The sequence below is a fragment of the Flavobacterium sp. 38 genome, from assembly GCF_057799715.1.
Genome location: NZ_JBYNWZ010000013.1, coordinates 57,672 through 101,969 on the forward strand (window position 1 = coordinate 57,672; position 44,298 = coordinate 101,969).

Genomic DNA, 44,298 nt, shown 5'->3' on the forward strand with positions numbered 1-44,298 from the left:
GTTTCAATTTTCTTTTTAGTGGCACTTTTTACCGTTACTTCTTCTAATTTTTTTATGCTATCGTGATGTGCATGCTGATTTTGAGCTGTAACTGAAATTCCCAAGAAAAGCAGCATTATAATATATTTCATGTTATTAGAATAAAGTATCAATATAAAGTTCACTTTTCACGCCTTCTACACCAGGTGTATGATCCGTCGGAACTATCGTTCCTTTTACGATCAAACCGTTTTGGTTCATCATAATGAAGTTCAATGTCCAGTTTCCTGTCATCGTATAATTCACAACACCATGATACAAGCCGTCAGTTTCCTGAGTCAAATCTTTATTGTTTGGTGAAGAGTGATTTCCCATTGAAGGCTCAGGCATCCTCGGATCTAATTTTAAAGTATAACCAGCAACTTCAGAATAAGAAAACTGCGACGGATCTGGAAAAGTTCCAGCCGAAGTTGTTGGTTTATTATACTTATAAATACCAGCAACCAGCGCATTTTCTGAAACGGTAGGTTTTTGAGGCGAAACCAATGCAATTACATATTGTTCTCCATCGTTTCCTGCAAAAGCAGTCATATTGAGGTTTTTATTGCTTTGTTTTTCAACAGTAACATCTTTATTGATCTCATATTTTTGATTATCTGCCGTAAAACTGATGTACAATTTCCAACTTGCTGTCGTAGTGCTTTCTCCTGTAAAAACAGAATAACCGCTGTAGTATTTATTTGTAGCATCATAAGCAACATTGTACTCATGCGGACATGAACTTTTGCTTCCGTCTGCATTACTCAATATTGGCAGAAAAGTCACTGCAGCAGTTGTTAGCTCTTGGTTGTTTTGAGTATTGGTAATTTTCAGATGCAACTCATTGTAGCCTTTATAAAATGCTCCGTTTAAAGCTTCTATACTAATTTTATAGTTACCACTTGTAAGCGAAGTAGCTTCTTTAAATTCGTAAGTTTCAGGAACTTCAGAACCTGTTTCTGCTTCGTAATCTGTTTTATCAATTGTACAGGAAGTAACCGCGAATAACAGTGCGATTATCCAAAAATTAAAAGATTTCATTTGATGAATGTTATAAAAAAACGTTTACAATATAACATTAAGCCATAATTTTTTGAATAGCAAAAAGGCCAAATGCTGTTAAAATAAGCCAAGAAATGGCAACGCAAATGAAGATTGCATAAAGCTATTTTCTTCACTTACAAAAAGAAGATCAAAATCAGTTCCAAAAAATAATTTACTTCATATCGATACTAAGCCAAGATTTTAAATCTGAGCAAGCAAACAAATAAACAATTCGAAATTCCGATTTCAAAAGTTAGGAATTTGGATTTTAAAAAATTGGAATTTAAAAAGTTTGGAATTTGGAATTTAAATATTGGAATTTAAAAAAAATTGATCCTAAACCGTATAGAGAGGAGGATGAAAAGTAAGAGAAGAAGCCCCGATTGGTTTCTTTTCGAACAAAATAGAAGCGTTATCTTTCGATTCGATAACTGGAATTACGTTAAGATTAATTTCTGCAGTGTTTTGCACATAAACAAGCTCTAATTTATCTTTTAAGCTGTCCTGCATTTTTCTTTCGTTATCAGAATATTTTTTAATGCTTTTTTGAAGTTCGCATCGCCCGTTACAGCTATTAAAAGCCTGTTTACGCTGAACGCAAATGGTTTGAGCAATTTCTTTCTGATTGATTTTAAAAGAAGCATAAACGAACAAGCTGCCAAAAGATGGCGACAGTATTAAAATAGAAAGTGCTATAATGATTAACCTTTTCAATGCTTGTTCAAATAGTTTGGTGGCAAAAGTACATACTATTTTGTATTTATTTTAACTAATCTTCATTTTTATTTTATAAAAGGCAAATCCAATTTTATGAGGAAAAAAGCGAATTACTCATAAATTAACGAAATATCGTAAATAAAAAAATACCCATTTTTAATCAAAGCCTTTAAAATAAAGACACTGCAAATAAGGCATGTTAATTGGCAATAGTTATCGCATTCAAATAAACCACTTTAAGAATGCTAAAAAATATGAAAACAACTAGACTGCCATTTTCAGGTCGGGATCCTGCAATTTCGTTCGAGGAAAATCAAACTTCCACAGAAAAGACTTCGATAAACAAAAAAAATTTAAGTCGATTTTTCACTTCTTAACCTAGATTAATCGATAGGCGCTTATTTCCGTGATAAGTTTGCATCAGAAACCTAACAACAATAAACAAACTATAATCTATTTGTTAAAAGTTCAAACATAATTACAAATTATTCAAATATTTAAAAATAAAATTAATCCTAAAATCAAAAAATCATGAGCACATTTACAGTAAAAGACGGAACACAAATTTATTACAAAGACTGGGGAACTGGACAGCCAATTGTTTTTCACCACGGATGGCCTTTATCTAGTGACGATTGGGATGCACAAATGATGTTCTTCCTTCAAAAAGGGTACAGAGTTATTGCACACGACCGTCGCGGACATGGACGTTCTAGCCAAGCTTCTGAAGGAAACAACATGGAAACTTACGCATCTGACATTGCTGAATTAGCAGAAGCTTTAGATTTAAAAAATGCTATTCACGTAGGGCACTCAACTGGTGGCGGTGAAGTAATTCGTTACGCTGCAAAATACGGAAAAGGACGCGTGGCAAAAGCCGTTATCATTAGCGCTGTACCGCCAATAATGGTTCAAAACGAATCTAATCCTGAAGGGGTGCCGTTGTCAGTTTTTGACGAAATCAGAAAAGGAACTGCCGCTAACAGAGCGCAATTTTTTTACGACTTCCCTATTGCATTCTACGGATGGAACCGCGAAGGACAAGAAGTTCAAGAAGGGATCAAACAAAATTGGTGGCGTCAAGGAATGATGGGTTCTGTATTATCGCATTATGAAGGAATTAAAGCATTTTCTGAAACCGATTTTAGAGAAGATTTAAAGAGTTTAGACATCCCTGTTTTAGTTTTACACGGAGAAGATGACCAAATTGTTCCTTACAATCAAGCGCCAAAGTCAGCTGCATTACTTAAAAACGGAAAATTGATTTCGTACCCAGGATTCTCTCACGGTATGCCGACAATTAATGCTGAAACTATCAATAACGATATTTTAGAATTCATCAAATAAATCATTAATCGCTGCCTGTAAAGGTTGTTTACAGGCAGTTTTAATCCTCTTCAATTATGAGTTATTTTCAGCAACCCTCTTTTGATACCGTTGTCGAAGCTTTGCAATGGCTGAGCACACAAGGTTTTACAGAAAATTTTAATCTGGACAGCAATTGCATTCGTTACAACAACAACACGCAGAGCATGTCACCAGAAGAATTCAAGATTGAATATTTATTCCGATTTGAAGGCGATACTAATCCTGGAGATGAAGATATTGTTTATGGAATTAAATCTGAAATCTACAATCTAAAAGGTGTTTTAACCAGCGCTTTTGGAATTTATGCCGATACTGTTTCTGCCGAAATGATTAAGAAACTTTCTACGCATTAATATCAAAACTCCTTAATAAAATTACGATATATCGTTACTAATTTTTCACTGCTCGAAACTTAAAACAGTGTTCTGCAGCAAATTAAAAATATGGCATTTTATTAGCCAAAAACCAATTAATAAATTTTAAAACAAATAATATGAAACCATCAGTTAACTTATTATCACCAGACAATCACGCATTAGTATTAATCGATTTTGAAGGACAAATGGCCTTTGCAACACACAATATTCCGTTAAGCGAATTACGTACCAATGTGGCAATTGTAGCTGGAGCATCAAAAATCTTTGATGTAGCAACTGTTGTAACCACTGTAGCTGAAGAAAGCTTCTCTGGACCAGTTTTTCCTGAAGTTGAAGAATTTTACCCAATCGCTACTTCTGGATATATTGACAGAACTTCAATGAATACTTGGGAAGATGAAAATGCTTATAAAGCAATTGTAGCTAAAAACAAGAAAAAACTTGTTCTTGCTGGACTTTGGACAGGTGTATGTATTGTTGGCCCAGCATTATCGGCAATCGAAGAAGGTTACGAAGTTTACATTATTACAGATGCATGCGGCGACGTAAGCGTTGAAGCTCACGAACGTTCTGTACAAAGAATGATTCAGGCTGGAGCAATTCCAATTACTTCTATCCAATATTTATTAGAATTGCAAAGAGACTGGGCACGCGAAGCTACTTATGGTCCTGTAACTTCTTTAATGAAGAAATATGGTGGTTCTTATGGTTTAGGAATTCACTATGCTCACAACATGTTGAAACACTAAATCAAAATTCAATCTCAAAATTCAATTTCAATGTCAAACTTGAAACTTGAAACTTGAAACCCATAAAAACAAACTCTCTAAGCCTTCATTATTTTGGAATCAGCAAAATCCATATCAAACGCCAAATTACTTTTTCTTTTTCTCTTTTTTGGAGCTTTTGCGTCGGCTCAAAATTTTAAGCTGATGCGTTATGATGAAAATTATGAATTCTTAAAAGACTCCAACAGAAATTTTTACGAACGATTAAAATTCATTCCGTTAAATCAAGAAAAAGACTTTTATATGTCAATTGGTGGCGAAGCCCGATATGAATATGTTTATTTCAATAATGAAGACTGGGGGAGATTTGATACTGGCAGCAACAATTTTATACTCCAGCGCTATGATCTTCATGCTGATATTCACCTAGGAAAAAACTTCAGAGTCTTTGCACAGCTTAGAAGCGCTTTACAAGATGGAATATTCAACGGTACGATAGGTACAGACCAAGATCAGCTGAATGTGCAGAATCTTTTTTTGGATGTGAATGTCTATCAAAAAGAAGATAAAAAAATAATCATTAGAGCCGGAAGACAAGAACTTGACTACGGTTCTGGACGATTAATTTCTGTACAGGAAGGGCGAAATGACCGATTGTATTTTACTGGAGGAAAAATAATGTATGCGTCTGAAAGGCTTTACATCGATGCTTTTGCCATGATGCAGGATGCTGTGAATTCGGGTGTTTTCGATAATAAAATGTCTAAACAGTTAAATCTTTGGGGAGCTTATTCTAAAATAATCATTCCACAAGCAGGAAATCTCGATTTGTATTATCTCGGAATACGAAGAGATCGATCTGTTTTTGAAGAAGGAATTGCTCCAGAAAGAAGGCATACTATAGGCACAAGATTCTGGAAATACGGAGGCGGTTTTATTTACAATCTAGAAGCAGCCTACCAATTTGGCACTTTTGGTTCGGGAAATATAAATGCTTGGACAGGCTCAATAGACGTTGGATACATGTTTGAAAATACCAAATTTAAACCTACGATAAATCTTAGAAACGATTATATCTCGGGAGATAAAATTCAAGGCGACGGCAATTTGCAGACCTTTAATCCGCTTTTTCCAAAAGGAGGTTATTTCGGATTTAATCCGCAAATTGGACCAGTCAACTTGATTGACATTCATCCTTATGCTACGATGGATTTGCTTTCGAACTTACAGTTTCAGCTTGATGTAGTTTTTAACTGGCGATATTCACTCGAAGACGGTGTTTACAGACCAGGCGGAAGCCTAAATCGTTTAGGAAGCATGTCAGACAAACGGTATATTGGAACAGCTTATTTGGCTAGTTTGTCCTATAATTTCAATAAATATATATCCATTTCAAATGGGTTTCAGTATTTTAAGACTGGTGCCTTTATCAACGATATTGTTCCGAATGCTAAAGATGGTATTTTCTTTAATGTGCAACTCGGATTCAAATTTTAAAACAACAAAATTAAATTTTTAACACATAGAAACATAGCTTTTAGGAGTGAATAAAAGGCGTTTCTCTTGTAATAATACACATAGTATCAACAATAATCAACTTTGTCAAAGTTTTAAACTTTGACAAAGTTCTCCCAAAACTTTTCAGATAGGACTATGTGTTAGAAACTAGTTTCTTTCTTTATCCTTTTTTCAAAACAAGAAAAATCTATGTCTCTATGTGTTTAAAAGCAAATCAAAATAATAAAACTAAACCCTTAGCATGAAAACAAACACAGCAAAATACAGCCTGAGATATTCGTATCTGATGCTCTTACTTATAACATTTGCAGGCTCGCTTAGTAACAATGCTTTTGCACAAACAGCTTCAATTGGTTCGACTACAACTTGGGGGAAAGTAGACGGCGTTGCAGTAAACGGATTGGTTCAGGGACCATCTGCAGCAGAAGCTGACTTACAAGTTGCCTGCGTTTTTGAATATACAGAAGGTGATATAACCAACCCTCCTGCCCTGCCTGCAAACCTTAATGGAATGGTGCATTTAGACGACGCGCTAAAAGGCATTATTACTGAACTGCGCAAAAGCGGCAAATTTACAGGCCATTCGCTTGAAACTTTATTGATTACGCCTCCTAAAGGCACTTTAGCCTCCAAAAAATTATTATTAATCGGTTTAGGAGATCGCAACAAATTTTCGCCTGATTTAATGATTAGCGTAGGAAGCACTGCCATGCGTGAAGCTTTACGTTTAGGCGTTTCTAATTATTCTTTTGCGAGTGATATTAAAGATGCAGGAATTGATTCTCCAACAGCTTTGGTTGCCGAAAATGTGGTTTTAGGTGCTTTTGAAGCGTATAGAACAGAAACCTATTTACAGGATAAAAAATTAGCCACACACAAACCTTTAAAGAAAATAATCTTATTGGCTGGCCCTGCCTATTACACAGTTGCAGGAGAAGGAATTAAGCAAGCAATTGCAAAGTTGAACACTAAATAAAAGTTATGAAAGCAGATTTAATTTTATTTAATGGAAAAATCCATAGTTTCAATACAGAAACGCCAAATGTGACAGCAGTTGCAATTAAAGACGGAAAATTTATTGCAGTTGGAAACGACAGCGACATTATGACTTTTGCTGCTGAAGAAACCAAAATCATTGATCTTCAAAACAAAAGAGTCGTTCCTGGAATCAACGATTCGCACATTCACCTGATTCGAGGCGGATTAAACTATAACTTAGAATTGCGTTGGGATGGTGTTCCTTCTTTGGCAGATGCACTTCGAATGCTGAAAGAACAAGTAGATCGCACTCCAGATCCGCAGTGGGTTCGTGTGGTTGGCGGCTGGACAGAATTTCAGTTTGCTGAACGCAGAATGCCAACTCTAGAAGAAATCAATGCTATTGCGCCTGACACTCCTGTTTTTATTCTGCATTTGTACGACAGAGCAATTATGAACAGAGCGGCGTTAAGAGCCGTGGGTTACAACAAGAATACACCTGCTCCTCCGGGCGGACATATCGAACGCGATTCAAATGGAGAACCAACGGGATTAATTATAGCGACTCCAAACGCCATGATTTTGTATTCCACTTTAGCGAAAGGCCCTACTCTTTCTTATGAACATCAAATCAATTCGACTCGTCATTTTATGAAAGAATTGAACCGTTTTGGAATCACAAGTGTTATTGATGCGGGAGGCGGATTTCAGAATTTTCCAGACGATTATAAAGTCGTGAATGAATTGAATGAAAAGAACCAATTAACGGTAAGAATCGCGTACAATCTTTTCACTCAGAAGCCAAAACACGAGTTTGAAGATTTCTCTGATTGGATTGATACTGTAAAATTATATCAAGGAAATGATATGTATCGTCATAACGGAGCGGGTGAAATGCTCGTTTTTTCTGCTGCCGATTTTGAAGATTTCCTTCAGCCAAGACCAGATCTTCCTGAAAACATGGAAGCTGAACTAGAAAAAGTAGTCCGTCTTTTAGTAGAAAACCGTTGGCCTTTCAGACTTCACGCCACTTATAACGAAAGTATTACCCGATTTTTGAATGTTTTCGAAAAAATCAATCAAGACGTTCCTTTCAACGGCCTTCCGTGGATTTTTGATCATGCGGAAACGATTGACGAAAGAAACATCGAACGCGTAAAAGCTTTAGGCGGCGGAATCGCTGTACAAAGCAGAATGGCATATCAAGGTGAATATTTCACAGATCGTTACGGAGCAAAAGCAGCTGAAAATACACCGCCAATCAAAAAAATGCTTGAGATGGAAGTTCCAGTTGGTGCGGGTTCAGATGCCACACGTGTAAGCAGTTACAATCCGTGGGTTTCTATGTATTGGATGACAGCTGGAAAAACAGTTGGAGGATTGCAATTGTATAATGAAACAAGACTGAACAGACAAACTGCTTTAGAATTGTACACTAGAGGAAGCGCTTGGTTTTCGCAAGAGCAGAGTAAAAAAGGAGATATAAAAGTGGGAATGTTTGCTGATTTAGTGGTTTTAGACCGCGATTATTTTTCAATCGATGACGAAGACATCAAAAAAATCGAAGCCGATTTAACGATTGTAGACGGAAAAATTGTGTATGCTAACGGTGATTTTTCTTCGTTCTCACCGCCTCATATTCCGATTTTGCCAGATTGGTCTCCAACGAATATTTACAACGGATATCCAGTAAGAAGCGGTTTGCAGAGTGCGATTGAAAAAAATGCAAAAGCAGATGCAAAACCAAAACTGACTTCGCAGATTCACAGTTGCAGCGGAAGCTGTGATGTTCACTTACACAACCACGACGCGGCACGAATGAGCAATGTTCCCGTAAATAATTATAATGCATTCTGGGGCGCTTTGGGCTGTTCTTGTTTTGCTTTCTAAATTTCAAAAAAATGATCGAAATTATAAAACAAATCCTCCATTCTGATTTAGGAACAGCATTCAACAATGCAGCGCTTTTAGTTTTTAGAGTGCTACTGGCTGTAGAACTTTTCAGAGTCCACGGAATGAAAAAATTCAGAGTCGAAAACGGACAGAAAGAACACGTTCCGAATCCGTTGCATCTGCCTGAAAAACTAAACGGTCTGGTGGCAACATTTTCAGATACTGTAATTCCGTTTTTCATTATTCTCGGACTCGGAACAAGACTTGCAGTTCTCCCGACAATCGGTGTAACGGCAGTTGGGTATTTTGTGGTTCACAGAAACGATTCGCTCGAAGTGCGCGACGTTCCGTACATGTACACTTTATCGCTGTTATTGCTTCTTGCGCTTGGCGCGGGAACATATTCTCTAGATTATTATTTACTAGACTTATTAAACAATTAATTTTTTAAAACACATAGAAACATAGCTTTTGGAATGTAAAAAAGGGGTTTCACTTGCATAAATACACATAGAGCTGTTCTGCCAACTTTGTCAAAGTTTAAAACTTTGACAAAGTTCTCGCAAAGAGTTACACATAGAGCTATGTGTTAGAAACTAGTTTCTTTTTCAGAATCAAAAGAAAATCTATGTTTCTATGTGTTTCATTTATTCACAATTAGCATAATTAAACCTAAATCAAAAATGAAAACAAACATCGGAATCAAACAAGAAAACATCTCAAAAATCGCAGCTATTTTGGCTAAAGTTCTTGCAGACGAATTTGTACTTTATACCAAAACAAAAAGAGCGCACTGGAACGTTGAAGGTCCAGATTTTTATAACAAACACCTTTTCTTTGAACAGCAATACGATGCAATTGACGAGATTGTAGATACTGTTGCAGAAAGAATCAGATCTTTAGGTCATTATACGCCAGCAACGCTAAAAGATTTTCTAGCCTTGACACATCTTACAGAAGAATTGCAAGAGAAAAACGATAGCAATGGTTTTATCAAAGAATTGCTTGTAGATCACGAAAGCATTATTATTTATTTGAGAGAAAACATTAATCTTATTGCCAATGACTTGCAAGATGCAGGAACAAGCGATTTTATTACAGGATTAGTAGAAAATCATGAAAAAATGGCGTGGATGCTTCGCGCACATTTAAACTAAAAACAAATTATGGAAATTCAACAAAAAAATATTTGGTACGTAACCCTGCTTTTAACTATGATAGCAGGGTATTGCGATACCGTCACTTTTGTCGCTGCCGATTCGATATTTTCGGCACACGTAACGGGTAACTTTATCGTCTTTGCTTATCAAATTGTCAAAGGTTCAGATATACATGCGTGGGTAAAACTGCTTACTTTTCCCATTTTTATCATCGCGGTAATTACAGGAGGAAGAATTGCGCAAAAAGCAACTAATCGTTACACTATTTTGTTTTGGGAAGGTGTTTTATTGGTTTTAAGCGGTATTGCATCGTATGTTTTTGGCTATTTGCAAAACTTCGAAGAATGGACAATGTATACAGTAGCGATGACAACGGTTTTTGCCATGGGACTTCAGAATGCTTTTGGAAAGCTTTACGCTAAAGAAACCCACGGCCCAACAACAATGATGACAGGAAATGTAACTCAGGCTTCTCTAGATCTGGGCAATCTGCTAAAAAACGGACTTAAAGATGCTGAAGTATTTTTAAGTTTTAAGAAACAGCTGGTTACCTTAATCGGATTTTTGGCAGGATGTTTTCTTGGAGCTGTTGCCGGAAAGTTCTTCGGATTAGGAACTTTAATCGTGCCTGGAGTTGCAATGATCATTTGCTACCTATACCATCGAGACAGCTAGAAAAATACTCATTTTGGATTGCAGATTTATGATACTATAATAGCTAAAAAAAATGATTTTCACCCCTATTCTATCCATTAAAAAACACTTTCTTGCCTTATGCATAATGGGTTTGCTTTTGCTTGGAAATACGGGTATGGGTCAAGAAAATCATAATCTGCTTTCTCCAAAAATAACGACTTCAGAAATTGATGCTCAACAAACAGCGCTGTACCAAAATATTTTAGTTGGATTTCTCTTTCTATTGCTTTTGTACAGCGCTTTTAGATTAAAAAAGAAAAAAAACGAAGAAATAGACATTCAGCGCCAGCAGATTTTGGAGTCAAACGAACTCAACAAAAAACTGCTGACCGAAAAAGAATGGCTTTTAAGAGAAATTCATCATCGGGTAAAGAATAACCTTCAGATTGTCATTAGTTTATTAAACGCACAATCGGCTTATTTGCATAACGAAGATGCATTAATGGCTATCAAAAACAGCCAACATAGAATGCACGCCATGTCGCTCATTCATCAGAAATTATATCAGTCTGATAATCTGGCGAATATTAATATGGATTGGTATATTCACGAATTAATCAATTGTATGAAAGATTGTTTTCATACCGCTCAAAAAATTAATTTTATTTTAGAAGTAGAAAAAACCTATCTCGATGTTGCCCAAGCTGTTCCAATCGGCTTAATTATAAATGAAGCCGTTAGCAATGCCATAAAATATGCTTTTCCTGAAAATCGAAAAGGAAAAATAGGCATTATCTTCCAAAACATTGGCGAAAAAAATTACAGGCTTCAGATTTCTGATAACGGAATTGGGCTTTCTCAAAAGCTTGAAAATATCGAACGAAATTCACTCGGCATGAATTTAATAATAGGATTAACTGACCAGATTGATGGCACTTTTAATATGAAAAATGATAATGGATTAAAAATCACAATTACCTTTACAGGAAAAACCGAGTTTGACGAAACGGCCGAGAACTCTTAAATGACATCATTATAGATGAAGGATAAAATATTAATTGTCGAAGATGAATTTATAGTTGCAAATGATTTAAAAATCATGCTGCACAAAGCAGGTTATCAAGTGGTTGGAATTGCTGCTTCTGTGGCTCAAGCTAGAAAATTAATCGAAGATAAAAGTCCGGACTGGATTTTACTGGATATCATATTAAAAGGCGAATTGACTGGAATTGATCTCGCAAACGAACTTCGCGAAAAAAATCTGCCTTTTCTATATATTTCTGCCAATACCAATCAAAGCACGTTAGAAGCGGTAAAAGCAACACATCCGTACGGTTTTATGGTAAAGCCTTTTCGAGAAAAAGATCTTATTGTAATGCTTGACATTGCAAAATACCGATTCGATCAAGAAAAGGAAGATTTGGCTGTAAACCAATTCCATACTGAAGCTCAAGAAATCAAAGGAATTATCGGTCAGAGTACGCTTTTGAATGATGTTATAGAAAAAATAAAAATTGTGGCTCCAGCCGAAACTTCTGTGCTTATTTTAGGCGAAAGCGGTACAGGAAAAGAAAGAGTCGCACATGCTATACATGAACTTTCAGCGCATAAATCGAACCCGATTATAGTGGTAAACTGCGCTGCTTTACCGCAATCTTTAATAGAATCGGAACTTTTCGGACATGAAAAAGGTGCTTTTACAGGTGCCAATGCGTTACGAATCGGAAAGTTTGAACAAGCCAATAATGGAACAATTTTTCTGGATGAAATTGGCGAACTGCCACTCGATTCTCAAGTGAAATTATTGCGCGTGCTGCAGGAAAAAGAAATTCAGCGTTTGGGAGGAAATAAAACGATAAAAATCAATGTTCGTATTGTAGCCGCCACCAACAGATCACTGGAAAAAGAAGTTGCCGAAGGTCGTTTCAGATTGGATTTGTATTACCGTTTAAATGTATTTCCGATACAGTTGCCTCCTTTAAGGGAACGAAAAGAAGATATTGAAATATTAGCTCATTATTTTCTAAAAAAATATGCAGCAAATTCTAGAAAAAATGTCAATAGCATAAGTGCAAAAGCTTTAGAACAATTAAAAAAGTACAATTGGCCAGGAAACGTGCGCGAATTAGAACATTTAATGGAACGAAATGTGCTTCTCGCCAAAACAAACGAAATTGAAAAATTTGACTTGCCGTCGAGCGTTGCCATTCTCTCTTTAGAAACTGGCACAGACAAAATAAAGTCAATGGAAGAAATGGAAAAAGAACATATTATGAATGCGCTCCAAATCTGCAACGGCAAAGTTTCGGGTAATGGCGGTGCCGCAGAACTTTTAAAAATGCAACCGCAGACTTTGTATTCAAAAATGAAAAAATTAGGAATTAAGCAGGGATATAATTAAATTGCTTTATTGATTTAACCGCAAGGAACGCAAAGGTTTACGCAAAGTGCGCAAAGGATTTTCGCAAAGAACGCAAAGTTTTTTTAAGGATTTAATTAAGATTAAAAGTTCGCAAAGCTTTACCTAATATAAAGCTTTGCGAACTTAATATCTAGATTCCGCTTGAGCTTTTAATAAAAAATCTTAGCGAGCTTTGCGTAAATTCTGCACAAGCTAAATCAACCAAAAGAAAATATTTTAATTAATCTACATTAAGAGGACTTAACCGACTACTTAACGAACTTTGTCCTTATAAAACAACTAAAACCAAAAAAATGGAAACAATAAAACTAGAATTAGACGAGAAAAAACATGGAGCTTTTAATCTTTATGTTGACGATAAAAAACTGGGAGAAATGACGGTAAGCATCAAACCTGATCTATTGACGGTTTATCACACTGGCGTTGAACCAGAAGCAGAAGGAAAAGGTTATGCTAAAAAACTTTTAGAAGAAATGGTTTCTTATGTACGCGCCAATAATTTGAAGGTTTTACCGCTTTGTCCTTATGTTCATGCGCAATTTAAAAGACATCCAGACGAATACGAGGATATTTGGAAAAAATAATTAGTTTTTAATAAGGAACTTCATAGTTTGTCATCCTGACGAAGGAAGGATCACACTAGTAAATCGACAAAGATTGGCAGTTTATTTCACGCAGATTTTAGCAGATAATTTGGATTTCCTTTATCGATAAAAGATTTTAGCAGATTTCCTAAAATAAAATCTATTTTAATCTGCTAGAATCTTTTAAAATCTGCGTGAAACAAATCTATACGCAAAGTTTATTTCACGCTCCCGATAGATATCGGGATTAGCAGATAATTTAGATTTCCTTTATCGAAAAAGATTTGCGCAGATTTCTTAAAATAAAATCTATTTTAATCTGCTAGAATCTTTTAAAATCTGCGTGAAAGAAATCTATACGCAAAGTTTTTTTTTCACGCTCCCGATAGATATCGGGATTAGCAGATAATTTAGATTTGCTTTATCGAAAAAAGATTTAGCAGATTTCTTAAAATAAAATCTATTTTAATCTGCCAAAATCTATCAAAATCTGCGTGAAACAAAATCTATACGCAAAGAATAAAATTTGCGTAAAACCAAATTCACTAAAAACTAAAAAAAATATACTATGAATACAGAAATTTTAACAGACGGTATTCCTTTAAATGAAGCAAAAAAAGCGTTGGTTATGATACACGGACGCGGTGCTAGCGCTCATGATATACTTTCGCTTGCGAAACATCTTAAGGTTGATGATTTTGCATTGGTGGCGCCACAGGCAGAAAACAGAACTTGGTATCCGTATTCGTTTTTAGCTCCGCTGGACGAAAATGAACCTTCGTTTTCTAAATCTTTAGAAGCGATTCATCAAGTTGTGGTCGCTATTCAGCAAAACGGAATTGAAAAAGAAAACATCTATTTCTTAGGGTTTTCTCAAGGGGCTTGTCTTGCTTTGGAATTCACTACCAGAAATGCTGCAAAATATGGCGGAATCGTAGCTTTCACAGGCGGATTAATTGGTGATCAAGTATATGAAAATCATTATACCGGAAATTTCCAAAACACGCCTGTTTTTATAGGAACAAGTGATCCAGATTTCCACGTTCCTGTAGAAAGAGTCAATGATACTGAAACACTTATGGAAAAAATGGGTGCAGATGTTACAAAAAAAATCTACCCGAACATGGGACATACCATCAGTCAAGATGAAATTAATTGTGCTAATGCCTTAATTTTCAATAAAAAATAATGATTACGATTACACGTGTTTACAGCGATGCCAACGGAGAAAGTTATTTTGAAGACTTTGAAGTTCCGTTGAAAAACAATGGCGACATCGGTTTTTTATCTGACGACGAACCGGTGAAATCTATTGTTTTTAGAGAAGTAAGTCCGTCTTATGATTACGATTTTCACAATGCGCCAGACCGCCAATATATTGTTTTACTGGAAGGAGGCGTAGAAATCGAAACTTCGTTAGGAGAAAAAAGAACCTTTCCGACTGGTTCAATTTTATTGGTGGAAGATACTACTGGAAAAGGTCATAAAACTAAAAATCTTGAACCTAAACTGAGAAAATCGATATTTATAAAGTTAGTTTAAAAATAGTTTATGCTCGAACTTTGTCAAAGTTGAAAAATGTTTTAAACACATAGAAACATAGATTTTCTTTGCTTTTGAAAAAGAATAAAGAAAGAAACTAGTTTCTAACACATAGCAGTTTGCGTATTTCTTTGCGAGAACTTTGTCAAAGTTTAAAACTTTGACAAAGTTGGCAAGCAGTGCTATGTGCATTTATGCAAGTGAAACGCCTTTTAAAACTCTCAAAACTATGTTTCTATGTGTTAAAAAATCTTCTCCTCGCAAAAAAATCAATCCGAAAAGTGTTCTTTTTTAATTCCCAGCTTTCGCATTCTAGAAGTCAATGTTGTAGAGGGCAAACCAAGCAAAACCGCCGCGCCCTGCGGACCAGAAATTCGTCCGTTGCATTTTTTTAGGACTTTTAGAATGTGTTCTTTTTCGACTTCTTTAAGCGTTTTGGTATAAAATTCATTTACTAAATTATCTGGACTAGCAATTGTAATTTCAGGAAAAATCATTTCTTTGATTTTTTCTTCTTTAGCAAACAAAATGCTTCTTTCTATCATATTTTCCAGTTCGCGCACATTACCAGGCCAAACATTAGCCATCATGCTATTGAGTACTTTTTTAGAAAATCGTTTTACATTTCTGCCCATTTTTGAAGCATGTTTTTCTAAGAAAAAATAGCCCAAAACAGGAATATCGTCTTTACGTTCGCGTAAAGCAGGAAGTTTTATAGGGTAAACATTCAATCTAAAATACAAATCGCTTCTAAAACGGTCGGCGTAAACTTCTTTCTCTAAAATTTTATTGGTTGCGGCGATCACTCTAGCGTTTACTTTTATGCTTTTATTTCCGCCAACTCTTTCAATTTCTTTTTCCTGCAAAACCCGAAGCAGTTTTCCCTGCAATTCTAAAGGCAACTCCCCTATTTCATCCAAAAAAATCGTGCTATTTTCTGCTTGTTCAAACTTCCCGATTCGCTGTTCTGTTGCGCCTGTAAAAGCACCTTTTTCATGTCCGAATAATTCACTTTCGATTAGACTTTCAGGGATAGAAGCACAATTTACTTTAATCATTTTTTGGTTTGAAACCTCAGACAAACTGTGAATAGCATTCGCTACGAGTTCTTTTCCAGTTCCTGTTTCGCCTAAAATTAGAACAGTAGAATTGGAAGAAGCCACTTGCGAAATCAATTCGTAAACTTCTTTCATAGCATTGCTGCTTCCAACGATTCCATGAAAATCTTGATTTTGCTGTGTATTTTTTCTTTCTCTTTTTTCTAAAATATTATTTTTCAAGATTTCCAGTTCAGCTAGAGCAGTTTCATTTTGATGCGTCAATGCAATATTTCTAAGTGTTATAGAAAGTTGCATCGCAATTCCTCTCAAAATGCGATGAGATTCTCTGCTAAAAGTTTTGACATTTTTAAAGAAAAGAAAAAGCACATTTCGATTTCCTTTTATATATGGAAGCTCAATTCCGATCGCGTTTTTAAATCCTTTTTTATAAATGTTCTGAATGTAATCTGGATTTTTCTGATTTGATTTTAAATCAAAAAAAACAATATCAGCAGATTCTGTACAGCGGTCAAAAAAACCATCCTTTTGAGGATAGCTTTTTAGTTCTGCATTTTTATCTGTTGAATAAAAAATGAAATATTCGGCATTGTTGTCATAAGAAGAAGCTATAGCAAAATCATCAAACTCAAGGTTTTCTTTTAGCATTCCGTTTACAAGAGATGCAAATTCGTTTTTGTTTAAAGCCTGAGAAAGCGCTGTACAAATATCCATAATCAGCATTTGTTCTCTTTCTCTTTCCTGCAGTCGGTTTAGTGTGATCGCAGTTGTATCTGTAGGCTTTTCCATAAACGGTATTTATTGTGGCATTTTGGCGGTGAGAGCGTAAATTTAAGAAATAGGCTTTAGTAAATAGCTAATCGGTTGCGTGAAGTTTTTAACACATAGAAACATAGATTTTTTTGCCTATCTGAGAATTCAAAAGAGAAATTCATTTCTCACACATAGTTTGCTATGTGCATTTAAATAAGTGAAACGCCTTTTTACATTTTACAATAGCTATGTTTCTATGTGTTAAAATCATCGCTACAACTAACATTTTCTAAATATGCCATTCTCAAATCATAAAATTACGATATATCGTATATTCTAAAATTTGAAATTTCTCCAAAAGCCTTGTTTTTCAAAGCCTTTTAAAAATCGGAATGTTATTTGGTTGGTTATTGCCATTTCAAAAAAGAATGCCTTTTCATTTCTTAATCTAGGTTAATCGATCCAGATGCATAACCGCCGTAAATTTGTAAAAGAAAATCAATAACAATTTAATATAACAAATACCATGGAAAATAAAATTTTAGGCTTACACCATATTACTGCAATCGCAGGTGACGCTAAACGCAATTTTGACTTTTATTCAAAAGTTTTAGGATTAAGATTTATCAAAAAAACAGTAAACTTTGACGATCCGGGAACCTACCATTTTTACTTTGGTGACGAAGTAGGAAGCGCAGGAACAATTCTAACTTTTTTCCCTTGGGGAGCAGGAATCCAGCAAGGAAGAAAAGGTTCTGGAATGGCAACTGAAATTGGATATTCTGTTCCAAAAGGAAGCTTAGATTTCTGGCAAAAACGTTTTGAACAGTATAATGTAATTTACAATAAACCAGCTGAAAAGTTTGGAGAAAAATATTTGACTTTCTTAGATCCAGACGGATTAAAATTGGAGTTAATCGAATCTAAAACAGACGATAACAGAAAAGGTTGGGAAACTGATGAAGTAAAAGCAGATGTGGCTACAAAAGGTTTTCACAACATTACTTTGACTTTAAACGACGTTAAACCAACTGCTGCAATCTTAACTGAAATATTTGGTTATAAACTGATCGATCAGGATGTAAACCGTTACCGCTATGCAACAGATGCTGTAGAAAATGCTGCAATTGTTGACTTGGTAGAATTACCTGAAGAAAAACGCGGTTTAAATGCTAACGGAACTGTTCACCACGTTGCTTTCCGCGTACCGAATGACGAAGTTTTAATGAAATTTAGAGAAAAAATCGAAGAATACGGATTACAGATTACTCCGCAAATTGACAGACAGTATTTCCATTCTCTATATTTCAGAGAACCAGGAGGCGTTTTATTCGAAATCGCAACAGATAATCCTGGATTTACTGTAGACGAAAGCTTAGAAGAATTAGGTCAAAACCTAAAACTTCCAGCACAATACGAATCTCAAAGAGAAGCTATTGAAAAACATTTGGTTAAAATTAATTAATTTCTAAACTGGGGTTATCCCGAACAACACAACTATTTTGAAAAAGCTGTCCTGATTGGGATGGCTTTTTTTGTTTGGGGAATTGAACTTGACTTTTGATATATGATAAAAGCAACTTATATTTACTCACAAATCACTAAATTTTGGTTTTATACTCTAACTATTAAAAACTCATATATGAATAACGGCTTAGATCCAGAAAACTTTCGAATGTATTATCAATTACAATATGATAGAATCGATCATTTAGAAACAAAACGTGAGAATTTCAGTAATTATGTTTTAACAATCAGTTCTGGTGTTTTTATTTTAGCTGTTACAAATGCTAAAGATTTTGATGCATGGTTAGCAATTGGAACTTTTCTTTTTATGGCTATAATCAATCTTATTGCAATTCAATTTGCAAAAAGTACAATGCCGTTTATTGAAATGCATCAAAATAGGGCAAAAGCCGCAAGAGAAAAGTTTGAAGATTTAAAACAATTAAATTCAGCTGTTGTAAAGCCTGAACCAAAAATTGAAATCCTTGAATGGGAATTCTCATTAAAAAGACAGTATCTTTATAAGTGGCTTCATTGGATAATAATTGGTTTTTTTGGTTTACTTGCTGTTTACCTCATTTCATGCAATCATCCTTTAGACCAATTTGAAATTAAAATTATAAAATAAATGTTAACTTCTATACAGCGGATTTAAAAATTGGCTTATTATAGAAAGATCGTTTTCTATTTGAATGATTTTACAAATTCGAAGAATGGCTTGGTCAATCTGTAAAAATTAAACGGACTAACAAAAATGAGTATACTCAAAAAAAATGGAGAGAGAACAACTCCCGATTTTATCGAGGAAGATTTTATTTCTGCAATTGAAACCTCTTTAAATAGGTCAATCTACTTTCGTGACAAAAATATTGAAATAAGAAGAATTTCACAAGCAGACGAAAACGAATTGGGCTATGATGGGATATTGAACACGATTGTTCCTTTTTATATTCAGTTTAAGCGCTCTGACTTTTATTCACCCCATTTCAGTGGAAAATTAACAACTGATCGTAAAAGTGTTTCATTACCAGTTGACAAAGGTTTCTTTGCATTTGAGCTATTACGCAAGAACGATAAGTTCGGACAACATAATGCAATGTTTGAATTATCTCAACAGAGCAAAGCTGTTTATGTTGCTCCAATGTTTTATAAAAGTGGTGAACTTTCAAGACTCAAATCGCAAGCCAAAGAATTTCTACCTATTCATTATGACGACATTTCTTTCTATCATCCCATGCATGGTAGTATCGTTGTTAGGAACTTTCTTCTGTTCAAAAAATCAATTACAATTCCCCCGCATGCTTTAGTTAATGATACAAATCCAAACCATCATTATTCATATAGCAGAGACAACAAAATTGGATTTCATAGTGTCCCAATTAATCTTGAAAATTCTAAAGCAAAAACATTCTATTACTTCATTCAAGAAGTTTTCAATCAAAATGGAAGAGAATCAAAAAGCATAGTTGATTTCAATTATAACTTATTACCAAAACTATTCGGATTAGAAAATAACTCTCCCGAATTTTTAGAAATTTTGGAAGCATCAATTAGGCGAGTGTCTATTGTTGATCCTGAAACGAACATCACTTCAATCATTGAGCAGTTTGACATCATTGACAAATTAATCATTTTGGAAGACATGTTATATCAATACTTCAACATTAGACAATTTATTAAGTATGAAAATGCTTGAGGAGCAACGTAATAGTAAAATACCCGATAGCGCGGATTTGTAATCCGTGCCCATTTTGTATTGTGTCTTATTGTTGCGGGCACGGATTGCAAATCCGCGCTATCGATTGTCGGCACATTCACATAAACAATTAATTATCAAAGCATTTTAGCATTTATAATCAAAATAATATGTAACTTTTAAGCATATAAAAAAACAAAGAAGCCATGCAAAAATTACAATTTAAAAAAGAAATAAATGCATCTGCTCAAAAGGTATATGAAACGATGCTCGGCTTAAAGGACAAAGCCACTTACGAATATTGGGTTAAAACTTTTAATCCTACTTCTACTTATGAAGGCAGTTGGGACAAAGGAAGTAAAATCCGTTTTGTTGGAACAGATGAAAACGGTAAAAAAGCCGGAATGGTTTCGGAAATTGAGGAAAATAAACCTGCTAACTTCGTTTCCATTCGTCATTACGGTTTTTTGGATGGAGATACCGAAGTAACCACTGGCGAACAAGTTGAAAAATGGGCCGGCGGACATGAAAATTATACTTTTGAGGAAAATAACGGTGTTACAACTGTAACTGTCGAAATGGATACTATTGATGAATATTTGGATTATTTCAACAGTACGTATCCAAAAGCTATGGACAAATTAAAAGAAATTTCAGAGCAATAAAAAACTGAAATTCACTTATCGCGAATACATCACATTTTAAAAAAGCTGTCTAGATTTTAGACAGCTTTTTTTGATATTGTTTCATCACATAAAATTCTTTTTTCAAGCAAAAAATATGGCTAAAAATGTTTTCTAAACACTTTTAAAACGCTTAGTTTTACGTTTCCAAACACTCCTAAACATGAAAAAAGTAATTTTCTTACTTTTACTAACTTTCTTTACCACACCCTCTTTTTGCCAAAACAAAACCGATAAACTTAAGCTTCAGAAAGATAGATTGATGCTTCATAATGTTGCGATTTATCTTCGTAATGTAAACCAAGGTTCTATAGATATTGACAGCGCCATGATTTTGGCTTGCAAATCGCATAATTTGCCCTACACGCTTGCCAATGATGAAGGTTTTAATGACGGATCTGATTTTCCTGGAAATAATTTAATCACTAACAATTATGTTCGCGGTGCAGAAATGCTTTTGCCAAGACTGAATGCTATTAATCAAATCAAGCTGGCATTGCAGATTGGGAGTTTTTATCTGTTTAAAACTGGCGCTAAAAAAAATGATTTGAAAAATGCGCTTTTGTATATTCATAAGGCTCAAAAACTAGCAGAAAAAACACACATTCAAAAATGGATCTTTCAATCTCAATTTCTCCTTGCTAAATACTATTATCAAGCAGGAAACAAGCAACTAAGCAGTACCATTTTTTCGCAGCTGGTCAACGTGGCAAGAAAAACAAAAAACGACCAATTATTAGCCGAAGCTATTGACAACCAAGGCACTTACATGCCAGATGATAATCCTGAAAAAGCAGTTGTTTTAGCCGAAGCTCGTGAGATTTACAAAAAAACAGAAAATAAAGAAAAGGAAATTGAAACCTTAATGAAAATAATTCCGGTGCATTTTTGGACTGGAAAAATGGAATTGGCCAAAAAAGAGCTCCTTACTAGTCTTAATCTTCAGAAAAAAATAGGTTTTCTACATACGCAATATACGGAGACTACCATTTCGTATATCGAATTGCTGAATAACAATTTACGAAATTCGCTGTATTATGCTTTGAAAAGCGTTAGCTCAATGGAAAAAACAAAAGACTACGCTTTTGCAGACAGTTTCTATATACGTTTAGGCAACATTTATACTAGCACGGGCTACTATGAAGATGCGCTTAAATTTTATCAGAAAGGAATTGAGTACAACCAGAGAGAATTAAACGCGGGAACTTGGTACAAAAGCTTTTTTGGAGCTTTACGATCGTTTATGGACAATTCGAAATATGGCGAAGCTTTAAAATATCTGGAAACAAATTCCAAAAAATATCCGCCGAAAAATGACCTTGACAACATGATTTTATACCAGCTTAAAGGGCGCTGTTATGAAGAATTAGGAAGACTGAAAGAAGCTGAAGCTAGTTATGAAAAACTCGATTTTTATGCCAAGAAATTGAAAAACAAAGAAGCTGTCAAAGATGTCGCAACTTGTTCTTCGATCATGGCTTTATTTTACCTTAAAATCAATAAGCCACAAAAGGCAAAAGAGATTACAGATCGAATTCTCTCTATTACGACACCAAAAACAGAAGGATTTAATCCGCAGCTATTGGAGCTTTCTTTATTTAAAATTGATTCGATCAACGGAAATTATCTTTCTGCGATCGATCACATGAAAAATTATACTCGAATTCAGGATTCGATTGATGATATTGCCAAGCATCGGGATTATGAAAATTTAAAATTTAAGTTTGAAACGTCTGCCAAAATACAAAACATTAAATCTTTAAAACAGCAGACAAATCTTCAGAAAAGTCAATTGCAATCGTCCAGACTTCTTAATACGATTTCTGTCAGCAGTTTATTTTTACTGCTGATTATCATTATTTTATTATACAACAGAGCTAAAATAAAACAGCGCAATACGAGCCGTTTGCAAGTAAAAGAAAAAGAAATCAAGCTGAAAAATATTAAATTGGAGCGCTTGGTGGAGGAAAAAGAATGGCTTTTGAAAGAAATTCACCATCGAGTAAAAAACAATCTTCAAACTGTAATTAGTCTGCTTAATTCGCAGTCGTCTTATTTAAAAGATGATTTGGCGATTTCTACCATCAAAAACAGCCAAAATAGAATTTATGCGATGTCGTTAATTCATCAGAGATTGTATCGGGAAGATAATGTTTCGATGATCGATATGCCAGAATATTGCAATGAATTGGTTGATTATCTCAAAGAATCTTTTAACGCAGAATATATTCATTTCGAAGTTAAAATTGACCCTATTGAATTGGATATTTCTCAGGCAATTGCCATTGGGTTAATTATTAACGAAGTCATTACCAATTCGATAAAATACGCTTTTAAAGATGTTGAAAACTGCAGAATCAGTCTAGCGTTAACGGAGATTTCAGAAGACTATTACAGGCTTCATATTTCTGATAACGGAATTGGAATACAGGATATTGAATCATTGCAAAATAGCGAGTCGTTCGGAATGACGCTGATAAACGGTTTAAGCAACACGCTTGAAGGAGATTTGTCTATTACAAACCAAAATGGCGTAAGTTTTCAGTTAACCTTTAAAAAAGACTTTCGATAGAAATTTAAACACATAGAAACATAGATTTTATGCCTATCTGAGGATGTTAAAGAGAAAATATTTCTTTCACATAGTTTGCTAATGTCTAATGAAATTAAAGAATGATCCAAAAGTTTTTTTAAAGTAAAGAATCCGAAGGATTCAAATGTTTATAGAATTTCATTCTAGAGCGTGGGTATGACCCCTTCGGGGTCACATATCGGCGGCAAGAATTATGTGCTATAAACATTTGAATCCTTCGGATTCTTTATAGCAAACTTCAAATTATACACTATAGACATTTGAATCCTTCGGATTCGTTATAATGAACCCAAAATTTTAATTTATAATTTGTTTTTTTGTGGATTATCCTATTACGGCTTCTATTAATAATTTCATTCACGAATTAATCTTCTGCTGCCATTAATTCTATTTTCGCCATGATTAAGGCGAGATTATTTTCTAGAATAATCTTTCCGTCACGCCATTCTTTTTTATTAGCTCCGCTTGAAATTCTAAAAATAAAATCGCCTGTAAAAACGTAGCCATAAGTTTCTCTTAAACCATTTTTGGTTAGTCGTTTCTGTGCTTCTCTCAAATCAACTTTGATTTCGATTCCGTTTTTACAAATAACCGTATCTAAACCGTCGAGTCCTTTTTTAAATTCATGTCCGCGATATTGACTCAGCTGAATAAAAGCATTCATAAACCGCAAAGCACGATCTACGTTTTCTTTAGAAACATTTAAATCCAAAATCTGAAATTTGTCTTCTTCCATATTTGCATTAGAAATTTTGCTTTCCCAATATTTCTGTGTTGCCGCAATAATTGCACACGGATTTTCAAGCTTTTCGCTAACAACTAAAGGCGCGTTAGTATCGTTTTTTATCTTTTGTGCCAAATCTAATAAAGGTGTAGATTGAGCCGGAACTCGAAGCTGCATTTCGTAGGTTTTTTTCAAAATAGCAGTTTCAGGATTCCCTTTAAAATCTGAAGGAAGTCGAGGAATACTTTTTCTTTTATAAGCTGGAGCAATCCAATGTCGGCTTTTAGGAAGCGGAATATTCATTTTTTCGCAAGCATTTTTGATTCCCATACTGGAAACTTCGTAATGTTTGGCAATCTGCGGAATTGGAAATTTCCAAACCAAGGTATAAAGTTCTGATCGGGTAAAAATAATTTTGTCCATAAATCAGTAAATTCAAATCAAAAGAAAATTCACCATCTCCATAATTGCTTACAGAAACGGTGAATTGTAAAAAAAATAAAGAACTACTCTACTCCGCCTCCTAAAGCACGGTACAGGTTAATTGCTGCATTCAGTTTTTCGAGTTTTATGGTTACCAGATCCAATTCGTTTTGCAGCGAACTGTTCTGAGCCGCAATTACTTCCAAATAATTTGCCATTCCGCTCTTGTAAAGCAAACCAGCATCAGAAGTGGCTTTGTCTAACGATGCTGCTTTATCTTTTGCTAAAATGATACGTTCGTCAGCATATTTTAATCGAGACATGGCATCGTTTACTTCTCCAACTGCAACTATAAAAGACTGTTTAAACTGTACAGCCGCTTTTTCCTGTTCTAAAACAGCAACTTCATAAGCAGTTCGCAACGCTTTTTTTCTAAAAATCGGCTGCGCTAAATTGGCTGCAATAGTTTTAGTCAAAGAACCTGGAAAATCAAACCAATTATCAAATTCAAAAGAGTTCACCCCAATTGACGGACTCAAACTTAAAGTCGGATACATAGTTGCTTTTGCCAATCCCGTTTTAGCAGCAGCAGACATAACCGCATATTCGCTAGCTTTTACATCTGGTCTGCGGCTTAAAAGTGAAACCGGAATTCCAGATGGGAAAACAACAGCAACTTCTGCAGCATCTATATTTCCTGCTCTTTCAATCTTATCTGGATATTCTCCGCATAAAATCTGCAAAGCATTTTCTTGGACTGCAATATTCGCTTTCGCTAAAGGCACTAGCAATTCAGCCGTTTTTTTCTGCGCTTCTGTCTGGTTTACAGCCAAAGAACTAATCGAACCCGAATTGTATTGCAATTGCATCATACTCAAAGTATTCGTACTCAATTCGATGTTTTTCTCAGCTATTTTCAGCTGTTCGTCTAAACCTAAAAGATTGTAATAGGCTTGCGCCACTTGCACAATAATTCGGGTTTTTAAGGCTGAAAGATTCTCTTTTTGAGCAAAATAAGTTGCTTTAGCATCTCTTTTCTGCATCGCTGCTTTTCCCCAAATGTCAACCTCCCAAGAAAGTCGAAGATTGGCACTGTAATCATCCATATAATCTTTACCAATAAACTGCTGGCTCAAAGATCCGTTTAGGGAATTTTTAGAGGGATAAGAACGGCTCGCTCCAGCATCGAAATCTAGTGTGGGTAATAACGATAATTTGGCTTGTTTATAGCTGAGATCGAGCTGTTCCATGCTTTTCATGGCAATGATCACTTCATTGTTTTTGACTAAAGCTTTTTCTATCAAAGCAACCAGCAAAGGATCTTTGTAATAGTTTTTCCACGGAAGCAAAACCGTGTCTCCAGTAACCGCGACTTCTTCGCGGTATTTTTCTGGAGCATTTAAATCTTCACGAGAATATTTTTTCCCTACCACGCACGATGTCATAATCGCGCCCGTAAGTAAAACCATTCCGATTTTATATATACTTTTCATTCTTATTCTTTTATCGTTTGAACTTGAGTTGCGATCTTTTTTCTGGATACTTTTTCTTGTAAATATTGGAATACGATGAAAAGCAACGGAATCACGAAAATTCCTAGAATAACACCGCTAAACATTCCTACTGCGGCGCTCACACTGATAGATCGGTTTCCAACAGCTGTTCCTCCAGAAGCAAACATCAGCGGAATCATACCTACAATAAAAGCCAGCGAAGTCATGATAATTGGTCGCAACCTTGATCTTGATCCCTCAATTGCAGCATCGATTATGCTTAATCCAGCAAGACGTCTCTGCAAAGCAAATTCTACAATCAAAATGGCATTTTTAGCTAAAAGTCCGACCAGCATGATTAATCCAACCTGAACGTAAATGTTGTTGTCTAAACCAACTGCTTTGATTCCTGCGAAAGCTCCTAAGATTCCTGTCGGAATAGAAAGCAATACGGCAAGCGGCAATAAATAACTTTCGTATTGTGCTGCCAATAAGAAGAATACAAACAATAAACACAATCCGAAAATGGCAACGGTTTGGCTTCCTCCTGCTTTTTCTTCTAAACTTAAACCAGTCCATTCGTAACTGTAATCAGACGGAAGTTTATCTAAAACTTGCTCCAGATTATCCATAATCTGACCGTTACTGTAACCTGGCTTCGCCATCGCTGTAATACTTACCGAATTATAAAGGTTATAACGATTTACAGATTCTGGACCGTAAACCTTATGGAATTTCACAATCGATTTTACTGGAACCATCTGCATATCGGCATTTCGCACGAAAATCTCGTTAAATGCATCTTCATCCATTCTAAAAATTCCATCCGCTTTTACGTTTACTCGGTAAAACTTACCAAATCTTGAAAAGTCAGCTGATTGATCTCCCGCAAAATACGTCTGGATATTCCCTAAAAGTTCTTTGATATTTACACCCATTTGACGCGCTTTATCTTCGTCAACTTCCAATTCCAATTGTGGATAATCAGCTCTAAAAGTCGTGTAGGCATATTGTACTCCAGGCTGCTGCATAATCTGACCAATTACTTTATCAGACATTGCTTTTAGCGTTTCTGGGCTTCTCGCCATTCTGTCTTGCAATACAATTTCGGCACCACTCGTTACTCCGAATCCTTCAACTGGAGGCATTCTGAAAACCATAATCTGGCCTTCTTTAATCTTAGCCAGTTTACCGTTTACGATATTCATGATTTCTTCAATATCCTTCACAGCTCCTCTGTCCTTCTTCGGTTTCAGTTTTATAAACCCTAATCCGTAAGCTGGACTTGCACTGTTACTCAAGATGTTGAATCCTGTAATACTTGTATTCACATCAATAGCTTCTATTGGAGCCAATTCTTTTTCTAATTTCGAAATTACAGCAGTAGTTCGATCAAGAGCTGTTCCTGGCGGCATTGACAAACTGTACACCATGAAACCGTCATCTTCTAGAGGCACGAAACTTTTTGGAGTCGACATCATCATATAAACTGCAATGGCTGTAATTCCTGCAACTAATCCAGCAGCAATCCATTTTCTTCCAATTAAGAAACGAACGCCTTTGATATATCTTCCTGTTAAGTTGTCGAAACTGCTATTAAAACCCACAAAGAAACGGTCTTTAAAACTCGTTTTATGTTCGTGATCTCCATGTTTAGCACCGTGATTCTTTAGCAAAAGCGCACATAATGCAGGCGTAAGCGTCAAGGCATTTACAGCCGAAATGATAATCGCAATGGCCAATGTATAAGCAAATTGTTTATAGAAAATCCCTGAAGATCCCGTCATGAATCCGATCGGAATAAATACCGCTGACATGACTAAAGTAATCGAAATTACCGCTCCTGTAATTTCTGCCATCGCGCCGTGTGTCGCATCTTTTGCAGAAATTTCTGAATCTTCTTCCATTTTACTGTGAACGGCTTCGACGACCACAATTGCATCATCGACGACAATTCCGATCGCTAATACCAAAGCAAAAAGCGTTAGGATATTAATCGTAAATCCGAAAACCAAAAGGAAGAAAAACGTTCCTACAATCGCAACTGGAACCGCAATAGCCGGAATAATCGTCGAGCGAATGTCCTGAAGGAAAATAAATACTACGATAAATACCAGAATAAAAGCTTCAAACAAAGTCGATTTTACTTGTCCAGTCGCTTCGTCTAGTCTTTCTTTGGTACTCATTACGTTTACGTATTTTATACCTGGAGGAAAAGATTTAGACAATCGTTCTACTTCTTTATTAATTCCGATTTCGATGTCGTTAGCGTTCGAACCCGAAGTTTGTAAAATAGCCATAGTAACGGCATTTTTACTATTCGATTTGTTATCTCCACTATACGAAATAGAACCAAATTCTACTCGTGCAACGTCTTTCAATCTTAGAACATTGCTCCCAACATTTTTAACGACAATATTTTCATATTGCTCTGGTTTGTTCTTTTTTCCTTTGTAACGAATTACATATTCTAAAGCTGCAGTAGATTCTTCTCCCAGTTTCCCTGGAGCCGATTCCAAACTCTGTTCTGCAATAGCTTGAGTAACATCTGAAGGTACTAAACCTGCATTGGCCATTTTTCGCGGATCTAACCAAATACGCATCGAATAATCTTTCTGCCCGAAAATCTGAACTTGTCCAACACCAGGAACACGTTTCATTTGAGGCACTAAGTTGATATTCGCATAATTCTGCAAGAACAACTCATCGTATTTGCTGTTATCATCTGTATATAAGTTGAAGATAACGATCATACTGTTTTGCTGCTTCGAAGTCGTTAATCCCATACGGATTACTTCTTGAGGCAGTTTTGGAGTTGCTTGCTGTACTCTGTTTTGAACGTTTACCGCAGCCTGATCGGGATCTACTCCTTGTTTAAAAATGACGTTGATCGAAAATGTTCCGTCATTACTCGCAGTCGATTTGATGTACTGCATGTTCTCCACACCGTTAATCTGTTCTTCTAAAGGCGTTACTACCGAACGAATTACGGTTTCACTATTTCCTCCAGGGTACGAACCGCTTACCATAACTGTTGGCGGCGAAATATCTGGGAATCGCGTTACAGATAATCGGGTAAGACCTATAATCCCCAGTATCACCAGTACAATAGAGATAACTGTGGCCAATACTGGCCTGTCTATTATTTTCTTTAACATGGAAATGTTATTTTATTAAATGAAAAATTATTTACTGCTTGCGTTTTTAGCAGCGGTTTTTGGAACGACTTCCATTCCGTCAAATAGCACATCGATAGAATTCAGCGCTACTTTATCACCAGCTTTTAGTCCAGATTTTACAAAATAATCTACTCCAGCGCTACCTGCGATTTCGATTGGAACCATAGCGACTTTGTTGCCGCTTTTTAAAACAAAGACAAAGAATTTATCCTGAATATCTTTTACACTCGCCATCGGAACGGTAATAACAGATGATAAACTTTTATTCAATACAATTCTTGCAGAACCTCCCGCACGCAATTGCTTCTTCGGATTTGGGAAAATGGCTTTTAAAGCAATTGTTCCTGTCGCGCGATCAATGTTTCCACTCGCAACTTCTAGTTTTCCTTTGTGCTCATATTCGCTGTCATCGGCCATAATTAAACTTACGGTCTGATTGTTTTTGGCATCTTTAGAAAAAGCTAGATAGTCTGCTTCTGTTAGAGAAAAATAAACAAACACATTATTGATTTCAGATAAAACAGTTAGCGGAACTGTATCTGCTGGCGTTACTAAATTCCCAACACGATTTGGAATACGGCTAATATAGCCGCTTACAGGAGCTTTAATCAAAGAGAAATCGGCATTAATCTGAGATGATCCCAAAGCGGCTTTAGCCTGTGCTACTTGTGCAGTTGCTGCTTCGTAATTGGCTTGTGCGGTTTTTAACTGCATGTCTGAAAATACTTTTCCTTCAACCAAAGGTTTGATTTTCTCAACTTCCAATTTAGCATTCGCCTGATTCGCCAAAGCGCTTTTGTAAGCTGCACGGCTGTTGTTTACTTGTTCGGCGTAAACATCGCCTTTAATTTTAAAAAGGGATTGTCCTTTCGTTACATAATCTCCTTCTTTTACATAAATAGCTTCCAGATAACCTGAAACTTGCGCTTTTATATCAACATTTACGGTACCTTCTACTGTTCCTGGATATTTTTTTTCTACTTCTCCCGTTACAGAACTCGTCTGCAAGAAGTCCACTTCTGGCTTTGGAGGAGCCATTTGTCCTTCTCCACTTTTTCCGCATGAAGAAAGAGAAATTGTGATCAATAAAATTGCAATTCTGCCAATTGCTTTATTATTTCTAAAAAATTGTTTTGTCATTTTACTTTTCATTTTTAAATGAATTACCTCAAATTTGGGCGCAAAATAACAGCAGAAAAGGACTTTTTTAGGGAAGAAAGTTACCCAAACGACATTTTTTGATACTGAAACGGACGGGGTTTGTTATGCCACGAAGGCGCTAAGACGCGAAGGTTTTCTTTTTGTTTTTGCCACGAAGACGCAAAGTCGCGAAGTTTTTTCGCCACGAATTCACGAATTTTCGCTAATAATGCTTTGCGTTAAATTGATGACGAATAATTTCTCGAATTACATTAATTTTTAGATTGCTGATTAAATCTCGCAAAGTCGCGAAGTTTTTTTCGCCACGACTCGAACGATAGTGACAGGCGGAGCAATTCACGAATTTTCGCTAATTAATGCTTTGCGTTAAATTGATGACGAATAATTTCTCGAATTTTTATCACTTAGAATGGTAAACACAACGTTTGTCTTCCTGAGCGGAGTCGAAGGACACGCTCGAAACTCTACAAAGATTAGCGAAATGTATTGCGGAGCTACTTGCGTGTCCTTCGACTCCGCTCAGGATGACAAAAAATGAGATCATAATAAAATCCTTTTTAATCCTTTATCCCGATAGCTATCGAGAGTGGCAAATGATTTCAAAATAAAAAATTCGAGAAATATATCCTCAGTATAAAAATTAGTGCAATTTGTGAAATTCGTGGCAGAAAAAAATATACAAAGATTGGCTATAGATTGCGGAGCTACTTGTGGAGATTTCTCCTCCGTCGAAATGACAAAAATGAGAGTAAATACAGGAAAAAATTAGCGAAAATTTGTGGAATTTGTGGCAAAAAAACTTCGCGTGCAAAATAAAATTCGTGAATTCGTGGCTAAAAAAAACTTAGCAGCTTAGCAGCTCAGAACCTTAGTAGCTTTAAAAAACTATCTATCCATCCACTGCTTGAAAAAAGGCGTCTTTTCTCTGCTGATGATTACCTCGCGTTCGGGATCGAGTTTTAGTTGGATTTTTAGTTTTGCGTTGAAGTAGTTCGCAATAGATTTGATGCTTTCTGCACGAATGAAAAACTGGCGATTGGCACGGAAAAAGATATTTGGATCTAGTTCTTGTTCCAGTTCTTCCATGGTTTGCGGAATCGAGATAATTACACCCGATTTTAGAAATAAGTTGCTGGTTTTGAATTCAGAGTATATAAAGTCAATATCTGAAACATCTACACTTTTATAGCCGTCGCGATACGTTACTAAAAAGCGCATTCTGAATACTGGTTTTTGGATAAGTTCTTTTAGAATTCCAGTAATATTGGTAACGCTGGCTTCGTTTTTATTTAAAGATTTGAATTTTGTTAGAGCAAATTCCAATTCGGTTTTTTCGATGGGTTTCATCAAATAATCGATGCTGTTTACTTTGAAAGCGCGAATAGCATATTCGTCGTAAGCAGTAGTAAAAATTACAGGGCAAGTGATGTTTATTTCATCAAAAATCGCAAAACTCAGTCCGTCGGCTAAACGGATATCCATTGTAATTAAATCAGGACACGGATTTGAATTCAGCCAAGCGACTGTATCTACAACCGTATCAATAATCCCGACGATTTCGCAGTCAGGTTCTAGTTCTTCTAGCAGTCTTTTTAATCGACTGGCGTTAATGCTTTCATCTTCTACAATTAAAATTTTCATAACTTTTAAATTAATGGCAGACGCACTTCATAATAGCCGTTTGATTCGTTAAAAATCGGCATTCTTTCTGATAAAATTTTATAACGGAATTCAATGTTTTTATTTCCAATTCCGGTAGAAACCAGACTTTTTCCTGCTGTTCGCTGCAAGTTATTTCGAACAATAATATCTCCAGAATCTGAAAAAACAGAAATCGTAAGCGGATTGGCCAAAGTTGCCATATTGTGTTTTACTGCATTTTCTACCAATAATTGCAACGTTAATGGTGGCAAATGAAGTGCTAACGAAGGAGAATCGATCTCAATTTTCAAATCGATTTTATCTCCCAATCTTTTCTTCAATAAATAAAAATACGCGTTCAAGAATTCGATTTCTTCTTTTACCGTAATCGTATCTTTATTAGAATTTGAAATCATATAACGATATACTCTCGTTATATTTTCTAGAAACGAAGCTGCTTCTTTCTGGTCTTCGTAAATCAATTCTGTGAGCGTACTGAAATTATTGAACACAAAATGCGGATCTAACTGCATTTTTAGCGATTCTAATTTTGATCGTGTAACTGCTTCCTGAAGTTCCGAAGCTTTTATTTTTAATTCTGCCGTTTCTTCTGCATTAATTCGCCATCTGTTCAATAAAAATATTCCAGTATGAATGGCGCTCATTAAAAGCGAAATAATCGCAGCCATAATTTTTGACTGCCAAATGGTAACCAAATCGTTTTCTTCTAGCGCTGTACAAGGATACAGATAATCCCAGATACTAGAAAAAATAAGGTTTAAGAGACTGTTTCCGGCAATTAAACAGATAAACTGTGCTATCGCTCTAAATGCCGGATTTTGTTCCCAACTAATATAATAATTAAGTTTTCTGCCTATAAAAAGTGTAAGCTCTGTTAAGATGGCGCAATACACTAAAATGATAAAAATATCAAAGGTCTGATCGATATCGAGCAACCCTTTTTCATCAAAACTTCTATATGGGTTTAGCCAATAATACGAAGAGAGATAAACCAAAAAAACGGCTGGAATTACTATAACCCTGTAATATTTATAGAAAAAATTCTTGCCCGATTTTTTATTTTGGTTGAATAACCCCATTCACTTTTTTTATTTTTTGAAAATTAATGTGCTACCAAAACATTTTCTGCTTCAGCTTTTACCACATTTTTTTCAACTGTTTTTTTCTCACGCATCACGCCCCATTTCAAGCACGTTGCGCCCCAAGAAAATCCTGCACCAAAAGTTGTAATCAATACATTCTGACCTTCTTTGAAATCGGCTGCAAAGTCCCATAAACATAACGGAACAGTTGCAGAAGTTGTATTTCCGTAACGGTCAATATTTACTTTAACTTTATCAGAATCAATATTTAAACTTTCGCCTACAGCGTTAATAATTCTTAAGTTAGCCTGATGTGGCACAACCCAGTCAATTTCGCTTGCTTCTATATCATTTTTCACCAAAGCATCTTGCGAAACCTGGCTCATTGCAGCAACGGCTCTTTTAAATACAAACGCTCCGTCTTGTTTTAAATAATGTGTTCTGTGCAAAAGACTCTGCATAGACGTAGGGTTTCTAGAACCTCCCGCTGGCACAGCTAGAGAAGAAACACCGCTTCCGTCAGTTTTCAGAATCGTTTTCATTAAACCGTAATCCGATTCTGTTTTTTCTAACAAAACCGCCCCTGCTCCATCTCCGAAAAGAATGCAAGTATTACGATCTTCATAATCTACGATAGAACTCATTTTATCTGCTCCAACGATAATTAATTTTTTATAACGTCCACTTTCGATCATGTTTGCACCCATTTCCAACGCATATAAAAATCCGCTGCAAGCTGCATTCATGTCAATTCCAAAAGCATTTGTAAGTCCGCTTTTATCGCAGACAATACTTGCTGTTGGCGCTAAAATGTGATCTGGAGTTGCTGTTGCTACAAGCAAAGCTTCGATTTCGCCACGATCTACATTATAATTTTCGATAAGATTTTCAATCGCAGCTGCGGCAAGATCAGATGTTGCCGTATCGTCATCTGCGATTCTTCGTTCTCTAATTCCAGTTCTCTTAATGATCCATTCCTCCGATGTATCAACCGTTTCTGAAATCTTTTTGTTGGTCAAGATTGATGATGGTACGAAACCACCTATAGCTGTAATTACTGCGCCCATTTGTTTTTGTTTTTTTAAGCTTTGTACCCTTAAAACCAATGCTTACTACTTTTTTCTTCTTTTTGACATTCCAAATAATCAGTATCCCAAAAAGCCGATTAAATCTATTGGCAATAACTTTTCTGAGAAATATTGTTTTTAGAAAAACGGAACAAACTAAAAACACTATACAAAATCCAATTAAAATAAATTAAAAATCTACACCAAGTGTTTTCTCGGCATTGCTTGGTATACAATCTTTAATTTATCTTATTTTTAAAATCATACAATGCTGTTTCAGTTTGTAGATAATTCCCATTATAGCTTGTTGCCACACTGATAAAAAACCTATTTGCATTACGTTTTTAGAGTGCCACAAAATTAATTTAAAAAAATCTTAATCGAGCAGGTAATTAAGAATAATTAACAAAACTGCCTCAAATGTTAAAATATAATTTTGATATTGGCCAACAAGCTCCAAAAATTATAGAATCCCTAAAATCAAAAAAAATCTGTTAAAATTTATTTTGATAAAATTTCTTCAAAAAAACCTTGTAATTTTTATATCATTATTTTTAAATCAAATTAATCTTTAATAATTCGGAAACGACAATAATGGGATATCAAGTCCCGCTGCCAGAATCCTAGTTTTGCTTCTGTGGACTAAAGAATCCCAAAAACCATATTTTTGAGGCACCATAATCAGCAAATCAGCTTCATAATTCTTAATTTCTTTCTTAATTTCGTTAATTACGGCATTCGATCTTACGGTTTTATATAGATATTTTACGTCTTCAAATTCTTTTTCAATATTCGAATTCATCAAAATTCTGTGCTGTTCTTCCTTCAAATCATCCAATTTTTCGTCTACGCTAAAAAATTCAATTTCTGCACCAAAATCTCCTAAAGCGTTTTTAATCCAGCTGAATTTCTTAATAGCCGAAAAACTTAAGCTATCGCAAGCATACAGCACCTTTTTTATATTTATAAAACGTGCATTTTCTGGAACCGCTAAAACTGGAATTTGAAGATTCTTAATGGCCGATGTAGTCGAATTTCCTAATAATTCCTGTTCGAAAGAACGTTCAGCCATTCCCATAACCACAACATCTGCGTTGGTTTCCTTAATAATTCTCGGAAGTTCGTCTTCTAAAAAAGAATAGGTACAGATTGCCGAAGTTTCAATTTGAAATGAATTGGATGTTTCTTTGGCTAAATCTTCCAGTCTGGAAATTGCTCTATCAATTTGTTTCTGCATTGCATCTGCAGTAATATGGGAGTTGGCGCTGTGTACACTCAACGAAAATGAATTAAATAAAACCAATTTTGCACCTGTAGCTTTTGCAAGTCCAGCAGCATAAGCAACAGCATTAGTGGCAATGGCAGAAAAATTAGTCGCGGCGATTATAGTAAGGGGTGAATTCATAAAATAGTAATTAAGCTTTGTGCAAAATTCTTTAAATAAAGGCTTCAAGCTTTTTTTATATAACCGAATAATCATTTTTTACGACTCAACCGTAAAATTTCATTCCTGAAAAAACTGGCATTCTTTTTTTGTTTCTTACTTTAAAAAACAAAAAAAATAATCGACAGTGACCGTTTTAATATTTAGTACTTTTACTCTTTACAAAACTTTACTAATGGATGCCAAAACACTTTTAAAAGAACATGTTGCCAAAATTGTCGCTTTAACAGACGAACAATTCGACTATTTCTTTTCGCATTTTAAAACCGAAACTTTCCAAAAAGGGCAAACTATTATAAGTGAAGGACAAGATGTAGAGAAAGAATACTTTGTGGTTTCGGGCTGTTTAAAATCTTTTTATGTCAATGATGAAGTAAAAATGTACATTCTACAATTTGCCATGCCAACTTGGTGGGCGTCTGATTATGCGGCACTTTACAATAAAACCAAAGCGACAATCAATGTCGATTGTGTTTCTGATGTTGAAATTCTTTCTCTTTCTAATACGGACCGAGAAAAAATCTGTCGCGAAATTCACGAAGTAGAACATTTTTTTAGATGGAGAACCAATCGCGGTTATGTCGCTTCGCAAAAAAGATTGCTTTCTTTTATGAATAATGATACCAAAACGAGATACGAAGAACTTTTGGCGCTTTATCCTGCTTTATACAATATGGTTCCAAAACATTTAATCGCCGCTTATCTGGGTGTTTCCAGAGAAACCTTAAGCCGATTGTACAACGCCTCTAAACCGCATTGACGAATGTGATCTACATCACGTAATCTATTTTGAATACCGCCATTACTTTGTACTATAAATTAATAACAATTTAAAAACACAAATAATGGAAACTCAAAATTTTAAAATTTCGAACACTCAAAGTCAAGTAAACTGGATTGGTAAAAAAGTTACTGGACAACACAATGGAACAATTAATATTGAAGAAGGTAATTTTACTTTTTCTAATGGAGAACTTTCTGGCGGAAACGTCGTTATCGATACTACTTCTATCGCAATTCTTGACGTTACAGATCCTGCGACAAACCAACAATTTGCAGGGCATTTAGCTTCTGACGATTTCTTTTCTACAGACAAATTCAAAACAGCTTTTTTAGACATTACTGCTGTTTCTAAACAATCTTCTTCCGATTATTTTGTTGAAGGAAAACTGACGATCAAAGCCATTACACATCCGATTGGTTTTAATTTGGAAGTAAAAAGAAACGACAATGATCTGAAAGCTTCTGGAAAAATCATTATTGACCGCACTAAATATGATATGAAATTCCGTTCTGGAAATTTCTTCACCAATTTGGGAGATACTTTAATCTACAATGAATTTGAATTGGACGTAGACATTACAGCAAGTCTAAAATAATTCATAACTCATAATTAATAATTCATAATTAATTAGAAATCATGCCATACGTAAAAATTGAAGTAACTCGTGAAGGCGTTACCAGAGAGCAAAAACAGCAGTTAATTTCAGGCATCACACAACTTATTACAGATGTTTTAGACAAAGATCCCAGCCTTACACATATCGTAATTCAGGAAATCGAATTGGACGATTGGGGATTTGCAGGCGAACAGGTTTCGGTACTACGCGAAAAAGGAATTACTGCTCAAAAGAAATAAATTTTTAAATCAGAAAAAAAATGAAAACAATTATAGTAACCGGTGCTTCTACAGGCATCGGTAAATCGATAGCACAATTATTTTTAGAAAAAGGATTTAATGTCGTAATCAACTCGGCAAACCTTCAGAATCTTGAAAATACATTTAAAGAGTTAGGTCATTCGAACCAATTAGCAATGGTTCATGGCGACGTAAGTTTAATAGAAACTGGAAAAAAACTGGTTCAAACTGCTTTAGACCGTTTTGGAAGCGTTGATGTTTTAATCAACAATGCCGGAATTTTTCAGCCACAATCTTTCTTAGATGTTGAAGAAAAAGATTTGGATCGTTTTTTAAGCATTAATCTAAAAGGAACTTATTTTACAAGCCAAGCCGCGGTAAAACAAATGTTGCAACAAGGTGAAGGATCTATCATTAATATTGGGACTGTTTTGGTGGATCACGCCATCGATGGATTTCCAGCCACTGCTCCTATTTCAAGTAAAGGTGGCATTCACGCTTTTACGAGACAGCTCGCAGCTGAATTCGGAAAAAACAATATTCGTGTAAATGCTATTGCTCCAGGAATTATCAGAAGTCCGCTGCAAGCAAAAACGGGAGTTGACAATGCCGATAGTTTAGCGGGACTGCATTTGCTCAAACGTATTGGAGAAACCAGCGATGTGGCTCAATTGGCGCTTTATCTGGCCGAAAGCAATTTTGTAACTGGCGAAATCATTAATTTAGATGGCGGTCACGTTGCTGGACACAGTATCTAATTCGTTTTAAAGCATATTGTCAGGCTGAGCGGAGTCGAAGCCATTTATGAAACGTAAATCTTCAACTCCGCTCAGCCTGACAATCAATTAAACATCAATTTTAAATCAAAAAATTATGGAAAGTTTTGGCACAAATGCAGCTTTGATTACGGCTGTTTTAATGAATTATTTTAACGGAATTTACAATGGTGACGTTACTACGCTACAAAGCGCTTTTCATCCGCAAGCAATTGTTTCAGGAGATATTAACGGTCAGCCGTATTTTAAAACGGTAGAACAATATCTGGAAGGCGTAAAAAATCGTAAAAATCCAAAGGAATTGGGAGAAGATTTTAAGATGAAAATCCTATCTTTAGAAATTATCAATAATACCGCTGTCGCGAAAGTTCAAGTTCCGATATTTGAATACAATTATTACGATCAGTTAAGTCTTGTCATTGTTGACGGCAAATGGGTTATTGTGAATAAATTACTAACAAACGTAAAATAAAATACAATGTGGAATTCAACCAAAATAACAAAATTACTAGGTATTGAGTATCCAATATTACAAGGTCCGATGGGCGGTGGTTTTTCGACTCCCGCTCTTTTGGCCGCTGTAAGCAATGCAGGCGGATTGGGCAGTTACGGCGCTTATACACTAACTCCAGACGAAATTCGCGAAGCAGGAAAAGAAATTAAATTGGCAACTTCTAAACCTTACAATATCAATTTATGGGTGAATGATGTCGATAAAAGTCTTGTAAATTATCCTGCTGAAAAACTAGAAAAAATCAAACAGCTTTTTAAACCATATTTTGACGAATTAGGGATTCCGCTTCCCGATTTATCTTCGGATATTCCCTCTAAATTTGAAAAACAGGTTGAAGTTTTATTTGAATTGAAACCGGCTGTTTTCAGTTTTATTTTCGGAATTCCGTCAAAAGAAATTCTACAAGAAAGTCGAAAACTAGGAATCAAAACAATTGGCGCTGCCACAACTCTCGAAGAAGCACTCGCTCTAGAAGATGCCGAAGTTGATGCGATTATCGCAGCCGGATTTGAAGCGGGCGGACATAGACCTTCATTTTTAAAACCGGCACAAGATTCTTTTACGGGATTATTTACATTGGTACAGCAATTAAAAGCCAAAACCAAAACGCCGATCATCGCTGCGGGCGGAATTATTGACTCAAAAGGAATTGCCGCTGCCATGGCTCTCGGTGCCGACGCCGTACAATTGGGAACTGCTTTTATGGTTACCGACGAATCTGGTGCTGCTCCCGTTCATAAAAAAATGCTTTTTGATCATCCGAATGTTCCAACAACGGTTTCTAAATCGCTTACAGGAAGAATGGGCCGAATGATCTCCAACAAAATATCTGATGCTGTTCCTTTTGAAACTGAAGTATTGCCTTTCCCGCTTCAAACCAAATTAATAGCACCTTTAAAAGTCGCCGCTCTTGCACAAGGCAGAACCGATATGATTAGTTTCTGGTCAGGACAAAATACAAGTACTTTACAACACCATAAAGCCAGCGAATTGATGCAGGCTTTAATTGCTGGGCTGTAGTTTTTTTTACCGCAAAGTTCGCTAAGGTTTTTTCTATATATTTTTGCGCATATTTTAAGTTCGCAAAGCTTTGTGGTTATTTTTTGGCCAAAGTGCGCTGAGTTTTTAATCGCGCAAAGTCGCGAAGTCGCAAAGTTTTTTTTAGAAAGCTAATATATTTCACGCAGATATAAAGGATTTGGGCAGATCTAAAAGGATTTTTATTAATAATCTGTGCGTATCTGCTGAAATCTTTTTAAATCTGCGTGAAACAAACTTCGCGCCTTCGCGACTTTGCGAGCATTTCAGCCAGCTTTGCACAAAGCTTTGCGAACTTAAAATATACTCAAAGTATATCAAAAAAAAACCTTCGCGAACTTTGCGTTAAAAAAAAACATTGCTGTAAAAAACCAAGCCAATCAGATGTCCAGTTCGCCCCGAAGTTTGTCCGTTTCACCAAGATTTCGATTTCGTTTTTAAGGCTTTCAACGCACATTTGTACCGTTAAATAACTTTAAATATCAAAATCATGAACTCAAAAACAACAAAAATTATCTATTGGACAGGCGCAGTATTAACTTCTTTATGGTTTGGCGCAAGTGGTTTCTTCGAATTAACAAACAATCCAATCGTTTGGGGAATCACACAGCAATTGGGTTATCCAGCGCATTTTATTTACATCTTGGGCGTTTTTAAATTAGCAGGTGTAATCACACTTTTAATTCCGAACAAATTATTGCGATTGAAAGAATGGGTTTTCGCAGGAATCTTTTTCGATATCATCTTTGCTTTCTTTTCAAAAATTGCCGTTTTAGGTCTTGGCGCCGCAACCGATGCGATAATCGCTTTTATAATGGTAAGCGTAACGTATGCAATGTATAGAAAATTATATACAGTGACTTATGCACCGTCTTCTGCAAACTTTTAAGAAAGGTTAAATCATTTTACAAAAGCGGCTCCAGAGGAGCAAAATATTTATAGAAATCAAAATTAAGACAAGAGAATAAAAGCTCCAGCGGAGCGGCATATAGTACAGATTGTGAAAAAATATGTCACTCCTCCGGAGCTTTATATTATAAACGTTTATTTTTTGCTATAAATATTTCGCTTCTCCGAAGCTTACTATAGAGACTAAAAACTCTCTTTTTTTATTTCAATTTAATTCTTTCCCAATGAAAAAAATCATTCTTATTATCTGTTTTATATTATCAGCTCTTTTCTTTTTGAGTTGTTTTATGTTTCCTGGAGTCGATTTATGGCTCTAAAAAGTATCCAATTAATTTATAGAAAACGATAAATTAATTGGATTTATCTGTTTTCTAACCAGCTTAAAAAGGCTGTTGCTTTTTCTTTTCCTACCAATATTTTTTCTTCCGTCGGAACACTTAATTTCACAATTATTTTACGCGAAAAATAATGCTCTGCTTCTCTTATAGCAGAAAAATTAACCAAATACTGTCTGTTGATTCTAAAGAACTGAATTGGCGATAAAAGCTTATGAATTTCATCTAATGACTGCGTTAACGGATATTCGTTTTTATCTAAAGTCATAATCGTTGGCGTTTCATTTTTGATAAAGAAAAACGCAATATTCTCCGTTAAGACCGTTTGATATTTGTTGTTTTTAAAAACCAAAAAACTGCTTTTCCCTTTATTTTCTCCAGTTCTCGTCAAAAGATATTCGAAGTCAGGCATTGCTTTTTTATTTCGCTGAAAGAAATTTTTCAGTTCTCCTGCTTTCTTCAAAGCTTGCGAAATGCTTTCTCTTGAAAACGGCTTTAAAACATAATCAATTCCGTTTGACTTAAAAGCTTCGATCGCATAATCGTCAAAAGCAGTACAGAAAATCACGGGCGACAGAACCTCAACATTTTTAAAAATCTCAAAACACTGACCATCTGCCAGCTGAATATCCATAAAAATCAAATCAGGCTGATCGTTTTCCAAAAGATAATCAACCGCTCCGTCAATACTTTGTATATGCGACAAAATCTGAACGTCGGGTCTGATGCTCAGAATAAGCTGGCCAAGCGCTTTGGCCGTTTTTACTTCATCTTCAATTATTATGATATTCATAAAGGAGTGGTATTTTTACTTTAAAGCTTTCTTCGTCTTTATCAATTATGATTTCTTTGTGAATGAGATGCATAAAACGCTGATTAATATTATCCAAACCAACGCCTGTAGAAACCGCGCCTCTTTTCAGCTGAATTTTATTTTCAACAACCAAAAACTCATTTTCGGTATAGAGTTTTATTATCAAAGGTTTATCTAAAGAAACCACATTGTGTTTGATGCAGTTCTCAATTAATAACTGCAGCGAAAAAGGTGGAATAGCCGATTCGTATTGTTTTGGATCAATTTCTTTTTCTAAAACAAATCCGTCTTCGAAACGCGCTTTTAGCAGATATACATACGAATCCAAAATCTGAAGTTCTTCACTAAGCGGAATCAAATCCATTTTACGGCTTTCTAAAGTAAAACGGTAAAAATCAGATAATTTCAAAATAAAATCTGAACTCTGCGGATCTTGAATATCCACCATCGATTTCAGTGTATTCAAACTATTAAACAAAAAATGCGGATTAACCTGTTGTTTCAGCAGTTCGTATTGAGCGCCCAGATTTACTGCTTTTGTGCGTTCTAGTTCGACTCCCATCTGTTGTGTCTGGTAGTTTTGAAAAAGCAAATGCAAAAACATATACACAATAAGGTTAATCAAAACCCCGCGAAGTTCGAACATAATAGGTGCATCCATTTTCGACACCTGAAAAAGTTCCTGATGTGCAATTACGAGAATGACCATCAGCAGAATTCCCATTACGACACTCAGCAAAAGTTTCCAGTTAAACAGGCTTTTATTAGCTTTGTGCGATGAAAATTTGGGCAAACTGTAAATATTGTAATACCATATAAAAAGGGAAAACAGCAGTGTAATCGAAGAATTTATAATAAGATCACCAGGCGTAGAATCGGCATCAAATAATTTGGGTATCGAAGCCATAACCGCTAGCGCGATAGAACTCCCCCAAATGACTTTTTGAGAAACCTGAAAGCGTTTAACTTTTTCCATAATTTAAGGTTGTTTTTGATCTTAGTCTGCCAAAGATAGGTTTATTTTGAAAGGATTTTTCACGCAGATTTAAAAAAGATTTATGCAGATGGTGCAGATTTTTGTTTTTTTTTAAATACATAGAAACATAGAATTTTTTATTCTATTCTAAACGAGAAGGGAGAAAAAAACTAGTTTTTAACACATAGTTGGCTCGGATTATTGAAACGATTCTCTTCATCTAAATGATAGAACGCCTAAGCTTTGTCAAAGTTTGAAACTTTGACAAAGCAGATGACAACAGCTATGTGTATTTATGCAAGTGAAACGCCTTCATACGCAAAGCAATCTATGTTTCTATGTGTTTAAAAATCTGCGATATCTGCTTCAATCTGCTAAATCTGCGTGAAACAAAAACTACACTCGATTTACACCCAAAATAGCTCCAGTTCGACTATCCTGAACAAAGCCAACCACTTCAAAATCCTGAGTATTGTAATTCTTAGGCAAAGCGATTGTTGTACTTCCTTTTGCAGTTTTCAAATCAATAGTCTGCAAACGCTGTACGATTTGAAAATGCGATAAAACGCGATGTGCATTCTCTCCTCTTTTCACATTGCTTTTTGCCGATTTCTGAACGACTGCAACCAATAAACGAGTGTTTTTTAAAGCACCATTAATGCTGTAATTCAACGTTAATTTATCGTTTTGCTGTTTTGCGTCTAAAGACAAATCAGTTACGGCAGGTTTAGAAAGTGCCGATTTAATTCCGTTTCTCAAACTTGTTTCCTGAGAACCGATATAATCTACTTTTCCGTTGATAATAACCTGTGGCGTGTAAATTGGTTCTTTTCCCAAAAATTGAGCATAATCGTATTGTCTCTGTGTATATTTGGCATTGCTGAAAATGTCTTTCCAGCCTTGCTTGTCCCAATAATCTACATGATACGCCAATACATAAACGTTTTTATCATGATATTCATTCTGGATTTTGCCTAACAATTCATCTGCGGGCGGGCAACTTGAACAGCCTTCCGATGTATATAATTCTAAAAGGGCGAAACCTTTTTTGTCTGAGTTTTGACTGAAAATGCTGTTTCCTGTTAAAAGAAACAGCACTAATAAAGCTGTTATTTTTTTAATTTCTTTCATTTCCTTAGTTATTGTTTTCCTGCAAGGTTTTCAAAACCTTGTAGGTATGATTTGAACATTCTAAAAAATTATAAAAACCTACAAGGTTTTGAAAACCTTGCAGGTTAACGACTAATTAAAGAATATTAATTTCTACAAAAATATTTTCTCTTGTAGCCTTAGAATACGGACAAGTTTGATGTGCTTGAGCCGTCAAAGCTTCTGCAGTTGCAGTATCTATTCCTGGAAGGCTGATATTTAATCTCGCTTGAAGCGAATATTCTCCTTCTGTTATACATAAATCGACTTCGGCATCTACCGCAGTATCAGCAGGAAGTTTAACTCCTTGTTTTGCTGCTGCAAGTCCCAAAGCTCCAATAAAACAAGCCGACCATCCCGCTGCAAACAACTGCTCTGGATTTGTACCTGGACGCGCAGATCCCGGTGCGCTTAATTTGATATTCAATTGTTCGTCTGAACTTTGAGAAGCTCCTTCTCTACCGCCTGTTGTATGTGTTTTTCCTGTGTATAAAACTTTTTTGTTCATGATTTTAAATTTTAAATTTTAGATTTTAGATTTTAGATTTTAGATTTTAGATTTTAGATTTTAGATTTTAGATTTTAGATTTTAGATTTTAGATTTTAGATTTTAGATTTTAGATTTTAGATTTTAGATTT

Annotated in this window: 41 protein-coding genes and 1 pseudogene (1 of these 42 cut by a window edge); 26 read left to right on the forward strand and 16 right to left on the reverse strand. The window is 35.4% G+C overall.

The window, feature by feature from the left end; translation table 11 throughout:
• The 3 genes from AC3E9W_RS21165 to AC3E9W_RS21175 form a co-directional block, all read right to left on the reverse strand.
• Window positions 1-131, reverse strand: the beginning of a protein-coding gene (locus tag AC3E9W_RS21165; protein ID WP_488769916.1) for a TonB-dependent receptor plug domain-containing protein. Its footprint begins 1,849 nt before the window's first position; the window shows 131 of its 1,980 coding nt (coding positions 1-131); it begins with the start codon at window positions 129-131; its stop codon lies off the left edge, out of view.
• 4 nt (window positions 132-135) lie between these two features.
• Window positions 136-1,059: a hypothetical protein gene (locus tag AC3E9W_RS21170; RefSeq protein ID WP_488769917.1), complete on the reverse strand. Its 924-nt coding sequence runs from the start codon at window positions 1,057-1,059 to the stop codon at window positions 136-138.
• A gap of 339 nt (window positions 1,060-1,398) precedes the next feature.
• On the reverse strand, window positions 1,399-1,776 hold the full coding sequence (locus AC3E9W_RS21175) for a hypothetical protein (protein WP_456893224.1): 378 nt from the start codon (window positions 1,774-1,776) through the stop codon (window positions 1,399-1,401).
• A 534-nt stretch (window positions 1,777-2,310) separates the two neighbouring features.
• Between AC3E9W_RS21175 and AC3E9W_RS21180 the strand changes: the two genes are divergently transcribed.
• The 14 genes and pseudogenes from AC3E9W_RS21180 (at window position 2,311) to AC3E9W_RS21245 (ending at window position 14,985) form a co-directional block, all read left to right on the forward strand.
• The gene (locus tag AC3E9W_RS21180; RefSeq protein ID WP_488769918.1) at window positions 2,311-3,126 is read left to right on the forward strand and encodes an alpha/beta fold hydrolase; all 816 of its coding nucleotides are present in this window, start codon (window positions 2,311-2,313) and stop codon (window positions 3,124-3,126) included.
• A gap of 56 nt (window positions 3,127-3,182) precedes the next feature.
• Window positions 3,183-3,500, forward strand: coding sequence for a phosphoribosylpyrophosphate synthetase (locus AC3E9W_RS21185; RefSeq protein ID WP_125723550.1), 318 nt, complete (start codon window positions 3,183-3,185; stop codon window positions 3,498-3,500).
• 140 nt (window positions 3,501-3,640) lie between these two features.
• Window positions 3,641-4,273 carry a hydrolase gene (locus AC3E9W_RS21190; RefSeq protein ID WP_488769919.1) on the forward strand — a complete coding sequence of 211 codons (633 nt, stop codon included), beginning with the start codon at window positions 3,641-3,643 and terminating at the stop codon, window positions 4,271-4,273.
• Between the two features lie 183 nt (window positions 4,274-4,456).
• On the forward strand, window positions 4,457-5,749 hold the full coding sequence (locus AC3E9W_RS21195; RefSeq protein ID WP_488769920.1) for an alginate export family protein: 1,293 nt from the start codon (window positions 4,457-4,459) through the stop codon (window positions 5,747-5,749).
• Window positions 5,750-6,011: 262 nt separating this feature from the next.
• The gene (locus AC3E9W_RS21200) at window positions 6,012-6,746 is read left to right on the forward strand and encodes a M17 family peptidase N-terminal domain-containing protein (RefSeq protein WP_488769921.1); all 735 of its coding nucleotides are present in this window, start codon (window positions 6,012-6,014) and stop codon (window positions 6,744-6,746) included.
• 5 nt (window positions 6,747-6,751) lie between these two features.
• A complete protein-coding gene (locus tag AC3E9W_RS21205; protein WP_488769922.1) occupies window positions 6,752-8,638 on the forward strand; it encodes an amidohydrolase in 1,887 nt (628 codons plus the stop codon).
• A gap of 11 nt (window positions 8,639-8,649) precedes the next feature.
• A complete protein-coding gene (locus AC3E9W_RS21210) occupies window positions 8,650-9,084 on the forward strand; it encodes a DoxX family protein (RefSeq protein ID WP_488769923.1) in 435 nt (144 codons plus the stop codon).
• A gap of 240 nt (window positions 9,085-9,324) precedes the next feature.
• Window positions 9,325-9,798, forward strand: a complete 474-nt coding sequence (locus AC3E9W_RS21215; RefSeq protein ID WP_306160932.1) for a Dps family protein — start codon at window positions 9,325-9,327, stop codon at window positions 9,796-9,798.
• Window positions 9,799-9,807: 9 nt separating this feature from the next.
• Window positions 9,808-10,476 (forward strand): YoaK family protein, encoded by a 669-nt coding sequence (locus AC3E9W_RS21220; RefSeq protein ID WP_306160929.1) that lies wholly within the window; start codon window positions 9,808-9,810, stop codon window positions 10,474-10,476.
• 52 nt (window positions 10,477-10,528) lie between these two features.
• Window positions 10,529-11,461: a sensor histidine kinase gene (locus AC3E9W_RS21225; protein WP_488769924.1), complete on the forward strand. Its 933-nt coding sequence runs from the start codon at window positions 10,529-10,531 to the stop codon at window positions 11,459-11,461.
• A 15-nt stretch (window positions 11,462-11,476) separates the two neighbouring features.
• Window positions 11,477-12,838 carry a sigma-54-dependent transcriptional regulator gene (locus AC3E9W_RS21230; RefSeq protein WP_488769925.1) on the forward strand — a complete coding sequence of 454 codons (1,362 nt, stop codon included), beginning with the start codon at window positions 11,477-11,479 and terminating at the stop codon, window positions 12,836-12,838.
• Between the two features lie 293 nt (window positions 12,839-13,131).
• Window positions 13,132-13,443 (forward strand): annotated as a pseudogene (locus tag AC3E9W_RS21235) (GNAT family N-acetyltransferase); the annotation flags it as partial.
• A 568-nt stretch (window positions 13,444-14,011) separates the two neighbouring features.
• Window positions 14,012-14,632 carry an alpha/beta hydrolase gene (locus AC3E9W_RS21240; RefSeq protein WP_488769926.1) on the forward strand — a complete coding sequence of 207 codons (621 nt, stop codon included), beginning with the start codon at window positions 14,012-14,014 and terminating at the stop codon, window positions 14,630-14,632.
• Window positions 14,632-14,985, forward strand: a complete 354-nt coding sequence (locus AC3E9W_RS21245; RefSeq protein WP_488769927.1) for a cupin domain-containing protein — start codon at window positions 14,632-14,634, stop codon at window positions 14,983-14,985. Before AC3E9W_RS21240 ends, AC3E9W_RS21245 begins: the two co-directional genes overlap by 1 nt.
• Window positions 14,986-15,254: 269 nt before the next feature.
• Here the strand turns inward: AC3E9W_RS21245 and AC3E9W_RS21250 are convergent, their stop codons facing one another.
• On the reverse strand, window positions 15,255-16,832 hold the full coding sequence (locus AC3E9W_RS21250) for a sigma-54 interaction domain-containing protein (RefSeq protein ID WP_488769928.1): 1,578 nt from the start codon (window positions 16,830-16,832) through the stop codon (window positions 15,255-15,257).
• 490 nt (window positions 16,833-17,322) lie between these two features.
• Between AC3E9W_RS21250 and AC3E9W_RS21255 the strand changes: the two genes are divergently transcribed.
• From AC3E9W_RS21255 to AC3E9W_RS21275, 5 genes are all read left to right on the forward strand, one after another.
• On the forward strand, window positions 17,323-18,261 hold the full coding sequence (locus tag AC3E9W_RS21255) for a ring-cleaving dioxygenase (protein WP_488769929.1): 939 nt from the start codon (window positions 17,323-17,325) through the stop codon (window positions 18,259-18,261).
• Between the two features lie 102 nt (window positions 18,262-18,363).
• Window positions 18,364-18,930, forward strand: coding sequence for a hypothetical protein (locus AC3E9W_RS21260; RefSeq protein WP_488769930.1), 567 nt, complete (start codon window positions 18,364-18,366; stop codon window positions 18,928-18,930).
• Window positions 18,931-19,056: 126 nt separating this feature from the next.
• A complete protein-coding gene (locus tag AC3E9W_RS21265) occupies window positions 19,057-19,998 on the forward strand; it encodes a hypothetical protein (protein ID WP_488769931.1) in 942 nt (313 codons plus the stop codon).
• 206 nt (window positions 19,999-20,204) lie between these two features.
• Window positions 20,205-20,663: an SRPBCC family protein gene (locus tag AC3E9W_RS21270; RefSeq protein ID WP_488769932.1), complete on the forward strand. Its 459-nt coding sequence runs from the start codon at window positions 20,205-20,207 to the stop codon at window positions 20,661-20,663.
• 181 nt (window positions 20,664-20,844) lie between these two features.
• On the forward strand, window positions 20,845-23,253 hold the full coding sequence (locus AC3E9W_RS21275; RefSeq protein WP_488769933.1) for a sensor histidine kinase: 2,409 nt from the start codon (window positions 20,845-20,847) through the stop codon (window positions 23,251-23,253).
• 385 nt (window positions 23,254-23,638) lie between these two features.
• Here the strand turns inward: AC3E9W_RS21275 and AC3E9W_RS21280 are convergent, their stop codons facing one another.
• The 8 genes from AC3E9W_RS21280 to AC3E9W_RS21315 form a co-directional block, all read right to left on the reverse strand.
• On the reverse strand, window positions 23,639-24,421 hold the full coding sequence (locus AC3E9W_RS21280) for a hypothetical protein (RefSeq protein ID WP_488769934.1): 783 nt from the start codon (window positions 24,419-24,421) through the stop codon (window positions 23,639-23,641).
• Between the two features lie 83 nt (window positions 24,422-24,504).
• The gene (locus tag AC3E9W_RS21285) at window positions 24,505-25,914 is read right to left on the reverse strand and encodes an efflux transporter outer membrane subunit (RefSeq protein ID WP_488769935.1); all 1,410 of its coding nucleotides are present in this window, start codon (window positions 25,912-25,914) and stop codon (window positions 24,505-24,507) included.
• A 2-nt stretch (window positions 25,915-25,916) separates the two neighbouring features.
• Window positions 25,917-29,072, reverse strand: a complete 3,156-nt coding sequence (locus tag AC3E9W_RS21290) for an efflux RND transporter permease subunit (RefSeq protein ID WP_488769936.1) — start codon at window positions 29,070-29,072, stop codon at window positions 25,917-25,919.
• 27 nt (window positions 29,073-29,099) lie between these two features.
• Window positions 29,100-30,233: an efflux RND transporter periplasmic adaptor subunit gene (locus tag AC3E9W_RS21295; protein ID WP_488769937.1), complete on the reverse strand. Its 1,134-nt coding sequence runs from the start codon at window positions 30,231-30,233 to the stop codon at window positions 29,100-29,102.
• A gap of 906 nt (window positions 30,234-31,139) precedes the next feature.
• The gene (locus tag AC3E9W_RS21300) at window positions 31,140-31,895 is read right to left on the reverse strand and encodes a LytR/AlgR family response regulator transcription factor (RefSeq protein ID WP_488769938.1); all 756 of its coding nucleotides are present in this window, start codon (window positions 31,893-31,895) and stop codon (window positions 31,140-31,142) included.
• A 5-nt stretch (window positions 31,896-31,900) separates the two neighbouring features.
• Entirely contained in the window at window positions 31,901-32,995 is a 1,095-nt protein-coding gene (locus tag AC3E9W_RS21305; protein WP_306161253.1) for a sensor histidine kinase, read from the reverse strand.
• Between the two features lie 23 nt (window positions 32,996-33,018).
• Complete coding sequence (locus AC3E9W_RS21310) at window positions 33,019-34,065, reverse strand: beta-ketoacyl-ACP synthase III (protein ID WP_488769939.1); 1,047 nt, start codon at window positions 34,063-34,065, stop codon at window positions 33,019-33,021.
• 571 nt (window positions 34,066-34,636) lie between these two features.
• Window positions 34,637-35,470, reverse strand: a complete 834-nt coding sequence (locus AC3E9W_RS21315; RefSeq protein ID WP_306161249.1) for a universal stress protein — start codon at window positions 35,468-35,470, stop codon at window positions 34,637-34,639.
• Between the two features lie 214 nt (window positions 35,471-35,684).
• Between AC3E9W_RS21315 and AC3E9W_RS21320 the strand changes: the two genes are divergently transcribed.
• From AC3E9W_RS21320 to AC3E9W_RS21350, 7 genes are all read left to right on the forward strand, one after another.
• On the forward strand, window positions 35,685-36,269 hold the full coding sequence (locus tag AC3E9W_RS21320; RefSeq protein WP_488769940.1) for a Crp/Fnr family transcriptional regulator: 585 nt from the start codon (window positions 35,685-35,687) through the stop codon (window positions 36,267-36,269).
• A gap of 85 nt (window positions 36,270-36,354) precedes the next feature.
• Window positions 36,355-36,888: a YceI family protein gene (locus tag AC3E9W_RS21325; RefSeq protein WP_488769941.1), complete on the forward strand. Its 534-nt coding sequence runs from the start codon at window positions 36,355-36,357 to the stop codon at window positions 36,886-36,888.
• A gap of 41 nt (window positions 36,889-36,929) precedes the next feature.
• Complete coding sequence (locus AC3E9W_RS21330; protein WP_379700158.1) at window positions 36,930-37,148, forward strand: tautomerase family protein; 219 nt, start codon at window positions 36,930-36,932, stop codon at window positions 37,146-37,148.
• Between the two features lie 20 nt (window positions 37,149-37,168).
• Window positions 37,169-37,906, forward strand: coding sequence for an SDR family NAD(P)-dependent oxidoreductase (locus AC3E9W_RS21335; protein WP_488769942.1), 738 nt, complete (start codon window positions 37,169-37,171; stop codon window positions 37,904-37,906).
• 115 nt (window positions 37,907-38,021) lie between these two features.
• On the forward strand, window positions 38,022-38,396 hold the full coding sequence (locus AC3E9W_RS21340) for a nuclear transport factor 2 family protein (RefSeq protein WP_488769943.1): 375 nt from the start codon (window positions 38,022-38,024) through the stop codon (window positions 38,394-38,396).
• Window positions 38,397-38,402: 6 nt separating this feature from the next.
• Window positions 38,403-39,458 (forward strand): NAD(P)H-dependent flavin oxidoreductase, encoded by a 1,056-nt coding sequence (locus AC3E9W_RS21345; protein ID WP_488769944.1) that lies wholly within the window; start codon window positions 38,403-38,405, stop codon window positions 39,456-39,458.
• A 508-nt stretch (window positions 39,459-39,966) separates the two neighbouring features.
• The gene (locus AC3E9W_RS21350) at window positions 39,967-40,365 is read left to right on the forward strand and encodes a DoxX family protein (protein ID WP_488769945.1); all 399 of its coding nucleotides are present in this window, start codon (window positions 39,967-39,969) and stop codon (window positions 40,363-40,365) included.
• Between the two features lie 380 nt (window positions 40,366-40,745).
• On the opposite strand, the gene AC3E9W_RS21355 is transcribed toward AC3E9W_RS21350, so the two are convergent.
• From AC3E9W_RS21355 to AC3E9W_RS21370, 4 genes are all read right to left on the reverse strand, one after another.
• Window positions 40,746-41,513, reverse strand: coding sequence for a LytR/AlgR family response regulator transcription factor (locus AC3E9W_RS21355; RefSeq protein ID WP_488769946.1), 768 nt, complete (start codon window positions 41,511-41,513; stop codon window positions 40,746-40,748).
• Entirely contained in the window at window positions 41,494-42,510 is a 1,017-nt protein-coding gene (locus AC3E9W_RS21360; protein ID WP_488769947.1) for a sensor histidine kinase, read from the reverse strand. The genes AC3E9W_RS21355 and AC3E9W_RS21360 overlap by 20 nt, the downstream gene beginning before the upstream one ends.
• A 396-nt stretch (window positions 42,511-42,906) precedes the next feature.
• Entirely contained in the window at window positions 42,907-43,641 is a 735-nt protein-coding gene (locus tag AC3E9W_RS21365; RefSeq protein ID WP_488769948.1) for a DUF1223 domain-containing protein, read from the reverse strand.
• A 115-nt stretch (window positions 43,642-43,756) separates the two neighbouring features.
• Window positions 43,757-44,167 carry an organic hydroperoxide resistance protein gene (locus AC3E9W_RS21370; RefSeq protein ID WP_488769949.1) on the reverse strand — a complete coding sequence of 137 codons (411 nt, stop codon included), beginning with the start codon at window positions 44,165-44,167 and terminating at the stop codon, window positions 43,757-43,759.
• Between the last annotated feature and the right edge of the window lie 131 nt (window positions 44,168-44,298).

Coding starts and splice junctions, on each gene's coding strand:
- AC3E9W_RS21170 (WP_488769917.1), bottom strand. CDS start 1,059: ATGAAATCTTTTAATTTTTGGATAATCGCACTGTTATTCGCGGTTACT.
- AC3E9W_RS21180 (WP_488769918.1), top strand. CDS start 2,311: ATGAGCACATTTACAGTAAAAGACGGAACACAAATTTATTACAAAGAC.
- AC3E9W_RS21185 (WP_125723550.1), top strand. CDS start 3,183: ATGAGTTATTTTCAGCAACCCTCTTTTGATACCGTTGTCGAAGCTTTG.
- AC3E9W_RS21190 (WP_488769919.1), top strand. CDS start 3,641: ATGAAACCATCAGTTAACTTATTATCACCAGACAATCACGCATTAGTA.
- AC3E9W_RS21195 (WP_488769920.1), top strand. CDS start 4,457: ATGCGTTATGATGAAAATTATGAATTCTTAAAAGACTCCAACAGAAAT.
- AC3E9W_RS21200 (WP_488769921.1), top strand. CDS start 6,012: ATGAAAACAAACACAGCAAAATACAGCCTGAGATATTCGTATCTGATG.
- AC3E9W_RS21205 (WP_488769922.1), top strand. CDS start 6,752: ATGAAAGCAGATTTAATTTTATTTAATGGAAAAATCCATAGTTTCAAT.
- AC3E9W_RS21210 (WP_488769923.1), top strand. CDS start 8,650: ATGATCGAAATTATAAAACAAATCCTCCATTCTGATTTAGGAACAGCA.
- AC3E9W_RS21215 (WP_306160932.1), top strand. CDS start 9,325: ATGAAAACAAACATCGGAATCAAACAAGAAAACATCTCAAAAATCGCA.
- AC3E9W_RS21220 (WP_306160929.1), top strand. CDS start 9,808: ATGGAAATTCAACAAAAAAATATTTGGTACGTAACCCTGCTTTTAACT.
- AC3E9W_RS21225 (WP_488769924.1), top strand. CDS start 10,529: ATGATTTTCACCCCTATTCTATCCATTAAAAAACACTTTCTTGCCTTA.
- AC3E9W_RS21230 (WP_488769925.1), top strand. CDS start 11,477: ATGAAGGATAAAATATTAATTGTCGAAGATGAATTTATAGTTGCAAAT.
- AC3E9W_RS21240 (WP_488769926.1), top strand. CDS start 14,012: ATGAATACAGAAATTTTAACAGACGGTATTCCTTTAAATGAAGCAAAA.
- AC3E9W_RS21245 (WP_488769927.1), top strand. CDS start 14,632: ATGATTACGATTACACGTGTTTACAGCGATGCCAACGGAGAAAGTTAT.
- AC3E9W_RS21250 (WP_488769928.1), bottom strand. CDS start 16,832: ATGGAAAAGCCTACAGATACAACTGCGATCACACTAAACCGACTGCAG.
- AC3E9W_RS21255 (WP_488769929.1), top strand. CDS start 17,323: ATGGAAAATAAAATTTTAGGCTTACACCATATTACTGCAATCGCAGGT.
- AC3E9W_RS21260 (WP_488769930.1), top strand. CDS start 18,364: ATGATAAAAGCAACTTATATTTACTCACAAATCACTAAATTTTGGTTT.
- AC3E9W_RS21265 (WP_488769931.1), top strand. CDS start 19,057: ATGAGTATACTCAAAAAAAATGGAGAGAGAACAACTCCCGATTTTATC.
- AC3E9W_RS21270 (WP_488769932.1), top strand. CDS start 20,205: ATGCAAAAATTACAATTTAAAAAAGAAATAAATGCATCTGCTCAAAAG.
- AC3E9W_RS21275 (WP_488769933.1), top strand. CDS start 20,845: ATGAAAAAAGTAATTTTCTTACTTTTACTAACTTTCTTTACCACACCC.
- AC3E9W_RS21280 (WP_488769934.1), bottom strand. CDS start 24,421: ATGGACAAAATTATTTTTACCCGATCAGAACTTTATACCTTGGTTTGG.
- AC3E9W_RS21285 (WP_488769935.1), bottom strand. CDS start 25,914: ATGAAAAGTATATATAAAATCGGAATGGTTTTACTTACGGGCGCGATT.
- AC3E9W_RS21290 (WP_488769936.1), bottom strand. CDS start 29,072: ATGTTAAAGAAAATAATAGACAGGCCAGTATTGGCCACAGTTATCTCT.
- AC3E9W_RS21295 (WP_488769937.1), bottom strand. CDS start 30,233: ATGACAAAACAATTTTTTAGAAATAATAAAGCAATTGGCAGAATTGCA.
- AC3E9W_RS21300 (WP_488769938.1), bottom strand. CDS start 31,895: ATGAAAATTTTAATTGTAGAAGATGAAAGCATTAACGCCAGTCGATTA.
- AC3E9W_RS21305 (WP_306161253.1), bottom strand. CDS start 32,995: ATGGGGTTATTCAACCAAAATAAAAAATCGGGCAAGAATTTTTTCTAT.
- AC3E9W_RS21310 (WP_488769939.1), bottom strand. CDS start 34,065: ATGGGCGCAGTAATTACAGCTATAGGTGGTTTCGTACCATCATCAATC.
- AC3E9W_RS21315 (WP_306161249.1), bottom strand. CDS start 35,470: ATGAATTCACCCCTTACTATAATCGCCGCGACTAATTTTTCTGCCATT.
- AC3E9W_RS21320 (WP_488769940.1), top strand. CDS start 35,685: ATGGATGCCAAAACACTTTTAAAAGAACATGTTGCCAAAATTGTCGCT.
- AC3E9W_RS21325 (WP_488769941.1), top strand. CDS start 36,355: ATGGAAACTCAAAATTTTAAAATTTCGAACACTCAAAGTCAAGTAAAC.
- AC3E9W_RS21330 (WP_379700158.1), top strand. CDS start 36,930: ATGCCATACGTAAAAATTGAAGTAACTCGTGAAGGCGTTACCAGAGAG.
- AC3E9W_RS21335 (WP_488769942.1), top strand. CDS start 37,169: ATGAAAACAATTATAGTAACCGGTGCTTCTACAGGCATCGGTAAATCG.
- AC3E9W_RS21340 (WP_488769943.1), top strand. CDS start 38,022: ATGGAAAGTTTTGGCACAAATGCAGCTTTGATTACGGCTGTTTTAATG.
- AC3E9W_RS21345 (WP_488769944.1), top strand. CDS start 38,403: ATGTGGAATTCAACCAAAATAACAAAATTACTAGGTATTGAGTATCCA.
- AC3E9W_RS21350 (WP_488769945.1), top strand. CDS start 39,967: ATGAACTCAAAAACAACAAAAATTATCTATTGGACAGGCGCAGTATTA.
- AC3E9W_RS21355 (WP_488769946.1), bottom strand. CDS start 41,513: ATGAATATCATAATAATTGAAGATGAAGTAAAAACGGCCAAAGCGCTT.
- AC3E9W_RS21360 (WP_488769947.1), bottom strand. CDS start 42,510: ATGGAAAAAGTTAAACGCTTTCAGGTTTCTCAAAAAGTCATTTGGGGG.
- AC3E9W_RS21365 (WP_488769948.1), bottom strand. CDS start 43,641: ATGAAAGAAATTAAAAAAATAACAGCTTTATTAGTGCTGTTTCTTTTA.
- AC3E9W_RS21370 (WP_488769949.1), bottom strand. CDS start 44,167: ATGAACAAAAAAGTTTTATACACAGGAAAAACACATACAACAGGCGGT.